Annotated in this window: 55 protein-coding genes and 1 riboswitch (1 of these 56 running past the window's edge); of the genes, 28 read left to right on the top strand and 27 right to left on the bottom strand. The window is 37.2% G+C overall.

The window, feature by feature from the left end; all coding sequences use genetic code 11:
- The 3 genes from J7E57_RS12105 to J7E57_RS12095 form a co-directional block, all read right to left on the bottom strand.
- Nucleotides 1–1,291 carry the 5' portion of a ligase-associated DNA damage response DEXH box helicase gene (locus tag J7E57_RS12105; protein ID WP_215128775.1) on the bottom strand. The gene continues 1,187 nt to the left of window position 1, outside the view, so the window shows 1,291 of its 2,478 coding nt (coding positions 1–1,291); the start codon lies at nucleotides 1,289–1,291; the stop codon falls past the left edge of the window.
- 337 nt (nucleotides 1,292–1,628) lie between these two features.
- On the bottom strand, nucleotides 1,629–3,218 hold the full coding sequence (locus tag J7E57_RS12100) for an ATP-dependent DNA ligase (protein WP_215128773.1): 1,590 nt from the start codon (nucleotides 3,216–3,218) through the stop codon (nucleotides 1,629–1,631).
- A gap of 2 nt (nucleotides 3,219–3,220) precedes the next feature.
- The gene (locus J7E57_RS12095) at nucleotides 3,221–4,249 is read right to left on the bottom strand and encodes a ligase-associated DNA damage response exonuclease (protein ID WP_215128771.1); all 1,029 of its coding nucleotides are present in this window, start codon (nucleotides 4,247–4,249) and stop codon (nucleotides 3,221–3,223) included.
- A gap of 155 nt (nucleotides 4,250–4,404) precedes the next feature.
- On the opposite strand from J7E57_RS12095, the gene J7E57_RS12090 reads away from it, so the two are divergent.
- A complete protein-coding gene (locus tag J7E57_RS12090; protein ID WP_215128769.1) occupies nucleotides 4,405–5,016 on the top strand; it encodes a SatD family protein in 612 nt (203 codons plus the stop codon).
- The gene (locus J7E57_RS12085) at nucleotides 5,016–5,726 is read left to right on the top strand and encodes a DUF3307 domain-containing protein (RefSeq protein WP_215128767.1); all 711 of its coding nucleotides are present in this window, start codon (nucleotides 5,016–5,018) and stop codon (nucleotides 5,724–5,726) included. The genes J7E57_RS12090 and J7E57_RS12085 overlap by 1 nt, the downstream gene beginning before the upstream one ends.
- Before the next feature lie 33 nt (nucleotides 5,727–5,759).
- Here the strand turns inward: J7E57_RS12085 and J7E57_RS12080 are convergent, their stop codons facing one another.
- From J7E57_RS12080 to J7E57_RS12050, 7 genes are all read right to left on the bottom strand, one after another.
- The gene (locus J7E57_RS12080) at nucleotides 5,760–7,931 is read right to left on the bottom strand and encodes a S9 family peptidase (RefSeq protein ID WP_215128765.1); all 2,172 of its coding nucleotides are present in this window, start codon (nucleotides 7,929–7,931) and stop codon (nucleotides 5,760–5,762) included.
- 98 nt (nucleotides 7,932–8,029) lie between these two features.
- Nucleotides 8,030–8,677 carry a DUF4412 domain-containing protein gene (locus tag J7E57_RS12075; RefSeq protein ID WP_215128762.1) on the bottom strand — a complete coding sequence of 216 codons (648 nt, stop codon included), beginning with the start codon at nucleotides 8,675–8,677 and terminating at the stop codon, nucleotides 8,030–8,032.
- 22 nt (nucleotides 8,678–8,699) lie between these two features.
- Complete coding sequence (locus J7E57_RS12070; protein ID WP_215128760.1) at nucleotides 8,700–9,476, bottom strand: enoyl-CoA hydratase/isomerase family protein; 777 nt, start codon at nucleotides 9,474–9,476, stop codon at nucleotides 8,700–8,702.
- Between the two features lies 1 nt (nucleotide 9,477).
- Nucleotides 9,478–11,565 (bottom strand): ComEC/Rec2 family competence protein, encoded by a 2,088-nt coding sequence (locus J7E57_RS12065; RefSeq protein ID WP_215128758.1) that lies wholly within the window; start codon nucleotides 11,563–11,565, stop codon nucleotides 9,478–9,480.
- Between the two features lie 3 nt (nucleotides 11,566–11,568).
- Nucleotides 11,569–13,599: a helix-hairpin-helix domain-containing protein gene (locus J7E57_RS12060; protein WP_215128756.1), complete on the bottom strand. Its 2,031-nt coding sequence runs from the start codon at nucleotides 13,597–13,599 to the stop codon at nucleotides 11,569–11,571.
- Nucleotides 13,589–13,801, bottom strand: coding sequence for a hypothetical protein (locus tag J7E57_RS12055; RefSeq protein ID WP_215128754.1), 213 nt, complete (start codon nucleotides 13,799–13,801; stop codon nucleotides 13,589–13,591). The genes J7E57_RS12060 and J7E57_RS12055 overlap by 11 nt, the downstream gene beginning before the upstream one ends.
- A 155-nt stretch (nucleotides 13,802–13,956) precedes the next feature.
- Nucleotides 13,957–14,292, bottom strand: coding sequence for a MerR family transcriptional regulator (locus tag J7E57_RS12050; protein ID WP_029274329.1), 336 nt, complete (start codon nucleotides 14,290–14,292; stop codon nucleotides 13,957–13,959).
- A gap of 116 nt (nucleotides 14,293–14,408) precedes the next feature.
- On the opposite strand from J7E57_RS12050, the gene alaS reads away from it, so the two are divergent.
- Nucleotides 14,409–17,105, top strand: coding sequence for an alanine--tRNA ligase (gene alaS / locus J7E57_RS12045; RefSeq protein WP_215128752.1), 2,697 nt, complete (start codon nucleotides 14,409–14,411; stop codon nucleotides 17,103–17,105).
- A gap of 88 nt (nucleotides 17,106–17,193) precedes the next feature.
- Here the strand turns inward: alaS and J7E57_RS12040 are convergent, their stop codons facing one another.
- The 3 genes from J7E57_RS12040 to J7E57_RS12030 form a co-directional block, all read right to left on the bottom strand.
- Nucleotides 17,194–17,697: a hypothetical protein gene (locus J7E57_RS12040; RefSeq protein ID WP_215128750.1), complete on the bottom strand. Its 504-nt coding sequence runs from the start codon at nucleotides 17,695–17,697 to the stop codon at nucleotides 17,194–17,196.
- Nucleotides 17,698–17,823: 126 nt separating this feature from the next.
- On the bottom strand, nucleotides 17,824–18,330 hold the full coding sequence (locus J7E57_RS12035) for a hypothetical protein (protein WP_215128748.1): 507 nt from the start codon (nucleotides 18,328–18,330) through the stop codon (nucleotides 17,824–17,826).
- Between the two features lie 109 nt (nucleotides 18,331–18,439).
- Nucleotides 18,440–19,042 carry a hypothetical protein gene (locus tag J7E57_RS12030; RefSeq protein ID WP_215128745.1) on the bottom strand — a complete coding sequence of 201 codons (603 nt, stop codon included), beginning with the start codon at nucleotides 19,040–19,042 and terminating at the stop codon, nucleotides 18,440–18,442.
- A gap of 141 nt (nucleotides 19,043–19,183) precedes the next feature.
- Here J7E57_RS12030 and gatB point away from each other — a divergent pair, with 141 nt between their 5' ends.
- The 5 genes from gatB (at nucleotide 19,184) to J7E57_RS12005 (ending at nucleotide 25,364) form a co-directional block, all read left to right on the top strand.
- Nucleotides 19,184–20,641, top strand: a complete 1,458-nt coding sequence (gatB, locus tag J7E57_RS12025; RefSeq protein ID WP_215128743.1) for an Asp-tRNA(Asn)/Glu-tRNA(Gln) amidotransferase subunit GatB — start codon at nucleotides 19,184–19,186, stop codon at nucleotides 20,639–20,641.
- Entirely contained in the window at nucleotides 20,641–21,753 is a 1,113-nt protein-coding gene (locus J7E57_RS12020; protein ID WP_215128741.1) for a TlpA disulfide reductase family protein, read from the top strand. Before gatB ends, J7E57_RS12020 begins: the two co-directional genes overlap by 1 nt.
- 103 nt (nucleotides 21,754–21,856) lie before the next feature.
- The gene (locus tag J7E57_RS12015; protein ID WP_055913791.1) at nucleotides 21,857–22,546 is read left to right on the top strand and encodes a response regulator transcription factor; all 690 of its coding nucleotides are present in this window, start codon (nucleotides 21,857–21,859) and stop codon (nucleotides 22,544–22,546) included.
- Nucleotides 22,547–22,775: 229 nt separating this feature from the next.
- Nucleotides 22,776–23,498 carry an RluA family pseudouridine synthase gene (locus tag J7E57_RS12010; RefSeq protein ID WP_029274339.1) on the top strand — a complete coding sequence of 241 codons (723 nt, stop codon included), beginning with the start codon at nucleotides 22,776–22,778 and terminating at the stop codon, nucleotides 23,496–23,498.
- Between the two features lie 75 nt (nucleotides 23,499–23,573).
- Nucleotides 23,574–25,364, top strand: coding sequence for a chloride channel protein (locus J7E57_RS12005; protein WP_215128739.1), 1,791 nt, complete (start codon nucleotides 23,574–23,576; stop codon nucleotides 25,362–25,364).
- Between the two features lie 201 nt (nucleotides 25,365–25,565).
- On the opposite strand, the gene J7E57_RS12000 is transcribed toward J7E57_RS12005, so the two are convergent.
- Both J7E57_RS12000 and J7E57_RS11995 read right to left on the bottom strand, forming a co-directional pair.
- Complete coding sequence (locus J7E57_RS12000; protein ID WP_215128737.1) at nucleotides 25,566–26,969, bottom strand: sigma-54-dependent transcriptional regulator; 1,404 nt, start codon at nucleotides 26,967–26,969, stop codon at nucleotides 25,566–25,568.
- A gap of 106 nt (nucleotides 26,970–27,075) precedes the next feature.
- On the bottom strand, nucleotides 27,076–28,323 hold the full coding sequence (locus J7E57_RS11995; RefSeq protein ID WP_215128735.1) for a serine hydrolase: 1,248 nt from the start codon (nucleotides 28,321–28,323) through the stop codon (nucleotides 27,076–27,078).
- Nucleotides 28,324–28,407: 84 nt separating this feature from the next.
- A riboswitch (cobalamin riboswitch) is annotated at nucleotides 28,408–28,603 on the top strand.
- A 96-nt stretch (nucleotides 28,604–28,699) separates the two neighbouring features.
- On the opposite strand from J7E57_RS11995, the gene J7E57_RS11990 reads away from it, so the two are divergent.
- From J7E57_RS11990 to J7E57_RS27470, 8 genes are all read left to right on the top strand, one after another.
- The gene (locus tag J7E57_RS11990) at nucleotides 28,700–30,568 is read left to right on the top strand and encodes a TonB-dependent receptor plug domain-containing protein (protein WP_215128733.1); all 1,869 of its coding nucleotides are present in this window, start codon (nucleotides 28,700–28,702) and stop codon (nucleotides 30,566–30,568) included.
- A 39-nt stretch (nucleotides 30,569–30,607) separates the two neighbouring features.
- Nucleotides 30,608–31,195, top strand: a complete 588-nt coding sequence (locus J7E57_RS11985) for a DUF6580 family putative transport protein (protein WP_215128731.1) — start codon at nucleotides 30,608–30,610, stop codon at nucleotides 31,193–31,195.
- A 125-nt stretch (nucleotides 31,196–31,320) separates the two neighbouring features.
- A complete protein-coding gene (locus J7E57_RS11980; protein ID WP_215128729.1) occupies nucleotides 31,321–32,250 on the top strand; it encodes an ABC transporter substrate-binding protein in 930 nt (309 codons plus the stop codon).
- Nucleotides 32,247–32,831, top strand: a complete 585-nt coding sequence (locus J7E57_RS11975) for a hypothetical protein (RefSeq protein ID WP_215128727.1) — start codon at nucleotides 32,247–32,249, stop codon at nucleotides 32,829–32,831. The genes J7E57_RS11980 and J7E57_RS11975 overlap by 4 nt, the downstream gene beginning before the upstream one ends.
- Nucleotides 32,832–33,518, top strand: coding sequence for an SIR2 family NAD-dependent protein deacylase (locus J7E57_RS11970; protein WP_215128725.1), 687 nt, complete (start codon nucleotides 32,832–32,834; stop codon nucleotides 33,516–33,518).
- Entirely contained in the window at nucleotides 33,508–34,233 is a 726-nt protein-coding gene (locus tag J7E57_RS11965) for a diphthine--ammonia ligase (protein ID WP_215128723.1), read from the top strand. The genes J7E57_RS11970 and J7E57_RS11965 overlap by 11 nt, the downstream gene beginning before the upstream one ends.
- A gap of 127 nt (nucleotides 34,234–34,360) precedes the next feature.
- Nucleotides 34,361–34,864, top strand: coding sequence for a YMGG-like glycine zipper-containing protein (locus J7E57_RS11960; RefSeq protein ID WP_215128722.1), 504 nt, complete (start codon nucleotides 34,361–34,363; stop codon nucleotides 34,862–34,864).
- Nucleotides 34,865–35,047: 183 nt separating this feature from the next.
- Nucleotides 35,048–35,251 (top strand): Dabb family protein, encoded by a 204-nt coding sequence (locus J7E57_RS27470; protein WP_215129187.1) that lies wholly within the window; start codon nucleotides 35,048–35,050, stop codon nucleotides 35,249–35,251.
- Between the two features lie 445 nt (nucleotides 35,252–35,696).
- Here J7E57_RS27470 and J7E57_RS11950 read toward each other — a convergent pair whose 3' ends face one another.
- Both J7E57_RS11950 and J7E57_RS11945 read right to left on the bottom strand, forming a co-directional pair.
- A complete protein-coding gene (locus J7E57_RS11950; protein ID WP_057934688.1) occupies nucleotides 35,697–35,948 on the bottom strand; it encodes a hypothetical protein in 252 nt (83 codons plus the stop codon).
- 17 nt (nucleotides 35,949–35,965) lie between these two features.
- Entirely contained in the window at nucleotides 35,966–36,655 is a 690-nt protein-coding gene (locus tag J7E57_RS11945; protein ID WP_215128721.1) for a DUF3291 domain-containing protein, read from the bottom strand.
- A 132-nt stretch (nucleotides 36,656–36,787) separates the two neighbouring features.
- Between J7E57_RS11945 and J7E57_RS11940 the strand changes: the two genes are divergently transcribed.
- From J7E57_RS11940 to J7E57_RS11910, 7 genes are all read left to right on the top strand, one after another.
- Entirely contained in the window at nucleotides 36,788–37,267 is a 480-nt protein-coding gene (locus J7E57_RS11940; protein WP_215128719.1) for a GAF domain-containing protein, read from the top strand.
- Between the two features lie 13 nt (nucleotides 37,268–37,280).
- Nucleotides 37,281–37,886 carry a DNA-3-methyladenine glycosylase gene (locus tag J7E57_RS11935; RefSeq protein ID WP_215128717.1) on the top strand — a complete coding sequence of 202 codons (606 nt, stop codon included), beginning with the start codon at nucleotides 37,281–37,283 and terminating at the stop codon, nucleotides 37,884–37,886.
- A gap of 64 nt (nucleotides 37,887–37,950) precedes the next feature.
- A complete protein-coding gene (gene kynU / locus J7E57_RS11930) occupies nucleotides 37,951–39,240 on the top strand; it encodes a kynureninase (protein WP_215128715.1) in 1,290 nt (429 codons plus the stop codon).
- 32 nt (nucleotides 39,241–39,272) lie between these two features.
- Nucleotides 39,273–40,133: a bestrophin family protein gene (locus J7E57_RS11925; protein ID WP_215128713.1), complete on the top strand. Its 861-nt coding sequence runs from the start codon at nucleotides 39,273–39,275 to the stop codon at nucleotides 40,131–40,133.
- Nucleotides 40,133–41,035, top strand: a complete 903-nt coding sequence (locus J7E57_RS11920; RefSeq protein ID WP_215128711.1) for a histone deacetylase — start codon at nucleotides 40,133–40,135, stop codon at nucleotides 41,033–41,035. The genes J7E57_RS11925 and J7E57_RS11920 overlap by 1 nt, the downstream gene beginning before the upstream one ends.
- Nucleotides 41,036–41,076: 41 nt before the next feature.
- Nucleotides 41,077–41,760, top strand: coding sequence for a pseudouridine synthase (locus tag J7E57_RS11915; RefSeq protein ID WP_215128709.1), 684 nt, complete (start codon nucleotides 41,077–41,079; stop codon nucleotides 41,758–41,760).
- A 38-nt stretch (nucleotides 41,761–41,798) separates the two neighbouring features.
- Entirely contained in the window at nucleotides 41,799–42,533 is a 735-nt protein-coding gene (locus tag J7E57_RS11910) for a hypothetical protein (protein ID WP_215128707.1), read from the top strand.
- Nucleotides 42,534–42,943: 410 nt separating this feature from the next.
- Here the strand turns inward: J7E57_RS11910 and J7E57_RS11905 are convergent, their stop codons facing one another.
- From J7E57_RS11905 to J7E57_RS11890, 4 genes are read right to left on the bottom strand one after another with little or no spacing between them, the layout of a single operon-like run.
- Nucleotides 42,944–44,308 (bottom strand): MATE family efflux transporter, encoded by a 1,365-nt coding sequence (locus tag J7E57_RS11905; RefSeq protein ID WP_215128705.1) that lies wholly within the window; start codon nucleotides 44,306–44,308, stop codon nucleotides 42,944–42,946.
- Nucleotides 44,309–44,366: 58 nt separating this feature from the next.
- Nucleotides 44,367–45,560 (bottom strand): serine hydrolase domain-containing protein, encoded by a 1,194-nt coding sequence (locus tag J7E57_RS11900; protein ID WP_215128703.1) that lies wholly within the window; start codon nucleotides 45,558–45,560, stop codon nucleotides 44,367–44,369.
- A 28-nt stretch (nucleotides 45,561–45,588) separates the two neighbouring features.
- Nucleotides 45,589–46,218, bottom strand: coding sequence for a helix-turn-helix domain-containing protein (locus tag J7E57_RS11895; protein WP_215128701.1), 630 nt, complete (start codon nucleotides 46,216–46,218; stop codon nucleotides 45,589–45,591).
- An 11-nt stretch (nucleotides 46,219–46,229) separates the two neighbouring features.
- The gene (locus J7E57_RS11890) at nucleotides 46,230–46,715 is read right to left on the bottom strand and encodes a DUF4442 domain-containing protein (RefSeq protein ID WP_215129185.1); all 486 of its coding nucleotides are present in this window, start codon (nucleotides 46,713–46,715) and stop codon (nucleotides 46,230–46,232) included.
- Nucleotides 46,716–46,795: 80 nt separating this feature from the next.
- Between J7E57_RS11890 and J7E57_RS11885 the strand changes: the two genes are divergently transcribed.
- The 5 genes from J7E57_RS11885 to J7E57_RS11865 all read left to right on the top strand — a co-directional run bounded on the left by J7E57_RS11885 (nucleotide 46,796) and on the right by J7E57_RS11865 (nucleotide 50,120).
- Complete coding sequence (locus J7E57_RS11885) at nucleotides 46,796–47,092, top strand: phosphoribosylpyrophosphate synthetase (protein ID WP_215128699.1); 297 nt, start codon at nucleotides 46,796–46,798, stop codon at nucleotides 47,090–47,092.
- A 127-nt stretch (nucleotides 47,093–47,219) separates the two neighbouring features.
- Nucleotides 47,220–47,441, top strand: a complete 222-nt coding sequence (locus J7E57_RS11880) for a coproporphyrinogen III oxidase (RefSeq protein WP_215128697.1) — start codon at nucleotides 47,220–47,222, stop codon at nucleotides 47,439–47,441.
- Between the two features lie 102 nt (nucleotides 47,442–47,543).
- Nucleotides 47,544–48,776, top strand: a complete 1,233-nt coding sequence (locus J7E57_RS11875; protein WP_215128695.1) for an MFS transporter — start codon at nucleotides 47,544–47,546, stop codon at nucleotides 48,774–48,776.
- Between the two features lie 84 nt (nucleotides 48,777–48,860).
- A complete protein-coding gene (gene hemF, locus J7E57_RS11870) occupies nucleotides 48,861–49,775 on the top strand; it encodes an oxygen-dependent coproporphyrinogen oxidase (protein ID WP_410522685.1) in 915 nt (304 codons plus the stop codon).
- Complete coding sequence (locus tag J7E57_RS11865; RefSeq protein WP_215128693.1) at nucleotides 49,776–50,120, top strand: hypothetical protein; 345 nt, start codon at nucleotides 49,776–49,778, stop codon at nucleotides 50,118–50,120.
- An 8-nt stretch (nucleotides 50,121–50,128) separates the two neighbouring features.
- Here the strand turns inward: J7E57_RS11865 and J7E57_RS27465 are convergent, their stop codons facing one another.
- The 6 genes from J7E57_RS27465 to gyrA all read right to left on the bottom strand — a co-directional run bounded on the left by J7E57_RS27465 (nucleotide 50,129) and on the right by gyrA (nucleotide 57,377).
- The gene (locus J7E57_RS27465) at nucleotides 50,129–50,284 is read right to left on the bottom strand and encodes a PLDc N-terminal domain-containing protein (RefSeq protein WP_410522686.1); all 156 of its coding nucleotides are present in this window, start codon (nucleotides 50,282–50,284) and stop codon (nucleotides 50,129–50,131) included.
- A gap of 62 nt (nucleotides 50,285–50,346) precedes the next feature.
- Nucleotides 50,347–51,048 (bottom strand): endonuclease V, encoded by a 702-nt coding sequence (locus tag J7E57_RS11855; protein ID WP_215128689.1) that lies wholly within the window; start codon nucleotides 51,046–51,048, stop codon nucleotides 50,347–50,349.
- 8 nt (nucleotides 51,049–51,056) lie between these two features.
- Nucleotides 51,057–52,331 carry an alpha/beta hydrolase gene (locus J7E57_RS11850; RefSeq protein ID WP_215164987.1) on the bottom strand — a complete coding sequence of 425 codons (1,275 nt, stop codon included), beginning with the start codon at nucleotides 52,329–52,331 and terminating at the stop codon, nucleotides 51,057–51,059.
- A 94-nt stretch (nucleotides 52,332–52,425) separates the two neighbouring features.
- On the bottom strand, nucleotides 52,426–53,571 hold the full coding sequence (locus J7E57_RS11845) for a tetratricopeptide repeat protein (RefSeq protein ID WP_215128684.1): 1,146 nt from the start codon (nucleotides 53,569–53,571) through the stop codon (nucleotides 52,426–52,428).
- 99 nt (nucleotides 53,572–53,670) lie between these two features.
- Nucleotides 53,671–54,759: a tetratricopeptide repeat protein gene (locus J7E57_RS11840; protein WP_215128682.1), complete on the bottom strand. Its 1,089-nt coding sequence runs from the start codon at nucleotides 54,757–54,759 to the stop codon at nucleotides 53,671–53,673.
- 26 nt (nucleotides 54,760–54,785) lie between these two features.
- Entirely contained in the window at nucleotides 54,786–57,377 is a 2,592-nt protein-coding gene (gene gyrA / locus J7E57_RS11835) for a DNA gyrase subunit A (RefSeq protein WP_215128680.1), read from the bottom strand.
- Between the last annotated feature and the right edge of the window lie 294 nt (nucleotides 57,378–57,671).

Here is a 57,671-nt window from a genome sequence, read left to right as displayed (position 1 = left end):
TCTCTTCGTAAATGATTTTATCATCAAATCCGTCGCCTATAGCCAATGTAACCAAATATTGAACTAAGGTATCAAATACCATGATAAAAGGCTCACGGCTCTCTATATTGTTGGTTTTGGCTGCTTCTTTAATCGCTGCTGCTTCTACCAGTTCTAATGCATGGGTAGGTAAAAAATATATTTTAGAGGTTTCGTGAGGGGAGTGGCCGGAGCGGCCCGCCCTTTGCAAAAACCGGGCAACACCCTTTGGCGAGCCTACCTGAACAACAGTATCAACAGGTTTAAAATCGACGCCCAAATCTAACGATGAAGTAGCAATAACAGCTTTAAGCTGTCCGGTATGTAAAGCATCTTCAATCCAGTTACGAAGCTCGAAATCTATAGATCCATGGTGTATGGCAATCCTTCCGGCGAGTTCGGGCTCGATATTCAACAAATGTTGATACCACATTTCCGATTGTCCGCGGGTATTGATAAAAATTAAAGTGGTTTTACTTTTCTCAATAATCGGTAAAAGCTTGTAGGCCAGTTTTAAACCCAAGTGCCCAGCCCAGGGCAATGTTTCGATATCATCGGGTAAAATTGATTTGATCAGGATTTTCTTCTCTAAATCAGCTTTAACAATAATCCGTTTGGCCTCCATATTGGGTTCGAGTACATCCAGTGCCTCTTCAATATTACCAATAGTGGCAGAAATTCCCCAAATTCTTAAAAACTGGTTTTTCTCTAGCTTTTGTAAGCCCTTAATCCGCGATACGGCCAACTCCACCAACACACCTCGTTTACTTCCTAAAAGCTCATGCCATTCATCAGCAACAATACACTTAAGATTTTTGAACAAAGTTGAAGCGCCTTTTTGCGCCAGTAACAAGTGCAGGCTTTCTGGTGTAATCAACAAAATTTCGGGCATCGATTTTTTCTGCTGTAATTTCTCTGCCTGAGAGGTATCACCATTACGCACACCAACGTGCCAATCCAACTCCAGCTCCAATAAGGTTTCGCGCATGGCCCTTGCAATATCTTTGGCCAGGGAGCGGAGCGGCGTAATCCAGATTAACTGTAAACGGTCTTTTGCTTTTTTATTGTTGCCTTTAGTTGCATTTAAAGCTTCAATTACTACGGCTAAAAATAAAGAAAATGTTTTTCCAAAACCTGTAGGTGCATTTACCAAACCACTGTAACCATCCAAATAATACTGCCAGGCATCTTCCTGAAACTGAAAAGGCTTGCGTTTATTGGTCTTTAGCCATGCTTTTATCTTTTTATAACCTTTGGTTTTGGTTTGGTCCATGCTTAAATATCGCTGCTTTTGATGGGTTTTCTAATTGTTTTTTGAAAAGCAATAACAGTAATGCTTCGGTTAGAGCAGTCCCGCCATACGCTTTACCTTTTTTGTAATTACCGTTAAATGTTAATTTATCAATAACAAAAAAGGGTATCGCTGCTGTCGGGTTTAAAATCGAGAGGCAAACCTATTAAGCTAAACCTGACAGTAGCGAACACAGGCCCGATTTTTCATCGGGCGAAGTAAAGCGAATGGCAGGACTTTCGATTCCGATGCGCACAGGAACCTGCTTTTCAAATTATTTTTTTATATTAATCTGTTCTATGGAGATCATGGTTTAATTTTACAATGTTGATGCTAACAATTGCCTCAAATCTTCCAAAGTATTAATTTCATTGGCTTTTTTGTCTTTTCGCCACCGCAATATACGTGGAAAACGCAACGCTAAACCTGCTTTATGCCGTTTACTTTCAGCAATTCCCTCAAATGCAATTTCGAAAACCAGTTCGGGTTTTACAGTACGTACCGGTCCAAACTTTTCAATTGCATTACGGGTTACAAAGGCATTTACTTCTTTAATTTCTTTATCTGTTAAGCCCGAATAGGCTTTTGCAATCGTGACTAAGTTTTCGCCATCACGAACAGCAAAGGTATAATCGGTAAAGAAATTAGCCCTTCTGCCACTTCCTTTTTGTGCATAAATCATTACCGCATCAACCGTGTAGGGATTGATTTTCCATTTCCACCAATCGCCCCTTTTTCGCCCACTATGATAATGAGAGCTTAACTTCTTCAGCATAATCCCCTCGCTGTTGATCGATCGGGATGTTTGTCTTAGCTCCGCCAATTCTTCCCACGAATGGCAATTGATTACCGGAGAGATCATCACTGGACTTTCAGCTAAGCCACCAATCAACCCCTCGAGTATTTTTCGTCTTATACTTAAAGGTTCTTCTCTAAAATCCTTGGCTTCATATTCTAAAATATCATAAACAAAAAAGCCAATGGGTGCATCTTCCAATTGTTTTTTACTAATCGTTTTGCGGTTTAAACGTTGTTGCAGCGTACTGAATGATAAAACCTGTTTATCTTGTACAGCCAGTATTTCACCATCTAAAACCACACCATCAGGCAAAACGTCGATCATAAAATGCAATTCGGGGAATTGTTCTGTAACCAGTTCTTCGCCACGGCTCCAGATAAAGAGTTCTCCATTCCGTTTTACAATCTGCCCGCGGATGCCGTCCCATTTCCATTCGGCCTGCCATTCAGAAATATCACCCAATTTCTCTGGTTCTTGCTCTAAGGCGTAGGCGAGGCAAAAGGGGTAAGGCCAGGAATTATCGGTATTCACATGGATACCATTTATCAGTTCGTGAAAAGTAATTTCATAAGGATTCCATTTCCCCATTATGCTATGCATAATCTGGGCGCTATCTAAACTGCTTTGTTTAGCCAGTGCATTCACCAGCATTTTGTTGGAAACACCAATCCTGAAATTTCCAGAAATCAATTTGTTAAAAATAAAACGTTCCTGTGTTTCGAGTTTATTCCATGCGCTCAGAATAAATTCTTTTTTAGTTTCATCATCTTTACCTTCCAGATCGTGCAAATCTTCAACCCATTTATGCAATTGAAAATCTGAGGTGTTTTCGGCAGGCGGCAATAACAGGGCGATGGTTTCGCTTAAATCGCCAACATTGGCATAACTTTCGGCAAATAACCATTCTGGCGTTTCGGTAATGTTTATGGCCCAGTATTTAAGCAGGGCTGATTTAATCGGTCTTTTAGGTTTTTTACCTGTAAACAATGCGATAACCCACACCTTGTCTTTATCATCAGCATGGTTAAAATAATTAACCAATGCCGCGATTTTATCGTTGGTTTTATTGCTCAGTTCGAGCTGTTGGATCAATTGGGCAAAACGTTTCATCGTTATTTATTTTCGTTTTGATCAGCCAGATCTACTTTATTCTCTTCATCATCTTCTTGCCCAAATTTGGTTAACACTTCAGCAGCTTCTATGCCTGCATCATTTAAAAACCGACTAAAGGCAGCCGTAAAGCCATGAGTAACATATACTTTTTCCGCTCCGGTTGCAGTAATAGCTTCCATTAAGCCGGGCCAATCAGCATGATCACTCAGCGCAAAGCCGGCATCTGCACTTTGCCAACGGCGGTGTGCCCGCACCTGCATCCAACCAGAACAAATACCTGTTACGGGTTGAGCTAAATTTTTGATCCAGCGGCTATCCCTCATAGCAGGTGGGACAATTACAATACCCTTCTGTAATTCATCCTTAGTAGTTTCAGGAGTAATTCTGATGGTTTTTGGAAGCTTTACACCTGCATCAATAATCACTTCATTCAGATTAGCAATGCTGTTATGTACGTAAATAGGAATATCACCAGCCAAATTTTTAATCAAACGTTGTGCTTTGCCCAAACTATAGGCAATTAATACACTTGTTTTTTGCTGTATAATATTATCGCTCACCCAACTCTTAATGCCATTAAAAACAATTTCTTGCTTTTGCCATTTGTAAACAGGTAAACCAAAAGTGCTCTCGGAAACAAAAGAATGACACTTAACAGGCTCGAAGGGTGTGGTAATGCCATCATCTTCAATTTTATAATCACCAGAGATTACACAAATTTCACCTTTATAAGCTAAACGCACCTGGGCAGATCCGATAATATGTCCGGCAGGAAAAAATGAAATATTCACCCCATTGCGGATAGTGCTTTCTCCATATTCCAATGTTTCTACGTTCAAATCTTCGCTGATCCTGCGTTTGATGATAGGCTTGGTTAAGGTATGGCAGAGATAGTATTTATTTCCAAAACGCACATGATCACTATGTCCATGTGTTGTAACCGCATAATCTACAGGCCACCAAGGATCTATGTAAAAATCGCCCTGCTTACAATAAATTCCTCTTTTGGTAAATTCTATTAATGCCATAGCTACTAAACAATAAATTTATTGATTAGTTTTAGATCAATATCGGCTAAATGCCCGATAATTTAAAATATCGGCTAATTACCCGATAAATAGAAATATCGGCTAATTACCCGATATTGGTTTTGAAATATGAATAATAAGTTCGATATTGTAATATGATTTGCATTATAACAGGTGATATTGTAGGCTCAAGAAAGATTAAAGATAGCTGGTTATTAAGCTTAAAAACCGCTTTAAAAATAGTTTCCGATCAGAATAGTAAGTGGGAGATTTACCGGGGGGATAGTTTCCAGGTAGAAGTTGAGCCAGAAAATGCCATCATGGCTGCTGCTTATTTAAAAGCATCTATCAGGGTAAATAAACCTGCAGATGTAAGAATGGGCATTGGAATTGGAGATATCAAAAACAAACGGAAAAAACTTTCAGAATCCAGCGGAGATGCTTTTGTAAATTCAGGAGCGGCATTTGACAGCTTAAAACAGGCTAAGGTTAATTTAGCCATTAAAACTGATTCTGCTGATTTTGATGAGGAAATTAATATCTTAATAAAGCTTTCGCTAATATCAATGGATAGCTGGGGAGTTGTAGCTGCCGAAATGGTAAAACTTGCCTTAGAGAACAGTAACCTGTTACAAAGCGAACTGGCGGCTATTTCGGGCCGAACGCAATCATCTGTAAGCGAAGCTTTAAAGCGTGCACATTATACAGAAATCATGGAAATGGACAGGCTTTACCGTAAAAAATTGAACCAAATGATTTTAAAATAATGGATATCTATTTAATCAAGCTTATCCTTGTCCATTTAATTGGAGATTTCTTTTTACAGCCAAATGCTTGGGTAAAAGATAAAGAAAGGAAAAAATTAAGATCAATAAAGCTCTATTTGCATGTGGCCATTCACATAGCTTTGATATTCCTTATTTTCTTAAACTTTGGCGTATGGAGGGTCGCATTATCAATAGGAGTGCTTCATTTTGTAATTGACGCTTTAAAATCAATTTTTCAGAACAAAAAAAATGCACGGATACTGTTTTTTGTTGATCAGGTTTTACATTTCATTTCGATAGTAGTGGTGTGGCACTTTTTTTATAAGGGAAGTTTAAACATCAGTTTTTTTAATGAAACCAAAACCTGGGTTTTAATTGCAGGGGCTTTATTTCTAACGATGCCTACATCAATTGTAATGCGGGTAATTATTGCTAAATGGCTTCCAGATAACCAACCAGACAGCCCGCAGTCGCTACAAAATGCAGGTAAGTATATCGGGATACTGGAAAGAGTGCTGATCTTCTTGTTTATCTTAACCAATCATTTCGAAGCTGTTGGCTTTTTACTCGCAGCCAAATCTATATTTCGGTTTGGCGATTTAAAAGAGGCACACGACCTTAAATTAACTGAATATGTATTGATCGGAACTTTGTTAAGCTTTGGTATAGCCATTGTAACGGCTATGCTTATTCAAATGTTTATTGCATAAAAAAAGCAGCCCGAAAGCTGCTTTTAAATTTTTCTATCTTGCTCCCGGAGGGCAGTTTTCTTTTAAAAACTTAGTGTAAGTTAAGGATAAATGTTTGCCGGTTCCTTCGCCCTCAGAGATACTGTGGGTGCGGTTTGGATAACTCATCAATTGAAAAACCTTTCCGTTTTTGATTAACTCATTAATCAGCATTTCGGCATTCTGATAATGTACATTATCGTCGCCAGTACCGTGGATATACAATAAATTGCCTTTTAAGTTTTTAGCATAAGTAATCGGAGAACCCTTAACATACGCCTCTTTACTTGGGAAAGGAGTGCCCATATAACGCTCCTGATAAACATTATCGTAGGTTAATTGATTACCAACCGCTGCAATTGCAATACCTGTTTTATAAATTTCTGGGTATTGGAACATCAGGTTTAAAGTAGATGAACCGCCACCACTCCAGCCCCAAACGGCAACACGGTCTTTATCCATAAAAGCATTAGTAGCCAATAGTTTTTTAGCGGCCATCGCCTGATCGCGGATATTGATTACACCAATGTTTTTATAAATACTTTTGCGCCATGTACTGCCTTTTGGAAGAGGGGCACCTCTATTATCCATTGAAATATAGATATAACCATCTTTGGCCATATCACCGGCATATAAACGGTTTCTCCCTGCACCATAAGTATCTAATGCTGTAGCCGAAGCAGGCTCACCATAAACATAAAATACTACCGGGTATTTCTTATCTGGATTAAAATTATCAGGTTTTTTCATCCAACCGTCCATTTCAATACCATCTTCAGTAGTTACTTTAAAAAACTCAACTTTGTTTTTAGTTGCAGCTTGTTTGGCTAATTGTGTAGTAATGCTCCCGTCCATTGTAAATGGATTCCCTGTAGTAAAGTTCATCCACTCTGTGATTGGCTCAACAAGCGAACTGTTATATGAATGGCGGGCAAAAGCAGCATTTGGAGAAATATCGTAATTATGTGTTCCCAGTAAAACCGAAGGTGTAACCTGTTCTAATTTACCTTTTCCATCTAATTTGGTTTTAAATAGATATTTCTGAGTGGCATTTATTGGTGACGCCAGAAAATAGACCATGTTATTTTTTACATCGATCAATTTTACATCAATCACATCATAATTGCCTTTCGTAACCAATGTTTCTTTTTTTCCATCCAAACTGATTCTATATAGGTGGTTCCAACCATCCTTTTCAGATACAATGGTAAACTCTTTATTATCATTTAACCATTTCCACTCATCCTGTGCATCAATCCAGGCTTTAGCTTTTTCGGTATAAACTGCTTTTGCCGATCCTGTACCTGCATTACAAATGAATACTATACTTTCGTTTTGCTCGCGGTTAAGCTGTTGTAAAATAATGTCATTACTGTTAGGTACCCACTGCATACGTGGAATATAGTGCTGAATATTATCTCCGGGAACATTTAACCAGTTCGTTTTGGCCGTTGCAATATCCACCACACCAACTTTACAAGCCGACGGATTTTCGCCCACCTTTGGATATTCTACAGGAATGGTATATGGATAAATGGAATCTGTATTATTGATCATTAAGAAATTTTTGATCTTCGTTGCATCAAGCTGCCAATAAGCAATCGATTTGCCATCCGGACTCCATCTAAAACCATCGCGACAATCAAATTCTTCTTCATAAACCCAATCGAAAGTACCGTTAATCATTCGGTCTGTACCATCAGTGGTTAAAGCTTTTGCACCAGTTCCATCAATATTTTCTACATACAGGTTATGTTTACTTACATAAGCAACCTTGCTGCCATCGGGCGATAATTTAGCAAACATTAGTGATGAAGCTGGTCTATCTTTTCCAATTTGAGTGATTTTATTGGAAGTTAAATCGGCCAACCAATAATCTCCACGTGTATCGTAACGCCAAACTTTTTTACTATTGGTGTAGATTAGTGCTTTCGAACCATCATCCGATAACTGGAAACTTCTTACTGTAATAGCATCATTTTTTCCGGCTGGCGTTAATAATGCTCTTGATATAATGGTTTTTCGGTCGTTTTTAGGTAATGTGATAGAAATAATTTCTCCATTTCTGGTAACCTCATAATAGGAATTACCGTCTTTTGCCCAATTGATATTTTGAGCTTTTGCATCAATTAGCGCGCATAATGCTATACAAGCAATTGATAATCTTAATAATAATTTTTTAATCATATATAGTTTTTGGACATAAAAAAAGCTTTTCAACTTTCGGGCTAATTTAAATAAAAAGCCTGCAGTTAAAAAGCTGTAAATTATCTGGAATTGATTAATTATTCACCACCACCTTGCATGGCTTTCAATTCTTCCATAGTTACTATATCGTAACCAGTAGGAATTTCAGTGCTAATCGCACCTACTTTAGCTTCAGAAAGAGATTTTAGAACCAGATCTGAATTTACGCCATTAATTACAGCCGAATATTTTACAGGAAGTGCACCTAAACCTTTAAAGAAACCACCATTGGTAATTGAAGCAATATCAACATCTTTTGTTGCCCATAATTCATGAGCTCCACCTTTATCATCTTTGTAGGTATATTTTTCAGCACTAAATCCAGCAATTGTCTGTTTTTCACCAGTTGCTTTATAATCAGAATATTTTGGCAATAATGCTTCTTGTGCTTCTGTTTCTGCTTTGCTCACCTTTACCGCAAACTGTTTTTGAGCTACAGGAACATCAATTAATAATAATCCGGTTTTATCTGCTGTATTTGAAATGATGTTAACCATTGCAGGGCCATTTTCAATTTCTATTTTGGTTAAGTTCCCATTAAATTTAGTTTTAACATCGGTTGTTGTACCATTAGCAGTTACTGCAAATACCAAAGTACCTTCAGCAATTTTCTTTTGCGCATGAGCAATTATAGCAGTACTTACTAAGATTAAAGCTATAACACTAGTTTTGATTGATTTGAACATGTTTTTATTTCAGTTTAGTTTTTTACCAATTAATTTTTTCTTTGTTTAAAAATGAAGAGATTCCTTTTTTAAAATCTTCACTCTCTCTTACACGGGCATTTATCTGTACCGCAGTTTCCAAGCATTTTTCCAATAGGGGGTTGGTTGTTTGCGTAATCAATTGTTTAGTAATCATTAACGAATTACCAGAGCTCCCGCTGCACAAACTTAATGCAAATTCTCTTACTATTTGATGAATATCGGATGAATTTGTTACAAAATTTATCAAATTATATTTCAATGCCTGCTCAGCAGAAAAGATTTTTCCAGTTAGTAAAATTTCCTTGACTATGGATTCGCTCACTTTTTGTTTTAAAAAACAAGAAACAATAGCAGGTACAAAACCAATTTTCACCTCAGTATACCCAAAATTACTTTCAGGGGTAGCAAAAACAATATCACATATCGTGGCCAAACCACAGCCGCCGGCAATGGCATGACCTTCTACCTGTGCAATAACGACTTTTGGTAAATAATAAATGGTTGTAAAGAGTTTTTTTAAATGATTAGAATCAGCCACATTTTCTTCAAATGTATTGTGCTGCAATTGCTGAAGATATGCTAAATCGGCACCAGCACTAAAAGTATCGCCATTTGCATTCAATATTACCACTTTTACCAGGTCATCTTCAGATGCTTTTATAAATGCAGAAGTTAATTCAGCGATAAGTTTGGGGTTTAGCGCATTTCTTTTTTCGGGTCTATTGATTGTTATCGTTGCTATTCTTTCAGCAACCTGATATAAAACCAGATTTTCCATGTTATTGGGTTAGTTGCACCAAATATGCTTTATTTTTCTTTAAAACATGTACATCTATATCATTATTCTCCATACACTTCTTTAAGATCTGAATTTTATAATCTTTATTAGTAGCATCGATTATTGCTGTTTTATATTTTATATCAAGGTTCATTTTGGCTAAATTAAATTTAGTATTTCCACTTAGCCAGATACTTGAAAAAGTAGCATTTCCGTTTATATTTTTATCATTCAGGTTTTCATCAATCAACAGCACCTTATAATTAAAAAAGGCAATTTGCTTGTTCTTTAAAACGAACTGCCCCAAAACGGTATCTTTGTTAAAACTAATAAAACGTATTTTGTTTACCTGTAATTGCGTTAATGCCGGAACAATAGAAAAATCATAATTTTTATCTTCAACACTTAAATCTGAAACCAAAACAGCTTCTTTTCCATTAATAAAAGCAGCTGCATAGTTTTTTCTTAGGGAAAAGAAAATAATTTTCCTTTGATGAAAAGCATTTAGATCATCGTGTACAATCAAAAGTTGATAACAAACAAACAGCATTAAAGAAGAGAACAAAAGTCGTTTGTTTAATTTCGCCAAGGCACAAATAAATAACCCGAGCGATAGGCTCAACAATGCAAATTCAGGCAAATTAATCCATATTGATGAAAAGCTGGCATATGGTAAATTGGCAATCCATTTTAATACGGCATTTGTAAAATTTATTACCCATTCGAAAACCGCCGCTAAAAACCTGAATGCCGGAATTAATATTGCAATTCCTAAATACATCATTAACACCAATGGGATGGTGATAAAAAGATTCGCAAAAAGAAAGTAAAGTGGGAATTGATGAAAATAGTAAATGCTTAATGGAAACGTGACTACTTGTGCGGCTAAAGACATAGCTGTGAAATTCCATAACTTATCTAGCCAAATATGTTCAGTATAAAGAAGGCTATAAATTTTAGGCTGAAGATAAATTAGTCCGAATACGGCCAGATAGGAAAGCTGAAACCCAACATCTAAAATTAAAAACGGATTGTAAACCAGCTGACAAAATGCCGAAAAGGCCAAAACATTATAACTATTGGTTTGCTTCGATAAAACTTTAGCCGTAATTAAAATACTGATCATTACAGCCGAGCGAACCACAGAAGGTGATAACCCTGTTAACAAAGCATATCCCCAAATCAAAGTGCAGATTAACAACAGTTTCACAATCCTTAGCGCCCGATTTTTGTTCAAAAAGAGGAACAAAAAATCCAAAACGACATAAATAATGGCTACGTGTGCTCCTGATACAGATAAAGCATGAATGGTTCCTGTTTTGGAATAGGCCGATAAAGTTTCTTTGCTTAAATCAGCACGGTAACCTAAAATAAGGGTAGAGGCCACTGCAAAAGCTTCATCACTTTTAATCAGGCTTCGGTATTTTGCAACCTGCTTTTCTCTTAAGTTTAAAGCCATCTTTATAATGGGATTACCATTATTATTTTTGTTGCTAACGATATAATTCTGATCTATAAAAGCCTGATGATAAATATTCTGACTGCCCAGCCAGGCTTTAAAATCAAATTCTGCAGGATTATATGGAGGCTCTATTTCGGTATATGTAGCTGGGATCATGATTTCGTCGCCATACTTTAATTTAATAGGTTTTAGACCATCTAATTTTATGGTAAGAAGCATCTGCCCCGACAACCTGATCTGTTTGTCTTTTTGATATCCCGATACTACCTTTGCTTTAAAACGTAAGATGTTGCTACTTTGCTGAGGTTCATTGTTCACCCAAACTTTTAAATAGCTGCACGGCGTTTTTGCAAAGTAATTTTGGTTTAAACTTTCGTTATGGAGCAAGCAAAGTAAACCGCCAAGGCTGAGGAAAAGTGTAAAAATTAAAATACCAACAGCTCCCTTGTAACGGTAAACATTTAATTTTTTATAAGTAATATTCAACAATAAAATGCACAGTAAAACAACAAGTAAGACTGAGGCCCACCATTGAATACCTATGCTTTTTGGAAAAAAATAAAAAATGCAGATACCTAAAAGAAAAGGAAACAGGATCCTGACAAAAACATATTCGGACTTAAACATTGTTTAAAATTGATAGCGTACCTGAACTTTAACTTCTGATTTTTTATTGCCCTTAATTTCATCCAGGTAAGTACCTACTGTTTCTACGTCCTTATAAACAAACAACCCATATCGAACCCAAACATTTAGCTTCTTAATTATACTGTATTTCAGGTTAAAATAAGTCCTAAAACCTCTTCCATTATACATTCCAAAAGCAAAACTGTACAAAACATCATCTTCATAGGCATAAATTCTGCTGTTATAACTTGGGGTATTGAAATAGGCAAATCTTACATTTCCTGTTAGCTTAGCGAACATTGGAGAATAGTCTACATCCTGATAAACGAGATAACCAAATTCTCTATTGGCACTACCTTTTTTATATTGTGAAATCTCTAGCCTGTTTTGGAAGTGCCAATTATTATTCAATTGCCAGCTTGCCTCTGCCCGATAACCTTCTCTTTTTACATTGTCTAAAAAGTTAACAGGCACATCTAAATCCGTATTTTGTTGTTTATGTTCTGTTTTAAATCGGACTAAAATTTTAAAGGTTTTGCTTGGTGTATAAACGGCCTGGGTTAAAATCTCGTAACCTTTTGATGGCTCATCAACACGGTACTTTAACCACGGGAACCGAAAATAATCACCATAGAAAGAAAAAGCCCATTGTTTATTGGGATTAATATTTAGGCCAGCATACAATCCTTTTTCATTTACGGCTTCGCTCGATTCGGATACTGCCTGATTAAAGAAACTATGATAATCTTTATCATAATCGCGATAAGTTAAAGCAGCAGAAACTGTTGGTGACAAACTAATGAGGACACCGTTAATATAGGCAATGCCACCACCTAAACCCTTGGCTGCCTCGCCATAGAGGTACATATTTTTATATGTATAATTGTAAAACAACCCCAAATTGGTTAGCGCTTTACCTGTGAAACTATATCGATCGTAAGCTGCTGTTTGTGTAATAAAACGGCTCTTATAACGAGTATGGTAAGCAATTGCGCCAACAGCAAATTCGTTTTTGGCATATTGAACTGTGGTACCAAATACGCTTTGCGCTAAAACGCCTTTATTCTTAATCTCAGTAGGGGTTCTATGTAAACCAGTTTGATTAATGGTGGCCTGAACTAAATTTCCTTCTGAATCTAATTTTTGGCTAGCATCAAGATTGCGGAACGAAACAAAAGGGGTAATGTCTACATTTTTAAATAAGTTAATCGTTGCAGCGCTTCCTCTAAAAAAAGAATATTCATTCGTGGAGTTATAAGGCCTTAAACCTAAATCTTTTTTAGCTACGCTGGTTACATCAGGACCTTTGCCAAAAGAAAAACCCGACCATAGTGTTAAGCCCTGCCCAAATTGCAATGTATAATCGCCAACTACCAGTTTTTTTAGCCTACCCAATTTGAATAACGCGATATTGCCCGAATAAAAATCGAAAGGCTTGCCTATAAATTTTTCACCAGCATCTTTGTCTAAAGTAATGGCTGCTGATAGAATTGAGCTATAATGATATCTGTAGCGCATCTGAAATCTTTCCGGCGAAGCTAAATACCGGTTCCCGGGTAAATCTGTATAACCTTTTTGTTTTTGTAGGGCCTGGGCAAAGCGCATCATCAAATCATTTTCACCAGTACGTACAATGTTTTTAAAATTGAGCTGCTGGTATTCAGCGATATTGGTCAACGTTACAAATGGGAGGAGATTATGCACGGTTTTAATATCAAAACCGTCAATACTTTGTAATTCCAGTACATCTGTAAGCTGACCATTTTCCTTTAGATGTGTAAAGAAATTACCAATCTGTAGAGGGGAAAGGAAAACCAAAGTTTTTAATTCTTCAACTGAAGTACGATTTAGATTAATTGGATGTTTACGATATTTTTCCAATACATCAATCAGTTCAGTCATATCGTAATCATCGGGGAGGTTTTCGGCCATACTCTCCAAAATATCACGTGTATCTGTTTCCTCAGTATTGATTTGAGCATTCGCCATGAATCCAATCATTACAAATGCAACAATTAAGCTCTTAAACCGCATAGCCACCTCCAATTAGAAATTTATCATAAAGGTTAACAGCCCATGCAGTTACCATTTCTCTGTTAGGGATCAATGTAATTCCAAAAGAATTTTCTCGAAGAAAGAAATGATTAACTATGGCAGATAAACAGCCACCCAAATGGTTTTGGGAAAATAAAAAATAGAGGAAAAAGACAAGCAACAATACATACCATATTTTCATAATCAGGGTTTATACCAGTTAATAAAAAATAGGGGTGATTGATGTTTTGGTTTTGCTAATATAGAAAAATAATTAGAAAACTACAAAAAATGTATTTTTCTAATTACATAGGAGTAATACAAAGAAAATTGATAATGATAAAGGAAATAAAATATTTACAGTTCTTCTGCCAGGTTTACCAAAAAACCTTTCAGTTTTTCTAACGAATCTATAATTTTTTGATTCTCTCTAACGCCTGTTTTATTATTCTTTAAATAGTCTTTGGCACCTTTTAATGTAAATCCTTTTTCATCAACAAGGTTGAAGATGATCTTTAGATTTTCGATGTCTTCTGGAGTAAAAAGACGGTTGCCTTTTTTATTTTTCTTGGGCTGTAGGATATCGAATTCCTTCTCGTAAAAACGGATCTGAGATGCGTTAACATTAAACATTTCAGTCACTTCGCCCATGGTATAATACATTTTATTAATGTCTCTTTCTTTATACGGCATATTTTGTGCTTGATTATGAGTGTCTTATATCGATTAATTAAAGTATTCAAATGTAGCTCGATTTTTCCTTAATAACGCAATAAAATTTTAATTTTGTTCCCTCCAATAATATTGAAATGACAGCAAAAGAGATTAGACAGGCATTCCTTAGTTTTTTTGAATCGAAACAACATCATGTTGTTCCTTCCGCACCGATTGTGGTTAAAAACGACCCCACTTTAATGTTTACCAATGCGGGTATGAACCAGTTTAAGGATCTGTTTTTAGGAGAGGCGGCCATAAAATATTCTCGTGTTGCTGATACACAACGTTGTTTACGTGTTTCGGGCAAACATAACGATCTGGAAGAAGTAGGTATTGATACTTACCACCACACCATGTTCGAAATGTTGGGTAATTGGAGTTTTGGCGATTATTTCAAAAAAGAAGCTATTGCCTGGAGTTGGGAACTATTGACAGAAGTTTACAAAATCCCGAAAGAAAAATTATATGTCACCTACTTTGAAGGCGATGAAAAAGAAGGTCTGGAAAAAGATCAGGAAGCTTACGATCTTTGGAAACAATATGTTGATGAAAGCCACATTTTACCTGGAAATAAAAAAGACAACTTCTGGGAAATGGGCGATACCGGGCCATGCGGACCATGTTCTGAAATCCATGTAGATTGCCGTACTGATGAAGAAAAAGCTTTAGTTGATGGTGCTACTTTAGTAAATGCGGATCATCCTCAGGTAATCGAGATCTGGAATAATGTATTTATGCAGTTTAACCGTTTAAAAAATGGTTCTTTGCAAAGTTTACCAGCTAAACACGTTGATACAGGAATGGGCTTTGAGCGTTTGGTACGTGTTTTACAGGAAAAAACCTCTAACTACGATACCGATGTTTTCCAGCCGATGATTCAGTTTATTGCAGAAAAATCTGGCATTAAATATGGTGCTGACGAGAAAACCGATATCGCCATGCGTGTTATGGCCGATCACATCCGTGCTATCTCCTTTGTTATTGCCGATGGTCAGTTACCTTCTAATAATAAAGCGGGTTATGTAATCCGCAGGATTTTACGCAGGGCCGTACGGTATGCTTATACTTTCTTAAACTTTAAAGAGCCTTTCCTAAATCAATTGGTTCCTTTATTGGCTGAGCAATTTAAAGGTGTATTTGATGAACTGATTTCGCAACAGGATTTCGTTCAGAAAGTAGTGCTGGAAGAAGAAGTTTCTTTTTTGAGGACTTTGGGTAGGGGGATTAATAAAGTTTTAGATTATGAGCGAAAAAAGTATTTAGAAAGGGGATATGATATTAGTAAATGGGATTCTCTTACTAAAGAAAATGTTCTAGATAAAATTGCTAACTCTTTTGTAATGGATGGAAGCTTTGCATTCGAATTATATGACTCTGATGGATTTCCTATTGACTTAACAATTCTTATAGGCAAAGAAAGAGATTTTACTGTCGATATTGATGGCTTTAATACTGCTCTTGGTGAACAAAAAAATCGTTCTCGAGCCGCTACTGCAATTGATACTGGTGACTGGATTTTAGTTAATGCAGAAGATCAAAGCGAATTTGTAGGCTATGATGACTTAGAAATTGAAACTGAGATTTTAAAATACCGTAAAGTAAAAGCCAAAGGCAAAGAACAATACCAGATTGTTTTACGCCAAACACCTTTTTATGCTGAAAGCGGTGGTCAGGTAGGAGATACCGGCCGTTTAGAAGATCACAGTCGGCAGTTTTGGGTAGACATTACCGATACCAAAAAAGAAAATGGCTTAACTGTTCATTTTACCGATATCTTACCCGATAATTTAGAAGGTAAATTTTGGGCTGTTGTAGATGAAGATAAACGTATTTTAACTGAAGATAACCACTCTGCCACACACTTACTGCATGCGGCATTAAAACAAGTTTTAGGCAAACATGTTAACCAAAAGGGTTCGTTGGTGAATGCAGATTACCTGCGTTTCGATTTTTCTCACTTTGCTAAAGTTACTGATGAGGAATTAGCTCAGATTGAGGTAATTGTGAATCAGAAAATCCGTCAGAACATTAAATTAAAGGAACAGCGTAGCGTTCCTTATCAAGATGCCATTGAAAGTGGTGTAACGGCTTTATTTGGCGAAAAATACGGCGATTTTGTCCGCATGATTACTTTTGACGACCATTTCTCTAAAGAACTTTGCGGTGGTACACACGTAAAAGCTACCGGGCAGATCGGTTCATTTAAAATTGTTTCTGAAAGTGCTGTAGCAGCTGGAGTTCGTCGTATCGAAGCCATTACTGCTGATAAAGCTGAACAATACTTCTTAGACCAAAGAAAGGAACTTGGTCATTTAAAAGCATTGCTAAACGGAAGTAAAGATCTATCGGCGTCCGTTCAAGCATTGTTGGATGAAAATGCAAAACTGAAAAAGGAAATTGAAAAGTCGACAATAGAACGGGTAAACACCTTAAAGCATGAAATCGTTCATCATGTAAGAGGGATTAACGGTATTAACCTGATTGCTAAACACATTGATCTACAGAGTGCTGATGCAGTTAAAAATCTTGCTTTCTCTTTGAAAGACATGGTTGATAACCTGTTTCTGGTTTTTACTACAGAAATTGATGGCAAACCGGGAATTACCGTAATGCTTTCTGATCACCTGGTGAAAAAGGGATTAAATGCTTCTAATATTGTTCGCGAGTTGGGTAAAGAAATCCAAGGTGGCGGTGGTGGACAACCGTTTTATGCTACCGCAGGCGGTAAAAACCCGGCTGGCTTAAAAATTGTTCTGGAAAAAGCGGAAAGTTTTATTCCGCATCATTGATTGAAAGATGCTGAACTAAATCCGATAGCTATCGGATTAGCATGACTAGATACCAATAAAAAAGAGGCCCTAAAGCCTCTTTTTTATTTTAATGTCTGCCATGTTTTTCTCTATGCCCTCTAGAGAATAAACTTGAATTTACGCTTCTATCATGGTATCTGTTATCTACGCGGTAAGATCTGTAATTATTTCTTGGCGAGCTATAACGTACTCGGTTTCCACCACCATAAGATGAGCGGTAATAATTATTATGATGTGAATAACTTACTCTGTGAGTATTATAATTGCGATATGGACTATTTCCATAAACCACTACTTTTCTTCCGTGATGCAGATCGTAACCTCTATACCTCGCAGGTAAATACCTTGATCTTGTCCATCTGTTTCCGCTTAAATAAACAAACTGCCTTTGAGGGACATAATAATAAGATTGAACTTCTGGGAGATAGTAATAATTAACGTTTTCATAACCTGCAGGTACCCAAGCCGGTTGCGCACCAATATTTACATTAATACTTACCTGAGCGTTAGATCGATTAGATGTTAAAGCCACGATACCTAAAATCGCGGAGATGATAAATAACTTTTTCATAATAATCCATTTTATTTGTGTGTACTTCAATAATTCAAACGCTGTGCCAAAACTTCTATTGTAACAGATATATAAAAAAAAGGAGCCTCTTTCGAAACTCCTTAATAAAGCAGTAAAGGTTATAGATTAGTGTTTTCCTTTACCATTTCCATGGCCCTTTCCGTTATTTCCATTATTCTGTTTTCCATAAATCTTTTTAGCCTGTCCAGGGGGCATACCATGAGGATGTCCTTTTACGACATAATATTTACTGTCACGGCTATCCCTAATTACAAATTGCCCTTTGTTACCTTTGTATTTTGCATATTTTACCTTATCATTCTTGAAATTTAAATAGGGCTTAGGCGAATTGATTACAACTTTATAACCATTGTATAAATTGTAATTACCATATCTGGCAGGTAAAGAATTTGCAAAAGTCCAATCGTTTCCATTTAAGTAAACAAACTGCTTTTGTGGAACATAATAATAACTTTCTACATCAGGTAGATAATAATAATCTACATGATCATAACCTGTTGGTCCCCAAAGCGGCTGCGAACCGATGTTAACATTCACATTTAACTGTGCTTTAGCGGGGATGCTGAACAATGAAACCATCATCAATGCAGCCATTAAAAATAATCTTTTCATAATCAATTCATTTAGTGTTTATTATATATAGCCAAACCACGTGCCAAAATTAAGTGAACAAAAAAGGAGCCTCTCTCAAAGCTCCTTTATTTACAACCAAATATTAATATTAATGGCGCTCGTTACCACGGCCTTGACTGTTATTTCTTTCAGCACGGCCATTCCCACCTTTGTTATCAGTTTTGTGTTCATTGTTGCGGGCAGACCTTGAATTTTGATTTACCCTTACAACAGTTTTCTCCCTACGTACAGGGCGGTTATTATTAATCACTACAGTTTTGTTCCCATTATAGTTTGGATGTCCTTTAACTACATAATATTTGGTATCACGACTATCTCTTATAATACCTTGGCGACCACCATAATTTTTATATTTACCGTATTTGGTTACATAAATATTGTTTCTTACATATGGTTTTGGCTCGTTGATTACCACTTTATAGGCGCGGTATAAATCAAAGTTCCTATATTGAGCAGGCAAGCTGTTTCCCCAAACCCAACGTCCGCCATTCGAGTAAATGTATTTTGCAGAAGGCACATAATAATAAGCATCTATATCAGGAAAATAATAATAATCTACATGATTGTATCCTGTTGGTCCCCAAACTGGCTGAGAACCAATATTGATATTTAAGCTAACCTGTGCTTTTGCATTGTTTATGCTGAATAATGAAACCATCAGAACTGCAGCAAATAAAACTAACTTTTTCATAATGTTTTTTAATTAAAGGTTTCTTTTGTGTGTTTGCTGAGATAGACAATAGCTGTGCACGGTAGTTTAATTAAAGCAATTTCATTTAACATTCTTTAACTATATTTGCCTCCATAATACATTTAAAGGGATCATTTTAATATGAGTTTAGGAACATCCGAAAACAATTACGAACTCGTTTCAGGACTAGAAATCCACGTTCAGTTAAACACCAACACTAAAATATTTTCTGCTGATAGTGCATCTTTCGGGGCTTTACCCAATCAAAATATATCTACGGTTTCGCTGGCATTGCCTGGAGCCTTACCGAAGTTAAATAGAGAAGTAGTAGCAAAAGCAATCCGTATCGGTCTGGCTTTAAACTGTACCATTAACCAGACCAACCATTTTGATAGGAAAAACTATTTCTATGCCGACTTGCCAAAAGGTTATCAGATTACGCAGGATAATCAACCCATCTGTGTAAATGGTTTTCTGGAGCTGCAACTGGCTGATGGTTCTACGAAGAAAATCGGAATCAATCGCATTCACCTTGAAGAAGATGCCGGAAAAAGTATCCATGATCAGGATGATAACTATTCGCTGGTTGATTTGAACCGTGCGGGTGTACCTTTAATTGAAATTGTAACCGAACCTGACATTCGCAGTTCGGAAGAAGCATCTGTTTTATTAAGCGAAATCAGGAAACTGGTGAGGCATTTAAATGTAAGCGATGGCAATATGGAAGAAGGTAGTTTGCGCTGCGATGCCAATATTTCTATACGCCCACAGGGCACTACCGAATTTGGAACACGTTGTGAAGTAAAAAACCTAAACTCGATGCGTAATGTACGTAGAGCGATGGATTTCGAATTTGGCCGTCAGGTAGAAGTGATTAGCAATGGGGGAAGAATTATTCAGAGCACATTGAATTTTGATGCTGATAAAGGCACTACATCACCGATGCGTACTAAAGAGGAGGCGAATGATTATCGATATTTTTCAGATCCAGATCTGCAACCCATTTATATTTCTGATGATTGGTTAGCAGAGATTAAATCTTTAATGCCGGCTTTGCCAAATGAAATTTCTCAGCAGATGGTTGCTGATTTTGGGATCAGTAAAGCTGATGCGGCTCTTTTTGCCGAAGATTTAGACCTGTTAAACTACTTTAACCAGGCACAATCAGTCGTTCACAATAAAAAAAGCTTAATTAATTGGTTAATTGGTCCGATTAGAGCTGTTTTAAATGAAAAAGGGATAACGATCTCTGATTTCAAAGTCAATCCAGCACAACTGGCAGAAGCTATCAATCTGGTTGATGATAAAAAAATCACACAGCAAATTGCCATTCAACAATTATTACCAGCTGTTGAGCTGGAAGAAAATGCAAATGTTACTGGTTTGGCACAGTCATTAAACTTACTGATCTCTGAAAACGGAGACGAATTAAGTAGTTTTATTGATGAAGTGTTAAATAAATATCCACAACAGGTAGAAGCGTACAAGAAAGGCAAAAAGGGCGTTTTAGGTTTGTTTGTTGGTGATGTAATGAAATTAGCCAAAGGAAAAGCTGATGCTAAAAAATTAAATGAATTAATACTTGAAAAACTGAAATAATGAGATTAAAACAATTAAGCCTGATTATGCTGATCGCGATTGCCTTCACTGCATGTAAACCCAAAGATAGCTTTACGATTGACGGAACTTTCCAAAACCCAGGCACGGAGAAGAAAGTATTTTTATACGGGATGCAAAATAGCAATATGGTTGCAATCGATTCTACCAATCTATCAGAAAAAGGTGAATTTAAATTCATCCGCAAAACCCCATCGGTTGATTTCTTTAGGGTATCTGTAGGTAATCATGAGTTTATGTTAATTGCAAAAAATGGCGACGACATTAAATTAGAAGCTGATTTAGCCGACAAAACAATGGCATATAAAATTTCGGGGGCAAATGAGGTAGAAAAATTATCAGAACTAAATACGATTAGAAACAACTTTGCCAAACAGGTAGAAAAACTACAGGCCGATTTCGAAGCAAAAGTGGCAACACAACCTCAAAACAGGGCAGCTGTGCTAGAAGCAATGAAACCTCAGTACGAATCGTATATCAATCAATTAAACACGCAGATCATAAAATTTGCTAAAGACAATAAAGGTACGCTTGCCAGTTTCTATGCCATGAATACTTTGAGTCCGCAGGAATTTGAAGCAGAACTCGTACAATTTGCGGATGAAGTGAAAGAAGAAATTAAAGGCAATGCTACAGTTGATACTTTTGTAAAACAAATGGCACTTTTAAAAGCGGTTCAGGTAGGGCAGGTTGCTCCGGCATTCACCATTAATACAGCTGACGACAAACCTGTAAGTTTATCAGACTATAAGGGAAAATACGTACTGATTGATTTTTGGGCATCATGGTGCCAGCCTTGCCGCCAGGAAAATCCGAATGTGGTTAAGGTTTACGATAAATATAAAAATAAGAACTTTGATATCATCGGCATTTCGCTAGACACCGACAAGGCAGCATGGTTAGGTGCGGTGAAAGCAGATGGATTAACCTGGGCGCACGTTTCCGAATTAAAAGATTTTAACGGTGCAACCGTAAAAAAATACCAGGTACAGGCTATCCCAACTTCTTACTTAGTTGATCCCTCTGGAAAAATAATTGCTAAAAACCTGCGTGGCGACGAATTAGAGACCTTTTTAGCTAAAACGTTACTTTAAAACAAAATCCATGTTAAACTAATTTAAGTAATTAACAATTTCTTAACTTAGGCTTAACTAAATATTGCATCATAGACACTACTTTCGTAACAAATATTTAACTATGAACAACGCAGGTCAGAAAATATTAATTGTTGATGATGAACCAGATATTCTGGAGCTTATTGAATATAACCTTAAAAAAGAGGGTTATCAGGTTTTCACAGCTACCAATGGCCAAGAAGGAATTACTGTTGCGAAAAAGGTGCATCCGGATTTGATTATTCTGGATATTATGATGCCTAAAATGGATGGAATTGAGGCTTGCCGTTTAATGCGTGCAATACCCGAATTCAAAAATACATTTATGGTTTTTTTAACCGCCAGAAGTGAAGAGTATTCAGAAATAGCAGGTTTTAATGTGGGTGCTGATGATTATATCGCAAAACCGATTAAGCCACGTGCTTTAGTTAGCCGAATTAATGCGATTTTAAGAAGAAATACAGGAACAGAAGAAATATCTGAGAACAAATTGGAAATTGGCGATTTAGTAATCGACCGTGAAGCTTATTTGGTTTTTCAAGGCGGTAATAAAGTGGTATTGGCAAAAAAAGAATTTGAACTTTTATACTTGTTGGCATCAAAACCAGGAAAAGTTTATACCCGCGAATCGATCCTTAAAAATATCTGGGAAGATTCGGTAGTTGTAACCAATAGAACTATTGATGTTCACATCCGTAAACTAAGAGAAAAATTAGGCGAAACTTATGTGTCAACCGTAAAAGGAGTAGGTTATAAGTTTGAGTTATCATAAATTTAACTTAAAGATATTAAGCCGTTCCGATTTTACATCGGAACGGCTTTTTTTATTTCTCGTCATTTCGACCGCAGTGGAGAAATCTACTGATTCAGATTTCTCCATTTCGCTGCGCTTCAGTCGAAATGACGATTACTCGCGCTGGCAAGATGAATAAATTAAAGGCAACGCCGACTATAAGAAAAAATAAAATCGTATTTTTGCGCTTCATTAATTACAGCACAGTTTGAAGTTTCCCAATTTTAAAGACCTTATTCTTTTCGAAGACAACGATTTTATTGTTATCAATAAACCTCCATTTTTAGCCTCGCTCGATGAACGTGGTGGATCTGGAGAAACCAATGTGTTACGCCTGGCCAAACAGTATAGCGATGATGCACAGGTTTGTCACCGTTTGGATAAAGAAACTTCTGGCGCTTTAATTATCGCCAAAAATCCAGAAGGTTACCGTCATGCTTCTATGCAGTTCGAAAGAAGAAAGGTGAATAAAACCTATCATGCGGTAGTAGATGGGCATGTCATTTTCGACCAGTTAACAGTTGATCTTCCGATCTTGAACGATGGCAATAAAAATGTAACCATTGATAGGGCAGAAGGTAAAAGAGCAGAAACCATTTTCGATTCGTTAAAATACTACAAACATTATACATTGGTTGAGTGCAAGCCAATAACTGGTCGTATGCACCAGATCCGTATTCACTTAGCAACACAAAGGGCAGCCATTGTTGGCGATGATATGTACAAAGGGAAACCTGTTTTTCTTTCGTCAATTAAGAGAGGTTATAAATTAACAAAAGGCGAAGAGGAGCAACCCATTATGAAACGTTTCGCATTACACGCCAGGCACCTGGTTTTTAAAGGATTAGACGACAAAGATATTGTGATCGATGCACCATACCCAAAAGATTTCGCAACCTTAATTAAGTTATTGGATAAATTTGATGCATAAAGGAAGCCTTTAAATTGGCTTCTCTTGTTGTTTTTGTTACTTTTGGGCATTCGCCCTCTATTAAAAAACAATAGGATGTATATCAGATTTGTAAATTACCTTGATCAGGTTAATCAGTACCGAAAATCTAAAATATCAAACCGTAATTTCTTAATTATCCTCGCTGTAATTGTTGGGGTTTTAGCAGGATTAGCCGCCGCAGCTCTAAAGAGCCTAACGCATCACATCGAAGAATTTCTTCAATCAGATTGGCATTGGAAATATAAATACTACCTGTATTTTGTGTTTCCGATGATCGGTATTTTCTTAACGGTTTTGTACATCAAGTATTTTATCCGTAAAACTAAATTCGAAACTGGTTTAACCCCATTGCTTTATGCCATTTCGAAAAAATCGAGCAAGGTAGAAGCACACAATATTTATTCGCAGATTATTACCGCAGCCGTTACGGTAGGTTTTGGTGGTTCAACAGGTTTGGAAGCACCAATTGTTACAAGTGGGTCTGCAATAGGCTCAAACCTTGGCCGTTTACTTGGTTTATCTTATCGCGAAATTACCATGCTAGTGGCCTGTGGCGCAGCAGCAGGTATTGCAGGAGCATTTAATAGTCCAGTGGCTGGGATTGTATTTGCTATCGAAATTTTATTACCAGAGTTTACCATTCCTGCGTTTATCCCGCTTTTATTATCGGCTGCAACAGCTGCAGTAGTAGCAAGATTATTCTACACACAGCAACTTTTCTTTTTGGTTACAGAAGGATGGAAGGTGAACGCATTGTTTTATTATGTGATACTGGCTTGTTTTATCGGCTTATTCTCCATTTATTTTACAAAAGCCAATTATGCTGTAAAAGGATTATTCTATAAAATAAAACATCCTTATACCAAAGTTATTGTGGGTGGTTTAATGCTTGGAGTTTTGGTTTTTCTATTCCCAACACTTTACGGCGAAGGTTATATCACAATAAAGGGACTGTTAAAAGGCGATTACCAAACAGTGATCAATAATAGTATCTTCGCCGATTACAATACCATTCCGGCTTTAGTGGTGTTGTTTACAGTAGTAACTATTTTCATGAAGTCGATAGCGACTTTGGTTACCTTGGGCGCTGGTGGTAACGGCGGAACGTTTGCGCCCAGTTTAATTATGGGCGGTTTAATCGGGTTTATCTTTGCCTATGTGGTAAATCTATCTGGTTTGGCGCAATTAAATGTTTCGAACTTTATTGTTGCAGGTATGGCGGCTGCTTTGGGCTCTATTATGCATGCTCCCTTAACTGGCATCTTCCTGATTGCCGAAATCACTGGTGGATATATCTTAATGGTACCGCTGATGATTACCACTGCCATTTCTTATGCCATTAACCGCAGCTCGCAAAAACATTCTATTTATACTAAAGCACTTGCCGATAAGGGTGAGTTATTATCTCATGAGGATAAGGATACAACGGTTTTAAACCAAATGAAACTAAAGTATTTGATCGAGAAAACTTATCCTCAATTACGTATGAACGATCTGATTTCGGCTAAGATGAACGAGATTATGCAATCCCGTAAAAACATTTGCGCTGTAACAGACGAGCTGGGCGATTTTAAGGGCATCATTTATATAGAAGAGCTATTTAACGAAATGATTAATCACCCTGATAAGGAAAATTTGCTAGCTTCTTATTTGGTACAGCCTGCACCGAACGCCGTCACCGAAAATGATGATCTGAAAATGGTATTAGAAAAGATGGAGCAAGATAATGTATGGATTTTACCCGTATTAACTGCGCAGAACCAATATTTGGGGTTCGTTTCTAAAACCGCCATTTTTAATAAATACCGGGCATTGTTGATGAGGCAGAATGATTACATGGGCTAGTCCTAAATCCTGGGAGATTGTCATTTCGACTGTAGTGTTCCAAAGGAACTCCTTTGGAGGAGAAATCTTTTAATTTCAGTTGTCAGTCTGAGCTTGTCGAAGACTTTTTATAGTCGAAAACAAAAATATTTTTCCTTCGACATGCTCAGGATGACAATATTTTTGTTTTCTCCTTAAACTAATGGCACTTACAGTTACGCCTTACTCAGCTCTTTTTAAGCCGAATTTCTCAATTTTACTGTACAAATGACTTCTTTGGATATCAATCTCATCCGCCGTTTTTGATACATTCCAATTGTTCTTTTCCAGCTTGAATTTGATGAATTCTCGCTCTGCGTGATCTTTATAATCCTGGAAGTTATTGAACGAATCGAAAGAAAAAGCCAGATTCGAACCGCCAGCACCGGCAATCTGCGCACTGGTTGCGGCACCAATGTTTGTACCACCGCCTGGATTAGCGAATGCACGTACATCATTTTCGGTAATTACCTTATCACTCAAAATAATCAATCGTTCAATCATGTTGTGTAATTCACGTACGTTACCTGTCCACGGTAAGGCCTTTAAAGCAGCCATACCTGCTTCATTTATTTTCTTCACAGGCATTCCATAATCGCTGCAAATATTTTCCAAAAAGTTTTGCGCAATAACTGGAATATCATCTGTACGCTCCGTTAAATGTGGAACATGGATATTGATTACATTTAACCGGTGGTATAAATCCATACGGAAGTTACCATCTTCGATTTCTTTCATTAAATCTTTATTGGTTGCCGCTAAAACACGAACATTTACTTCAATTTCCTTTTCGCCACCTACACGCGAAATTTTATGCTCTTGTAAGGCACGTAAAACTTTCGCCTGGGCAGAAAGACTCATATCGCCAATCTCATCCAAAAATAGAGTACCACCATTAGCCAGTTCAAATTTACCAATACGTTGTTTAACAGCAGAGGTAAATGAACCTTTCTCGTGGCCAAACAATTCACTTTCAATCAGTTCCGATGGGATAGCAGCACAATTCACCTCAATTAGAGGGCTATCGGCACGGTTCGATTTTTCATGTAACCAACGGGCTACCAATTCTTTACCACTACCATTTGCGCCCGTAATTAATACACGGGCTTCAGTAGGAGCCACACGTTCTATGGTTTCTTTAATTTTAGAAATGCTTTCCGATTCGCCTAAAATCTCTCGGGTTTTACTTGCTTTACGTTTTAAAACCTTGGTTTCGGTAACTAAATTTCCACGGTCTAAACCATTACGGACCGTAATTAATAACCTGTTTAAGTCAGGTGGTTTCGAAATAAAATCAAAAGCTCCTTTTCTACTGGCTTCAATGGCAGTTTCAACTGTTCCATGACCAGATATCATAATGAATGGCAAATCGGGTTTAATGATCTGTGCCTGTTCCAGGACTTCCATACCATCCATCTTATTCATCTTGATATCGCAAAGTACCAGGTCGAAATTTCCTTTTTTGATCATTTCGAGGCCATCAATGCCGTTATCGATATCTTCAACATCGTAATTTTCGTACTCCAGAATTTCGCGTAAGGTACTCCTTATCGCACGCTCATCATCAATTATTAATAGTTTAGCCATTAGAGATGTATCCTTTAATTTTGAAATGCGAATATATTATTTTTTAATTAATGTATAGTTTTTTATACAATTAATACGCAATAAACCTTAAAAGATGAGAAAGGTTTTAATAAGTGTAATCCATCTTAAATTTACTTAAATCGGGCTTATGTTTTTTAGCTCTTTTTAGTTCCAATTCGTAAATGGTTCTGCCCAGGTTTTTCGTAAAGGGGAAACAAACTGTATCATACTCGTATTTATTATCGTTAAATATGCCATCCTCATTACTATGAACAACCGCGGTTAGGAAATATTCAATTCCATTTTTAAAATCAACGAAATAAGAGTTATCAATGATGTAGCCATAGCTATCTCCATATTTATTGAAGATGCGGATATTTGGATCAGGAGTTACCTGTTCCCGTCCATAGTATAACATTTTTGCATAGGTAGTCCAAAATTCTTTCTGATCGTATTTAGGAAAATCACTTTCGGTTGGATACTTACTCATATAAGTATAAATGAGTTTATAATCTTCTTTAGTAAGGTTAAACCGTTCTTTAACCGGAAAAGCATCAGGAAAAATCAATTTCTGCATCAGTTTCTGTTGATCGTTAATGGCGAAAGCGTTTTTGCCCGCTAAACTGAAAGGTTTGTTTACCAGCTTGTTGGTACTATCCATGTATCCGGTACCCATTACCAGGTTGCTTAATTTTAATTCATATTCTTTTGAATCGTATTGTGCCGGTTGATCATACACCAATTGTTCGCCATTGTAAAATTTGATGGGATTGGTATGTTTAGCTGATTCTCCTGCATCGCCAATAGCCAGGCGGTTTAAAATGCGGCTATCGTTTAATCCGTTCGCTTTCAGTTTTTCATTAATCTCTGTACGACCAATAAACTCAAATAAACGGTTAAAAGCATCATTATCACTGGTAAGCAAAATCTTTTTAACGTAATGTTCTATTGATGGAAGCCCATTTTTAGCACTTATATCTGTTAAAACCTTTGTTTGCCCTCTATAGGCACTATCAGTAATCATGGTACTCTTAGCCGTTAAGCCTTTATTTTTTAAGCGGTTTACTTTTTCCAAGGCAAAAATTACAGCGGCTAGTTTAACCGTACTCGCAGGATAAAAATAATGATGCGGAGCTAGATTGTAGCTAAAGGTTTTAAAAGTGGGTTTATTCTTCGCATCACGGTTAACCTGTGTATAGAGAATCTGGATCTGGTTTTGATCAGGATGACTAAGTATAGTAGAAAAAAGCTCAGGCTTAGACTCCATCAGTTTCTTCAAAAAAACAGTATCGGTTTTTTGCGCCATAACAGATAGGCTTATTAATGAAAATGTAACAATTAATATTCTTCTCATGGGTGAAAATTTGATTCCTAATTTAGGTTTTTCTATTAAAACCACCATTTTCCATCATGCATTTTACATGTTGCTTAATTTTGTTACTTTTGCAGCGCTTTTGGTTTCCGGCTTTACACCCGGAATTAAAAGGGAATACAGTGTAAATCTGTAACTGTCCCGCAGCTGTAAGCTCCATAACGGATTTCCAATCAATCTGCCACTGTTCCGACTTGTCGGGATGGGAAGGCCGGAAACCCGGGAGTAAGTCAGAAGACCTGCCTTCAGCATTTAATTTCATAGCTTTCGGGGATTGAAGCTAGGACTGAGATACTTAACGTTTTTCGTATTTTCATTTCCTTTTCTATCTGTTGGCTGTGGGCAAAACCACAATCAAATGAACAAAAAAAGAATGCTAACTGTAGCCAGTTTAGGGCTAGCGCAGTTAATGATTAGCCAGGTGGCTAACGCTCAAACACAAGATAGTTTGCAGCTCAAAGATGTTGTAATTTCTGCAACAAAAAATGACCAGAAACAATCACAGACAGGTAAAGTGGTTACGATCATCAGTCGTGAAGTATTGCAGCGCAGTAACGGAAAATCATTGCCGGAACTTATTAGCGAGCAGGCAGGGATTATTGTAGCAGGTTCAAGCAGCAATCCGGGATTAAACAAATCGGTATTTTTTAGAGGTGCAGGAAGTGCTTATGCCGTGGTTTTAATCGATGGTATTGTGCAAAACGATCCATCAGGAAACGGAGGTGCATTCGATTTAAGATTGATTTCTATCGATCAGATCGATCATGTCGAAATTTTAAGAGGCGGTCAGTCTACCATTTATGGTTCTGATGCCGTTGCAGGAGTAATCAATATCATCACTAAAAAAGGTGGTCCAAAAGGCAATACCATTTATGGCGTGGCCAGTGCAGGCAGTTACGAAACTTACAAAGGAACCATTGGTTTAAACGGTGGTGTTGAAGGTTTTTCGTATAATATTAACTATACCCACACCAAAACCGATGGAATTTCAGAAGCGGCAACACCAGTGGGAAGTACAGCCGTATTTGATAAAGACGGCTTTAAAACTGATGCCTTAAATGCGAATTTCGGAATCAAACTGGATAATCATTTCTCTGTAAATCCATTTGTACGCTACTATTATGGTAATTACAAGTTTGATGGTGGCGCTTTTACCGATGCAAACAATTATTCTATCCTAAAAAAATTTGCTGCAGGTACCAATGCCAAATACGAATTTGCAACTGGTAAAGTAACGTTAAACTATAGTTTCGAAAGTACCAGAAACGATGCGCATAGCCAGTACCCAAGCATTAACGAAGGAAGGGTATCACTATTGGATTTATTCTACAACCAAAAATTGGGTAACAAACTCGATTTATTGGTGGGTATCGATAACCGTGTGATGAAATTATCATCAGCAACAAATAAACCGGAAACCAACATTTTTGCCGCTTACGGATCATTATTCTTACACGATTTAAGTGTGTTTAACCTTGAAGTAGGCGGACGTTACAATAAACACGAACAATATGGCGAAAACTATACCTACTCAATTACCCCAAGCATCAATGTCATTAAAGAGATAAAATTATTTGGAACGGTTTCAACAGCATTTAAAGTTCCTACCTTAAACATGCTTTTTGGTCAGTTTGGCGCTAATTTGGATTTAAAGCCGGAAAAATCGAAGAATTACGAAGCTGGCGTTAATTTTAGCTTTGCTGGCGACAAATTTAGCTTACGTTTAGCAGGTTACAAACGTGATTTAACTGACGCCATTATTTATGCTTACCCTAACGGATACATTAACCAGGTAAGTCAGAAAACCAAAGGTTTCGAAGTTGAACCAGCAGTTAAATTCAGTGTGTTTAACATTAATGGCTATTACGCTTATGTGGAAGGCAATGAGTTCAACTTTGTTGATAATGCCGTTGCTAACTATCTTTTCCGCAGACCAAAACATACATTTGGCATTACTGCAGGTGCACAGGCAACAAGCAATTTATATGTGAGTGCAAATTACCGTTATTTCGGCAAACGTACCGATGGTAATTTTAACACGTATACAGTCGACAATCTACCTGCTTATAAATTGTTAAATGCTTATGCCGAATATGCATTGGCAAAGAAACGCGTAAAGATATTTTTTGATGCAAAAAACATTCTGAACGAAAAATACAGCGAAATTATTGGTTACAATAGTTTGGGCTTCAACTTTAATACAGGTGTAAGTTTTAATATCCGCTAATAAAAATTTAACTTTGTTTAAATATTAACCAGAAATAGCATGTCTCATTTAAAATTTAATCCACGCACTTTAATTTTGTTGTTAATGATATTGGCAATAACGGCTTTACGTTTACTGGTAACATTCAACTCAGATGAATTAAAGTTTGCTAATTTTTCATCAATAGGAGCCGTAGCTTTATTTGGAGGAGCATATTTTAAAGATCATCTTAAAGCATTCGCTTTTCCGCTATTGAGTTTGTTTTTAAGCGATTTAATACTTTATACAACCATCTATAAACAGTATGTAGATATGTTTTTAGTTCAAGAACTTTGGACATACCTTGCAATTGCATTAATGGTTTTAGCAGGTCGTTTCTTATTAAAGAAGGTAAATATTGCCAGCTTATTCCTATCTACAATCGTAATTGTATTCATCCATTGGATTGTAAGTGATATCGGTTCATGGTATAAAAACCCATTGTATACGCAAAACTTAAATGGTTTTATAGATTGCCTAATTAAAGCCATTCCATTCGAGATCAGATTCTTAGAAGGAACAATAATCTATGGTGCTTTGCTTTTTGGCGCTTTTGAAATCTTAAAAGCAAAATACCCGGTATTAAAACTGCAAACACAGGAGCTGTAGAAAGATCCATTGTTTGGTATAACACCAATCAAGTAAAAACAAGATAGAAATCCTCTTTTGATTCGATTCAAAAGAGGATTTTTTTTAACTTAGAACATCAATTCCGTTTTACCTTTTACATCCTAATGAAAGTTGTTTCCTTTTTACCTGCTGCCACAAAAATGATTTACGATATGGGCCTGCAAGAATACCTACATGGCGTAACATTCGAATGCCCTAAAGAGGCTGCAGATCAACCAAAAGTTGTACGTTGCATATTAGAAGGCAAAAACTATTCGAGTATCGAAATAGACCGGATCTTTTCGGCATCAAAAGCGCAAGGCAAAAGTTTGTATTGGATAGATGATGCACTGTTGGAAAGCATCGCACCCGATGTGGTTTTCACACAAGATATATGCGAGGTGTGCAACATCGATACTGTTTGTACCGAAACAGCCGTAATGAAGCTTCGCAAACAGCCAACGCTGGTACCTTTATCGCCAAATAACTTACAGGATGTTTTCGATTGCGCCATTACCATTGCCAGGGCTTTAGGAAAGGAAGAGGCAGCGTTAAACTATCTGGCAGGCCTGCAAAAGAAAACGGATCATATTTTAGATCAGCTTAGGGCAAACCGTGCACCGTTAAAAAGGATTATGCTGATGGAATGGATCGAACCGATATACAATTGCGGACACTGGATTCCTTTTCAGATTGCAGCAGCCGGTGGCGTTGATATGTTGTCTAATCCTGGTGGAGACTCTATTGTAACGCAATGGAATAAAATCCTGAAATATAACCCTGAGGTTTTAGTTATTGCCCCATGTGGCTTTGATATGAAAAGAAGCATGGAAGAAATCGAGCTGTTAACCTCAAAACCAGGCTGGATCGATCTTGAGGCAGTAAAAAACAATCAGGTTTATATTGCCGATTTTGATATGTTCACCCAGCCGAGCGTAGGTACGCTGGTTGAAGGTATAGAAGCTTTAGCCTGCATGTTCCACCCGGAGATATTTAAGGCAAATGAAAACATAGCAAAAAAGTTTGTAAAACTTAACACTTCAATATTAGCATGAAGCATATCTTACTAACGCTCGCTTGTATTTTCTTTTATTCATACTGTATTGCACAAGAGAAAAAATATACTGATTCTGCAGTAACAGAGTATATCAAAGCTTGTCAGTGTAAGTTTGGATATAAATATGGATGGAAGTTAAAATCAGTAAAAAAACATGAAGCATATTCGTGGGTAAAAAAAATAATCTTTATTTCATTCAAAAATGACGATTCTACAAAAGAAGTTTCTTATTTAAAAAATGAAAATATTGATAATGATGTTGTTACCGAACAACGTTTGTTGACAGAAGAGGAAACCGACTCACTTTTTAACATCATATATGGATATAACTATACTACTTATCCATCAAAGATTTTAGTATTCGAATGTAAGCGCCCAGAAAATGCAATTCTATATTTGGATAAAGACGATAGGATTGTATTTTCGATAAACATTTGTTTTTCTGGAACAGGGTATAAAATATGGACAAGCAAAAACTACAAAGGAACCCACACAACAACATTTGGAGAAACTTGCTTTGGCAAGTATGAACTCCTTGCTAAACTTTTCAGATCAGCAGGAACAAGAAATATAAAATAAATGAAATTAGTTGTTTTAACAGGAGCAGGGATCAGTGCCGAAAGTGGGTTAAAAACATTTAGGGATTCTGATGGATTATGGGAGGGCTATAATGTTTATGATGTAGCTACCCCCGAGGCCTGGGAGAGAAATCCGGAATTGGTACAAGAATTTTATAATGAAAGGAGAAGGCAGGTTTTAGCCGCTAAACCCAATCTGGCTCATCAGGTGCTTGCCGAGCTGGAAAAAGACTTCGACGTTGAAATTATTACCCAAAACATTGATGATCTGCACGAAAGAGCAGGTTCTACCAAAGTTACGCATCTTCATGGCATAATTACCAAGTCTCAATCTGATAAAAAACCGGGGTTAACCTATCCCATTGCAGGTTCAGAAGTTAAAATGGGCGAGCTTTGCGAGCTGGGTTCTCAACTTCGGCCGCATGTAGTTTGGTTTGGCGAAGATGTACCCATGATTGAAGTAGCTGCTAAACTCTGCAAACAGGCCGATTTGTTTGTACTTATCGGAACTTCATTAGCTGTTTATCCTGCTGCAGGTTTAATCGGTTTTGTCCCTTCCTTTGTTGATAAATACATTATTGATCCAAAAACACCCGATGTAAAACGTTATAAAAACGTGATCAACATTGAAAAAAACGCTGTAGAAGGCGTTGCTGCATTAAAAGAAATCCTAACCAATGCCAGATAAAAAGATTTGCTTGTTTAATTGGAGCGGTGGTAAAGACAGTACATTGGCTTTACATTACGCCTTACAAGATCCTAGTATCGAAATCCGATACCTGATTACTACAGTTACTGAAAAATATAATCGTGTTTCGATGCATGGCGTTAGAGAAGCTTTACTAATCAAACAGGCCGAAAGTATTGGTATTCCGCTGTATCAGATCCGTTTGGGCGAAATGCCTGATATGGAAACCTACGACAGCACCATGAAGAAACATCTTTCTAAATTTAAAGAGGAGGGTATTACTCATTCTATTTTCGGTGATATTTTTTTAGAGGACTTACGTACCTATCGGGAGAATAAATTGGCCGAAATTGGTCTTAAGGCTATTTTTCCGCTTTGGAAAAAAAACACTAAAGATTTGATCCGTGAATTTTTGGATCTGAACTATAAAACCATCATTGTTTGCACACAGCAAAATCTTGAAAATTTCTGTGGAAAAGTAATTAGCCATGATTTAATTGATCAATTACCTGCAGGTATTGATCCTTGCGGAGAAAATGGAGAGTTTCATACTTTCGCATTCGAAGGACCGATTTTCAAGGATAAAATCGCATTTAGGACAGGAGAGAGGGTGTTCAGAACTTATAATGCCCCAAGCAAAACCACAACAGATGATGATTCACCTTGTTCAACCAAAGCACTTTCTGGTTTCTGGTATATAGATTTATTGGAATAATTTTTCTATTCAAAACATTTTGGCATCATTTTTTCTCTAGTAGTGGTAATTAACTAAATCACACATCCATTTGAAACCTGTTTAGCAAGGTTAGGAAGCTAAATGAGAATCATATTAAATTAGAATTATGAAAAAGATATTAATAGTAATCGCGTTGAGTACTTCTGTTTTGTTTGCATGTAACAATAAAGCAAAAGAAGAAGCCGCATTAAAACAACAAGAAGCAGAAAAACAATTGGCAATTAAAGCAGTTAAAGATAGTTTGAGGTTAGATAGCTTTAAAAAAGCCGAAGTGGCAAAAGTAGAGCAGGAAAAAGAAGCGAAACATCAGGCCGAACTGGTAGCAGCCAGAAGGGCAGGAGCTAATTCATCTAGATCCTATGCAAGCTCTGGCGGTGGTTCTAGCAGTGCCTACGGTGGTACTACACAGCCTACAGCTAAGAAAAAAGGCTGGAGTGATGCTGCTAAAGGTACCGTAATTGGTGGTGTTGGTGGCGCAGTTGCTGGTGCACTAATCGATAAGAAAAAAGGCAGAGGTGCGGTTATTGGCGGATTAGTTGGAGCTGGTGGCGGTTATTTAATCGGTAGAGGTGAAGACAGAAAATCTGGCCGTGTGCAGCCTAAAAACTAAAAAAAGGTTTTTAAAGATAAAAAAGTCCCGATGTAAATCGGGACTTTTTTTGTGCCAAAAAAAATGATTTATATATTAGCAAAAAAAGAACCATGATAGAAACCCAAACCGCAGATAAAGGACAGATCCAACACTTCGTAATGTTCTGGTTAAAACCTCAACTAACCAAAACCGAGATCGCAGATTAAAACGTTAAGTTATGGCTTAGCAGCAGGTACACCTGTACGCCCTGTTACCGATAACTCTTTTACTTATTCGCTAACCATTACCTTTGCAAACATTGCAGACCATAATGCTTACCAGGAAGATAAAGTGCATTTAGATGCTGTAGAAAAATTCTCTAATAACTGGTACAGGGTAGTGGTACACGATACGGTGGTTTCTTAATAAGTTTTAGCCACTGAAACACGGAATACACGGAACATTCCATAACTCGTCATCCTGAACTTGTTTCAGGCTCTTTTCCACCCTAACATAAATGCGCTTAGATGAATCTAAATTCAGCTAAGCGCATTTTTTATTTGTCACCATAAACGCAGCCAAGAACCTTTCAGCTAAGTTCAAAGATTTCTCTCCCGAAAATTCGGGACTGCACTACAGGCGAAATGACGATTTACCCAAAACCTCCCATTTATTTGGTGAAATAAGTACTCAGAATTATATTTTGTTGATAAATTTAAAAACAAGTATATCAGTAAGTTATCTTAAATCACTTAAATAAAAACTGATATTCAGCATGTTGCTGGTAGCGTGTAACGGCTTTAAAATCAAAATATAATTTCGATAAACCATTAAATTAACTAGTAATCAGCAACTTACATAGGTTAAGTCATTAATATTGATGCCTATTATATGCAGCAGTAAAATCAGAACGCATTAGCTTAAATCGCGCCACTACGGTTTGGATAAATTCCTCATCAATAATTTCAAATACATCATTAACGCCACCTCCGCTTAGATCAAGTTCAGCGAGTTTATAACTTTGCTCAAAGGTACCCTGCTCAAACTTTACAATGTATTTTTGATTCATCGAAAAAATCGTGATCTTACATTCCGGATGCGGAAGTTCTGCTACTACTCTCATTTATTTTATATTTTTATTTATAATTCAACAGATACGCCATTAAGCGTGCCCCAGCTATCTACAATCGAGAACCGGGCAAACAACTCTTCCTTGTACCATTCGCGCTCCCTGGTAAGTTTAATCACATCCGAATGATCAAAAGATCTGTAAGCATAGTTTTTCATGCTATCAGCATCGGCCCAGATTGAAAAGGTAGCCTGATCGAAAAATGGATTTTCGCCAATACCTGCCGACAAGATAAAACCCGGAGCGGTGCGCATGGCATCAGCTGCTCTTTTAATATTCCGCCTAAACTCTTTTAACTTATTAAATTTAATTGCCGCCCTTGTAATTACAGCAATCTTACCCGTATGGGTATTACTTGTTTTATCGGATCTAAATGGCTCTACTCCTGACCATAAGCCATGAGTGGATAAAGGGTTTAATAAGATAGTAAAACTTTCAATCCCAAAGAAACCAAACCATTTTAGTACAAAAGAACGACGATAAAAATCATCACAATCGCTCCGGTTATCCCAGGTGGTAAGCACGGCCCAATGTTTATAATCAGGAGCTAAATCTACCTGAGCATCTTTTCCGCTCCCCATTAACTTCCAGAACCTGCATCTCTTATTTAACCACAATGGCAAACGTAAAACAGCCATCCCTACAAATGCAAAAGGAACTGTAAGGCCAGGGAATTTGGTAATGGTTAAGGCTACAATCATAAACTCACGGTTAATGATGCCAAAACTAAGGATTTTAAGAATAGATTGTCATTCAAATTTTCGTCATTAAAATTCACTATTACCTTAGATCTCACAAATCATAATTAACTTTGATTATAGAAATAAAAAAAAATGGCAGAAGACTTAACCATCACCAGAAATACATCAAAGGAAGAGCAATATCAATCGATCATCCCTCAGATAGACGCTTTACTTTACGGCGAAACCGATTTTATTGCAAACCTTGCAAACGTTGCAGCAGCACTTAAAGAACAGTTTAACTGGTTTTGGGTAGGTTTCTATCTGGTAAAGCAAGGTGAACTGGTATTGGGCCCATTTCAAGGGCCGGTAGCCTGTACACGGATTAAAAAAGGAAAAGGGGTATGTGGAGCCTCTTGGCAACAGGTAGAAACCATTATTGTTCCAGATGTTGAAGAGTTTCCTGGTCACATTGCCTGTGCATCTGCTTCTAAATCAGAAATTGTTTTACCATTAATTGTTAATGGTGAAGTGATAGGCATTTTAGATGTAGACAGCGAAGTGTTAAATAAATTCGATGAAACAGATAAAACTTATTTAGAGCAAGTTATATCAATTATATTAAACAGATAGTTAAAGTAAGATATTGAAACTAAAAGAAGAATATTATCTAAATGAAGACGTGGTTAGCCTGGCTAAAGATCTGTTAGGCAAAATACTCTATACCAAAATTGACAACGAAATCACCGCAGGCATCATCGTCGAAACCGAAGCTTATTTTGGTGTAAAGGATAAAGCTTCGCATGCTTACGGCGGCCGCAGAACCAACCGAACAGAAACGATGTATAGCAATGGAGGCATTGCCTATGTATATCTTTGTTATGGCATGCACAACCTCTTCAATATTGTAAGTTCGAAAGAAAACGATCCACATGCTGTTTTAATTAGAGGTATAGAACCTTTGGTTGGTATCGACATTATTGAGCAAAGAAGAAATATGCCGCACACAAAGGGTGCTATTTCGGCTGGCCCGGGGTCTGCCGCAAAAGCACTGGGAATAGACAGAACTTTTAACGCCAAAAATCTAACTGGAGATGAAATCTGGATCGAAGATCATGCTATCCGCTATCAAGATGAAAATATTGCCGCTACACCTCGCGTAGGCATCGCATACGCAAAAGAGCATGCTTTATTACCGTGGCGGTTCTTTGTAAAGGGCAATAAATACGTGAGCAAACCAAACAAGGTTTAATAAAATAACATAAATTGAAAAGCAGGTTTGGAAACAATACCTGCTTTTTTGTAATATTGAGGCAATGAATTTTGAAAATAACTTATTATTCGCACAAACACAAGACGACACCGACCAGCTACGTGATTTCAGGTCTCAGTTCTTATTCCCAAATCACAACGGAAATGATTTTATTTACCTGTGTGGTAATTCGTTAGGGCTTCAACCTAAAGTAGCCGGTGAAGTTTTAAAAAATCAGCTTAACAACTGGGCCAACTACGCAGTAGAGGGCTGGTTCGACGGAAACGAACCCTGGATGTTCTACCACAAGGCACTCAAAAAGTTAATGGCCCCGATTGTTGGCGCATTACAATCGGAAGTATGCCCAATGAATACCCTAACCGTAAACCTGCATTTATTAATGGTTAGTTTCTATCAGCCCAAAGGCAAACGCTTTAAAATCATCATGGAAGGCGGTGCATTCCCATCCGATCAATACGCAATAGAAAGCCAGGTAAGGTTTCACGGTTTCGACCCAAAAGAAGCGATTATAGAGGTTTTTCCTAAAGAAGGCGAGGAAATACTCCATACCGAAGATATCATAGCTAAAATCAAAGAAAATGCGGATGAAATCGCTTTGGTTTTATTTGGCGGGATAAATTATTACACGGGACAATGGTACGATATGGAAACCATTACAAAGGCAGGGCATGAAATCGGCGCAATTGTAGGCTGGGATCTGGCGCATGCCGCAGGCAATGTTCCTGTAAAACTTCACGATTGGGGTGTTGATTTTGCCTGCTGGTGCTCATACAAATATCAAAATTCTGGTCCGGGGGGGATAAGCGGAATCTTTGTTCACGAAAAACATTTCAGCAATACCGAATTGAACCGCTTTGCAGGATGGTGGGGTTATCAGGAAAGTAAACGTTTTAAAATGGAAAAAGGCTTTATTCCAGAAGCCGGGGCAGACGGCTGGCAGGTAAGTTGCACACAGGTAATGCCAATGGCTTTATATCATGCATCGCTTCAGATTTTCGAACAAGCAGGCTTTATTGAACCATTAAGAAGCAAAAGTATTAGTTTAACTGCATATCTTGAATTTATTATAAATGAAGTGAATAAGGAGTTAGGCATAATGCAATATAAAATCATCACACCTAAAGTAGATAAAGATAGAGGTGCCCAGTTATCCATCATCGCTCAGCAAAATGGTAAACAGATTTTTGATGGCTTAATGGCAAACCACGTACTTGGTGATTGGCGCGAACCTAATGTGATCCGCTTAAGCGCAGTCCCTCTTTATAACTCTTTCGAAGATGTTTATTTGGCTGGGCAAGCACTTTTAAAAGTAAGTAAAGAGGTTTTACGATAAGAAAGAGGCTCATCAAATAAAAACGCAATAAGATGATCAATTACAACCCTAAAGATTGGAGTACCTTCATTTTTCACATCCACAAAAGCGACACTTTTAGAAAACTGTGGCCATTAATGCTTGCAGTAGCTGTTTTTTCTGGTTTGGTGGCATTTGCAGAGCTCAATTTTTTTCAACTTTCTAAAAGCAGCTATGTGACCAATATTGGCATGATGCACAGCTTATTGGGCTTTGTATTATCCATGCTACTCGTTTTCAGAACAAATACAGCATACGACAGGTGGTGGGAAGGAAGAAAGTTATTGGGATCGTTAACCAATGTGAGCCGCAACCTGGCCTTGAAAATAAAAGCGCTTAAATTAACAGAGGAAGATGTCCGTTTTTTTGAATACGGTATTCCTAAATATGCTTTTGCTTTAAAAGAACATTTACGCGAAAGAATGTATTTTGGTAAAAATAGTCTTTTAATAGAGGTTGAAGAAGGTAAACACGTACCAAACCAGATTGCAGGAAGCTTAATTAACAGGTTATATGAACTACTCGAAAAAGGTGCTATTTCGCAGGAACAATTTATTGTCCTTTCTGGCGATTTTAATCAATTTACCGATATCTGTGGTGCTTGCGAGCGTATTAAAAACACACCGATCCCATATTCTTACAGTGCTTTTATCAAGAAGTTCATCTTTATTTACGTAATTACTTTACCTATTGGATGGGTATTTAGTTTAGGTTATTTTGTGGTACCCATTGTTCCCTTTATTCTCTATGTATTAGCGAGTTTGGAGTTAATAGCTGAAGAAATAGAAAACCCATTTGGAGAAGATGCGAACGATCTTCCTGTGGATCAGATCTGCACGAACATTGAAAAACACGTGGAGGAAATTTTAGGCTAATGATTAAGATTGCCTGGCATCCCCTTTACGCGCATCCTTTGCCTGAAGGGCACCGTTTTCCGATGCTGAAATATGAGTTGATACCCGAACAACTTTTGCACGAAGGGACTATAGCACAGCAGAATTTATTTAGCCCAGAACCAGTTTCGGAAGATATTATACTCCTGGCTCACGAAAAAACATATTGGGAACAGCTTAGAGATTTAACACTTTCAGCAAAAGACCAAAGAAGAATAGGTTTCCCATTAAACGCGCAGCTATTAGAACGCGAGCTGCGAATTACTCAAGGTACAATCGATGCGGCCCATTTTGCAATGAGTAACGGAATTGCCTTTAATGTAGCAGGTGGCACCCATCATGCAGGCAGCAATTGGGGCGAAGGTTTTTGTTTGTTAAATGATCAGGCTGTTGCAGCTAATTACTTGTTAAATAAAAATTTAGCTAAGCGGATCTTAATTATCGATTTAGATGTGCATCAGGGAAATGGCACGGCAGAAATCTTTCAAAAGGAGCCAAGGGTGTTCACTTTTTCGATGCATGGCGATAAAAATTTTCCTTTCAGAAAAGAAATGTCAAGTCTGGATGTTCCTTTAAATGATGGTGTACAGGATGAAGAATATCTATCATCTTTAAAAGTAAATTTGAAAAAGGCATTCGAAAGGGCCAAACCTGATTTTGTATTTTATCTATCGGGGGTTGATGTGCTTTCTACCGATAAACTGGGCAAACTGGCATTAAGCAAGGCCGCATGTAAAGAACGCGACGGAATGGTGCTACAGGCCTGTAAAGATAAAAATCTGGCTGTGCAGGTGAGTATGGGCGGTGGCTACTCCATCGATATCAGAGATATTGTAGATGCGCACTGCAACACCTACCGCCTGGCTTTTGATTTATTTGGATAAGCTCATCCACAAAACCATAATATCCTTATCTTCGCGGCCATATGTTGGAGATTATTTATCAGGACGAGAATCTAATTGCAATTAACAAACCTCATGGGTTATTGGTGCATCAATCTTCCATTGCACGAGACGCCACAGAATTCGCACTTCAGTTACTAAGAAACCAGGTTGGCAAACATGTTAGTCCGGTACATAGACTAGATAGGAAGACAAGCGGAATCTTATTATTTGCTTTCGACAAAGCATCTGAAATCGCTATGCATCAGCAATTTATGAACGCTGAAACCGATAAAAAATACCTGGCTATTTTGCGTGGTTTTACACCTGATACAATGGACATTGATTATCCATTAGCCAAAGAAAACGGAACGATGCAGGATGCTTTCACTTCGTTTAGAACACTTCAAAGGGCAGAGGTAGCTGTAGCTTTTGGTAAACATCCAACCTCACGGTATTCATTGGTAGAGGCCACACCCAAAACCGGGAGGATGCATCAATTGAGAAGACACTTTAGCCATATCCTACATCCAATTATTGGCGATAGGACACATGGCTGCAACAAACAAAACAAATTCTTTAAAGCGCAATGGGATATGACAACCATGTTGCTCCATGCCTCGGAGTTAGCATTCACTCATCCCGTGACAAAAGAAAAAATCCATTTAAAAGCCGGTTTACACGATGAGTTTAAAAGAATGATGGATTTAATGAAAATGGAATCTTAGCACAATTTTTGCCATCAAAATCTGTTTATATAACATCTATGATTAAATACTTACGTTTTACACTTCCAGTTTTAGTGCTTTTCGCAGCCAGTTGTTCTTCTGTTTATATGCCAAACGTACCAAATACCCCCATGTTAAGTAAACAGGGCGAATTTAGCGGCGGCGCGCACATCTCTTTAAAAGGCAATGCCAGTGTTAATGGTGCTTATGCAGTTTCTGATCACATTGGTGTACTTTTTAGTGGTTCGAGAATGAATAGTGAAAGAAAAAGCAAGGATTTCGGACATAAACTTATTGAAATTGGGGGAGGATACTTTGATACCTTTGGCCCGGATAACAACCGGATTATTGAAGTTTATGCAGGCGTAGGGAAGGGCTGGAGTGATATTACCTTCCGCGATTATAAAGACGACATCCTCATCAGCAGCGAATTGCAGGAAGTAGATTACCGGAAAACATTTTTACAGGTTAATTACAGTTCGAAAAAGAAAAACAACCTTCGGTTATTTGGAACAGATTTCCCAATTAATTATGGTACAGCATTAAGGATTAGTCATATTAAGATGGATAGGTTCTTTTTAAACGGTGTTGTGCAGCCGAAAGAAGATAATATTTTCTTTGAACCGGTTTTCTTTACGCGTATGGCACTCAGCAAAACTTTTCAGCTACAATATACCACCAGCAGTAATATTGGCTTAAAAAATCGTAAATATATGTCTGCGGGCAATTCTATCTTCACCATTGGTGTTGTGGTTAATGTTGGGGGTAAATAAAATGAGTAAAGCTCCTTCAACAGGCAGGAGACATCATAAATATTTAACTACGTATTAATCCTCCAATTCAAAAAGATTTGTCAATCTGAGCCTGTCGAAGACCACTAACTAAGATTCTTCGCTTCGCTCAGAATGAGAATTACCTACCAAAGCCTTCGTTTTATTCTGAAAACGCATAGATAATAGAATCCGTTAACTTTTCATTTCCCTGGTTGTAGATTCTTCTATCAACATCGGATTTTACCTGCACAAACCTTTCATTATAAGCCCGATAGCAGTGGATGCCGATTGTTTACCGAAAAAGTCGGCACTGAATCAGCATCGGCTGGAACGGATAGCGGGACTACTGCATCCCATAAAACACTGGCATTCATTTCCAAAACCTGATGGCGCTAAAAACGTAATCAAAATTATAACCCACCTGCCTTCAAAGCCTTCGTTTTATTCTGAAAACGCATAAACAACAGGATAGAAGCCGTTAATAAACCCAGGGTTAATCCATACCAGATGCCATTAACGCCTAAGTTAAAATGAAATCCTAATACATAGCCAATTGGAATACCAACTACCCAATAGGCTAAAAAGGTAATAAAAGTTGGAATATTAACATCACCAATACCACGTAAAATACCTAGGCCAACCACCTGTGTGCCATCAAACAGCTGAAAAAAGCCAGCAATAATCAATAATTGGGCAGCAATCGGAATAACAGCGTCATCTTCCGTGTAAATGAAGGGCATGATGTTATTGGCCAAAACAAAAATCACAGCGGTAACCGACATAAACAACAAAATAACATGGTAGCTGGCTATGGCAGATTTACGTAAATCGTCGAAATTTTTCTTACCAAAGTTATTTCCCGTTTTAATGGTGGCTGCTGAAGCTACACCGCTGGCAATCATATAGGTCATGGCGGCTAAACTAATTGCAATTTGATGCGCAGCCTGTTCTACGGCCCCAATTGTACCGATAAGCACTGCAGCACCGCTAAAAGCACTGATTTCGAAAGCGTATTGCATAGCAACAGGCATCCCGATTTTAGCAATCTTAATCGCCCTTATTTTATCAAAAAACGTGGCTTTAAAACTGATCAGGTATTTTTTGAAATGCTGAGAACGTAATACATAAAAACACATTACGGTGGCCATTAAAATCCTGTCGATTAAAGTACTTAACCCCACACCACTAACACCCATCGATTTAATACCGAACATACCTTTTACGAAAATGATTCCTAAAATGATGTTGATCGCATTTCCCCAGATAGAAACAAACATGGCTTGTTTGGTAAACCCTAAACCTTCAGCAAACTGTTTAAAAGTCTGGAAGATCAATAAAGGGATAATTGAAACAGATAATAGATTCAGATAAGGTTTTGCATAACGCACTACCTCGGGCGTTTGCTCCAGGTGGTCAATCACAAAAAATATCCCTAATTGAACCAGTATGTACAAAAATATCCCCACACAGATATTAATAATTAAGCTGTTTGATAAAAGCTTTCCGCATTCATCATAATTCTGACGGCCGTTTTCCTGCGCAATAAGTGGCGTTAAACCGTAGGAGATACCCAATCCGATTACGAGGATAAGCATAAATATACTGTTCACCAATGAAACAGCAGCTAATTGAATGGTATCGGTAAAATGGCCTACAATAATACTATCGGCCATGTGTACTAAGGTATGACCAACCTGTGAACCTACAATTGGCAGTGCCAAATGAAGATTTTCTTTGTAATAGGGTTTATATTTAGAGTAAATTTTAGAAAACATAAGTTTACAAAGGTCGGATTTTTAAAGCTCAAAAAACAAGCAGATTTAGATCTTATTACTATCGGTCAGGTTCCGAAAGTGAGGGTGCATATTTCTTAAGTATAGAAATGATATTGGTTTTGTCTTCCATGTAGATGTTACTCAAGAAAATGATTCCAGTATGCCTGTTAAATAAAATGTAAGTGCTTACCCCTGGGTCATCTCCATCATGGCCGATGTAACCATCCTTATAAAGATTCCAGAAAACACCCTTATTTCTTGTTTTAAGTAGCATGCCTTGAGGCACGTTGATTTCATTAAATACCGGCTTAAACATAGTTGCTACCGAGTTTTTATTGATTAAACGTGATTTATTATTGAGCGTTTTTATCATTTCGCTAACATATAAACTTAACTCGCTGGCCGAAGTCCGCAATCCACCATCAGGATAGGTGGTGAGGTGATAAAACGGAAGTGGTGTGCTTTTATCCAGATAAGGCGTGGCTTGTCTGTTATTGATTTTTTTCGGCAGAAACCAGCTGGTTTCTTTCATTCTGAGAGGATTAAAAATATATTGCGTTGTAAAATCGGCAAAAGACAGGCCTGACTTAATTTCGATAAGGTAAGCAGCCAATGCAGATCCAATATTGCTATAAGATGCACTTTTACCAGGCAAAGCTGATCCGAAATTGTCTTTAGTATACAGTTGACCGTCGGGTGTTAAGTAGCTCTTTAAAAATGTGCCCAGTGTGGTATCACGCAAATCGGAAGTATAGTTGTAACCTTTCAGTATCTGAATCAGCTTGTCGCTTTTTGCCTGACCAATAAACCGATAGGAGCGGTTCAGCGTAACTTTATTATCTAATATACCCGAAGTATGAGTAGTTAAGTATTTTATGCTTATAGTATCATTTGGCGCATTGGGATTTACCACTTTAAACGGAAGGATATCGTTAATGTTAGTTTCCAGGGTAAAATAACCCAATTCAATGGCTTTCATTAGCGCTACGGCAATAAATGTTTTGCTAACAGAGCCGATATTTTGGATGGTGTTTGTCTTAAAAGGCTGCTTTTTTTCGATATTAGCATAACCGAATCCTTTTTCATAAACGATTTTATCCTGATTTAAAATCATAACTGCGAAACCAGGTATTTCATTTTTATTTAAATAATCGGTTAATGCCGAACTCAATGAGTCCGTGTAATTTTGAGATTCTGCCTCAAAAGAAATCAACAGTATTAAAGTAGCGAGGATTAATTTGATATGTGACATTGTAAATTGAAAGTTTTTGTAAAAGGGATTAGCGCACCGCTGTAAAATATTCTTCCTTTTCAGAAGTATGCGATCTGATCACATTGGTTAAAATTAAATTAACCAATACTTTCTGGGCTTTACGGTAAGAACTGCGTAATAACTTACTGAGTTCCTTTAAAGTAATTTTTTCATTTTGCTCCAGGTATTCGAGCAGCTTTTTTTCATTTTCAGAATAGGAGATGAGCACATCATTGTTCTTATATTCCTGTTTCAACACTTCCAAAATAATCCGGCTGGCCAACACACTTTTATCGTCGATACGGATATAAGCCCACCATTTTTTTTGATCATCGAGTGCATAATGTGGCTTTGTATCGCTTTCAGGGATATTAGCCACCAGTACCAATTTATCATCAACATAAATCTCTTCGAAATAAGGCTCAATTGCCGGTTTGCAGAATTGATGTGCAGAAGTCAAAATCATATATTTCTCTTCTTCTTCTGATTTTACGCCTTTGATCGATCCATCATCAGCGACACCAATTAATAGTTTACCACCTTTGTTATTGGCAAAAGCAACCAGGCTCTTGGCAATTTTCTCGGTATTGGTAATGGTTTTCTTAAAATCGAGCATAACGCCTTCGCCCTGCAAAATTAAACTCTTAATACTCGGCATAATCTAAAAAATTAGTAAGCAACTCTAGGGGTTTCGCCCTGATGCAGGTTTCGGATATAAACTTCATTCATCACGGTAGCACACAGCCCGCCATCCTTATTGGTAATTTCCATCGGGTAGGCCTTTACAAACTTTCCAACGGTTTTTAGCGCGTGCTCTGCTTCGTTCAACATCTCATCAGTTACGGTTATGGTAAAGTATAATGTAGAACGACCAGGTTTTAAATATTGTATAGAAGCACTTTTTAGCCAAACACGGACTTTAAAGCCTCGGCGCTGCATTAACTGATCGAACAATAAGGCATAAAACGGATCTGTAGCTCCATAAATAGTACCACCAAAAATAGAACCGTTATAATTTTTATTCAAAAAACTCTTGCTCAGCTTAACCGTACAACTTCTAAATTCATTTTCAAATTTCTGAACCCAAATGCGTTGAAAAAATAGGGGTGGGTAAAAACGCATTACCCATTTCAGGGTGTTTTGAGAAATAATCATATTCACTAATATCAGAAAGTTTTATCACCTTTTAAAGTTTTGAAGATCTTGTTTTAGTAATATTTCGGTAATTTAGAATTATGCGTGTTTATGATACCATTACCGATGCTTTAACAGATTTAGATAGTCGTGGTTATAATTTAGATTTCAATTTAACGGCAGAAAGTTTAGCATGTAAATCAGTCAATTTGCTCCTGAAGCCTGAAGAATTTGAAATTGAAGAAGTGTACCGTTTCGAAGGAATGACCGACCCGGCTGATAGCGCTGTTGTTTATGCCATTTCATCAAATGTGGGAATATTGGTAGATGGTTATGGTGTATATGCGGAAAATATATCGCCAGAATTGCTGAATAAGTTAAAGATCTACAATGAATAATATATTTATTTTGTTTCACAATATACTAATAATCAGTTCGATGGGTAAAAAATAAGCAATATGAAATAAAAAAAAATAAAACCAAATGATTATAAGGTTGTTAGGTTGATAGATAACAATAAAAACTATGAAAAAAATAATCTTAAGTCTTGCTTTTGCGGGTTCTCTTATGATAGCCACATCAGCATGCAATTCGTCTAAAAATATGGCTGGTTCTTCAGACAGTACTGCGACGGATTCTACAAAAATGATGGATACGACTAAAAAGATGCCAGACACAACCTCTAAAAAAATGCCTGACACGACTAAAATGCCACCTGATACAACGAAAAAAAATCCTCCAATGTAGGGATGTAAAAGCCACTCTAAAACAAGAGTGGCTTTTATTTTAAAAATCTATTTTAAATATTTGTGTTATTGCGTACTTTCAGCGTTTAAACCAAATAATTAAATGGATCTTCAAGCAAAAGCAAACAACCGCAATGTAATTTTCTTAGTTATTGTAGCTGCTCTGGGTTACTTCGTAGATATTTACGATCTTGTTTTATTCTCTGTTGTTCGTGTTCAAAGTTTAACTGAAATTGGCGTTTCCCAGGCAAATATGCAATCTGATGGCTTTTTGATCATCAATTCTCAAATGTTCGGTCTACTTTTAGGCGGAATTTTATGGGGAATACTGGGCGATAAACTGGGAAGGATCAAAGTTCTTTTTGGTTCAATTCTTTTATATTCACTAGCCAATATTGCCAATGGTTTTGTTACATCGGTTAACAGCTACGCCATCATCAGGTTTATTGCCGGTATAGGTTTAGCTGGCGAGCTTGGTGCAGGGATTACTTTGGTTGCTGAAACCATGGATAAAGAAAAACGCGGTTATGGAACCATGATTGTTGGTGCTGTAGGTTTATTGGGTGCAGCTGTTGCAGCAACTGTAGCAGCCGAATTTACCTGGCAAACCTCATACTTTGTAGGTGGTGGAATGGGCCTGGTACTGCTTTTATTGCGTGTTGGCACTTTCGAATCGGGCATGTTTAAACACGCCGCTAACCAAACAGAAGTATCAAAAGGAAATATCTTAATGCTGTTTAACAACTGGAAACGTTTTTCGAAATATCTCTACTGTATCTTAATCGGTATTCCGTTATGGTTTGTAGTGGGGATCCTGGTTACCTTAGCGCCAGAATTTGGCAAAGCTTTAGGTGCAACAGAACCACTAAAAGCTGGTACCGGCATTATGTTTACCTATTTTGGAATTGCAATAGGCGATGTGGTTACGGGGCTACTCTCTCAGGTATTAAAGTCGAGAAAAAAAACAGTCTTTATCTTCCACTTGCTTTCTGTTGCGAGTGTAGTTGTTTATTTAACCAGTTTCGGCTTAACGGGTAGCAATTTTATCTGGATCTGCTTGTTTATGGGCTTCTCTGTAGGTTATTGGGCCACATTTGTTACCATTGCATCAGAACAATTCGGCACAAACATTAGGGCTACGGTAACTACAACTGCACCTAATTTTGTTAGGGGCGCATTAATCCCTATTACATTCTTATTCGAATTTTTAACCCATAAATACGGATTAATTACTGCCGGATATTTAGTGATGGGAATCTTAACCCTGATTGCGATGTTTGGTTTGAGCCAATTAAAAGAAAGTTTCAACAAAGATTTGGATTATTTAGAAGAGTAATAAGCTTCTGACTAAAAATAATGTCAATAAAATGTACTATCTAAACATAAATCAATATAGCTGCCTGAATAGCTTTAAATTTGTATGGAAATAGAAAGAGCCATCATGTTTAAAGAAGAAGTAGCGGAACGGTATAAGCAAATTCAGGATGAAATTTGCAGGGGATTGGAAATTGCCGATGGCAAAGGAAAATTTGAAGAGGAACTTTGGGAAAGAAACGGTGGGGGAGGCGGACGCACCAGGATTATGCAAAATGGTGCAATTATCGAAAAAGGTGGCGTAAATTTCTCTGCGGTACATGGTAAATTGCCCGAAGCTGTAAAAAAAGCCTTTAATGTAAGCGAAGATGATTTTTTTGCTACCGGAGTTTCAATTGTAATTCATCCAAACCATCCACTGGTTCCGATTATCCACATGAATATCCGCTATTTCGAACTTAATGAAGAAACACGCTGGTTTGGCGGTGGTATCGATTTAACACCACATTACGTGTTCGAAAACGATGCCCGTTTTTTTCACCATAAATTGAAACAGGCTTGCGACGACTTCAGTGCTGAATTTTATCCAAAATTTAAAACACATGCCGATGATTATTTCTTCATTAAACACCGTGAAGAAACCCGTGGTATTGGCGGTATTTTTTATGATAGACTGAAGCCAGAAAACACCAATTTATCATGGGAGCAGATTTTAGATTTTTCTATTAATATTGGCGAAACATTTTTACCGATTTACACCGAATTGATTGATAGGAACCGCGATAAAGAGTTTACAGAAGCCCAGAAACAATGGCAATATCAGCGCCGTAGTCGTTATGTAGAATTTAATTTAGTTTACGACTCTGGAACAAAATTCGGCTTAGAAACCAACGGACGGATAGAATCTATTCTAATGAGTTTACCACCACAGGCTAACTGGGGTTATAATGTTCAGCCGGAAATTAATTCTGATGAATACAAAACCCAGCAGCTACTAAAAAAAGGAATTAACTGGATCTAAATGACCGAATTAAAAGAATTTGAGCGTCTGCTACTTAAAACGATAATAAAAGATAATCCAGAAAAATTCGGCTATTTATCTGAGCACTTAGATTTTATAAGGATCGAAACTACTAAAACAACCGGTACAGGTTTGTACATAAATTTTGTCTACCTAAAGGAATTTCAAGAAGAAGAATTTGAAAACGGTTTACTTAGTGCTGAAGCAAAACTAACTGCTCCGAACCTGAAAAATGAATTAACTTATTGCTTGGATGTTACGAACTGTAAAATAGATTCTCTAGAAATTTTAACCAATGAAAAAGAAAATTGGGACGGTGATTTAGAGAATTGTAGTTTGAATTAATTTCGGATTTAATTTTCGCCAAGTATTTTTTTACCAACCAAAAAATAAATTAAAGACCCAAAAAGAGGCAAGAACAATACCACATTGGTCCACATCCATTTTTGTCGTCTCTTATTGTATGGAAATTTCGAAATGTCTAAAATAACGTAAATGTTTACCAACATGATAAGCATTACAACAATAGCGAGAATTATTAAATAAGCGTTCATATGTAAATATAATCATTTTAAAACAATGTTAAAGATGGCGCCACCTCATGAAAGCCAGCTTTTCGTTTGCCAAGCCTGAAATCGTTTACTAGGTTATGAGCCAGGCGTGTTGATTCGGGGATACGATAATTTCCAACAGATTTTTTAATTGTATTTAAACTTTCTTCTTGCGTAATTAAATGTCCGGCAGAAACATAAACAGGTGCGCAATTGCGCTTTGTTCTCAATGCAAAACCAAGCATTTCGCCCGCATTATTTTTAATTTCTGCAGTACTAAATTTGACATTTTGAGGCTGATGATTTTGTCCATGTAAAAGACTTTTAGCGCAGCCAATTGTGGCTTGGTTCGCGAGAATTCCAAAATGCGAAGCAACGCCCATACGGCGTGGATGCAAAATTCCGTTTCCATCAAGAACTACAACATCAGGTTTATTGGGTATCAATTCCCAAACTTTCAATAATGCCGGAACTTCTTTAAAGCCTAAAAAACCTGCTTTATAAGGAAAACTGGTTTCGTAAGTTTCTAATGCAAATGATTTCAAAACCATTCCTGGATAAGTTAAGATCACAATTCCCGCATACATGGTTGTACTGTTTTTATTAAATGAAATATCTGCGCCAGCAATCGTACTGATTTTATCAACTGTACTGAATTTTAGTTGTTTGGCTAATTCAATTTGGTAAGCAGTAGCATCTTCGAAGCTGTAGTGGTCGTACATGGGATATCTTATTTTTGTAACTCCTGCAAGCGTAATTTAATTTCATTAGAAGTGGGATTCAATTCACTGGCCTTTTTATACGAAGCGGTAGCATTTTGTTTTTCTCCTTTCATCGCGTATGCTGCCCCCAAAGCCGTAAAGGCCTTTGACGAAGATGGATAATTGACCGTATTCATTTCCAGTATCTGTATGCCATTATCTAAGGTTTTCGGATTTTTCACCAACCATTGCGCTAGGCCGTTGAAATATGCTTCGTCAGGCAAAATTGGATACCCAAACTTTTGCGACAATCCTTTATAATGTTTCATAATAATCTCTGGATTTATCTTTTCATCACTTACCGGAGGAAGAACCCATTGACGATAGACAAATCGAAGTCCGTCATAATACGATTTAATAGGGACTGTCATGTGGCTCTCAATTGGATAGCTCGCATATTCGAAATTTAATCCTTTAATATTGCGGCTTTTGAGCAGCGAATCAAATTTTAAAACATCTTTATGAAAAGGTGATCTTGGTGAAGAACCTTCATTTCCATCACTAAAAAAAAACGTTTTTGATAAAGTTGACCCTGCTTTCAGTTTTTTATCAGCAAGTTTGAGAAGAAATTTCTGATCCCACCAGAAGGATGGGCTTACGGCAATATATGCGTTAAACATATCCGGATAATTAATCAGACAATTAATGGCTGTCAGACCTCCAAATGAATGTCCAGCTAAAATGCGGTAAGGTTGAGTTTTATAATTCGAATTAACATAGGGCAGGAGTTCTTTCTGGATGAATTGTAAAAAATGTTCATTTCCTCCGCTATTCTTATAGGGGGCGTTAGCAGTGGTATCCGGTTTCCCAGAATAGTCGAAATTGCTTTTTGACGGTGTGAGATCGCGAACACGGTCGGTATTTGTTATTCCTACAACAATCATTGGCGGGATAACATACACATCTTGTCGGCTGAGGTATTTAGAATATTCTACCATTTGCGTGAAATGATTGTCAGCATCCAGAACATAGATCACTGGATATCGTTTTTCCGAATTTACAGAATCTTTAGGTGTATAGATCAATATCTTTCGGTTTTCGTTTAAGATGCTGGAATGCATCGTTACAACTTCACCATAATCAGATTTAATTGGTTCCACTTTTTGAGCATTTGTTTTAAATGAAAAAAGCAGAATTACGCACACACACACGAATTTAAAAAGCAAGTTTTGCATAGTAGACAGCATTATTTTAGAATAAGTAACGAATAAACGCATTAAATATATAAATAACGTATAAATCAAAGCAATAATACCAATAGTAATTTGTCTTATAATTAATATTATGTTAAGTTGATTTTTCTAACACCATCCTATTCTCATAAATTAATCGATAAAATTATAGTTCTTGAAGTTTACGGTTAAGCTCCTGTACTTTGTTCGTTACTCCCTTTTTAGTGTAGATATCAATCAGCAACTGTACAGTTTTTTTATCGTTCGGGTTAATTTCATTTGCGCGCTGCAAAGCGAACTGTGCACGATTGATGAGGCCTTTATATTTTTCAGTTTTATCAACGTCATTTTTGCTCAGGGTTTCATTGGCTGTATTGATGTAAGCTAAACTCAATTGGTACAATGCATCAAAATAATTTTGATCTGTAGACAAAGCTTTATCATAGGCCAAAATAGCGGTAGCATTATTTCCACCAACCTGTTGCAGGTAACCATACAGAAAATAAAGCAGCTTATTTCCTTTTTCAACTTTTAAATTGTTTTCGATTAATCCCTGAGCTTTACTATAATTCTCGGTATCGAGTAATAGATTAATATAATCGTTTGTTAAAAAGCGGTTGAACGGATTAAGCACAAGGCCATCCTCCAAAGTTTTAATAGCGGTTTCATTTTCTGATTTCACCACATACATCTGCGCCATTTTCTGAAAAACCGATGGATTTCTAATTCCGTTTTCTTTTGCACGTTTAAAATACGTTAAAGATTCGTCATACGACTGAATATTTAATGCACAAATTGCTGTATTTAACGCCAATGTGGTGTCTGCAGGGAAATTATCACATACTTCTTTCAAATCAGCAAATGCTTCTTTAAAATCGTTATTAAAAAAAGCTTCATTACCTTTTTCCTGTTTTTTGATGAGGATATTGTGGTTAGAGGCTTTAATAAGCCCACCGTTATCATCATAACGGTCTAAAGATTTGGCTTTGGCTACAGCTTCAACAGCTGAATCGTAAAATTTATTCGCATTATTGGGATCAGTATCAACTAATGAAGCAAAAGAAGTAAGATAAGATTTAATAGACCAGGTTTCACTCCAGTTTTTAGTTTTGTTATCTTTCTCAGCTGATTCTATTGATTTTAAGCCTTCTGTAATAATCGATAACTGTTTTTTTTCATCTTCTTTATTGGCAATTGAAGCTTGTAGTTTACCAACAGCATTTCTGGCGATAAGAATTTGACTTTTTTGCGCTACAGCATTAAAAGAAACGAAAATTAAAGCGGTTAATGATATTTTAAGGCAATTCTGCATAATATAAAGAATGTGGTAAAACCGTAATAAACGATAAAAATAAACATAAAAAAAAGAGCTCCGAAATTTCAGAGCTCTTTTTTTGGATCGATCAATAAATTATTGTTTAGGCAATGCGTCTAAACGTTTCTTGATATCTTCGTAATTTTTAGTATCATTTCTAAAAGCATAGATCGTTTTCAAGGTTTCTAATGCGCCTTGATTTTTAGCATCAACCTCAAGTGCTTTCTTGTAAAAAGGAAGAGATTTATCTAACAGCGCATTCATTCTACCTGTTACTTCGTTAAATTCTTTCACTTTTTTAGGATCGATTTTATTTCTATCGGCCTGTAATTTTAAAGCCTGACTGAAATAAATGTTGCCCAATAAAACCTGATAGTTAGGGTTGTTTGGTTCTTTTGCAGCTAAAGCAACCAACATTTGCTCAGATTTGGCAGCATCACCCCTATCAATATAAATCTGGGTTTCAGTTTTAATCCAGTCGGTATTTTCAGGGAATTTAGCAGAAGCTTCTTTAATAACGGCCAAAGCAGCTGTTGTATCTTTTTGTTTAGCCAACGTGGTTGTGATAATCTCAGAATATAAATCTTTAGACTGTGGAGAATTCAAAGAGATTACTTTTTTGAATTGGCTAATCATGTTTGGATAATCCTCATTAAGTCTTGCCGCAATACCCGCATTTAGATACATAGCGGTATCGTTTGGATTAATTACTGTTGCTGCTACGAATTTTGTATAAGCAGTTTTGTAATCTTTTTTATTGTAAGCAATTACACCACCATTTCTAACTGCGTTGCTAATATTGGTTTCAGCTGAATTGATATTATCTTTTTCAGTGCCTTTGGTATCCAGTTTTTTCGCTTCAGCAATAGCTTCCTGCGCAATTTTAAGGTTGGCATCGGCATTTGCAGTGCTTGTTGAATCCAGAATTGCTGCAGAAGAAGCGAATAAAGCGCGGTACGACCATGCTTCAGGCATTACTTTAGATTTTTCATCAGCAATTGCTTTGTCGGTATGGGCCAAGCCTTTTGCTAACGCTTCAAGCTTTTTTGCCAACGGCGTTGATGCACTTGAAGAAGTTAGCTGGAATAAACCCCAGTCGTTTTTTGCCGCGGTTATTTCACTTTTCTGAGCAAATGCAGAGCTTACCGCACCTGCTAGAACTATACTTAGAAATACTCTTTTCATAATTTTTATTCTAATCTTATTTTTAGTTAATTTTCTTCTTCTGTTTCGTTATCCGATTCGCCTTCTTCTTCAGTATCATCTGCCTCGGGAGTAGTATCTGCTTCTACTTCTTCGCCGTCTGTAACTACAACATCTGTTAAATCTACTGTTTCTTCTTCGTCTTCTTCGTGATCGATTTTAGTTACCGATGCAATCTCGTCATCACCTTTTAACGAGATCAAACGAACCCCTTGTGTGGCACGGCCCATTACCCTTAATGCTGATACCGGAATTCTGATCACAATACCTGAACGGTTAATGATCATCAAATCTTCGCTATCTGTAACGTCTTTTATAGAAACTAATTGTCCCGTTTTTTCAGTAACATTAATTGTTTTTACCCCTTTACCACCACGGTTAGTTACACGGTAATCTTCAATATCGGTACGTTTACCGTATCCTTTTTCTGATACTACTAACACCGTAACTTCAGGATTGTTTACAGCAATCATGCCAACAACTTCATCCTGATCGTGTGCAAGCCTAACACCGCGTACGCCGGTAGCTGTTCTACCCATCGGACGAACCGTACTTTCGTTGAAACGGATTGCTCTACCAGAACGCAATGCCATTACAATTTCGCTTTGTCCGTTAGTTAAACAAGCTTCTAATAATACATCACCATCATTAATATTGATGGCATTAATACCATTTACACGTGGACGTGAATAGGCTTCAAGAGAAGTTTTCTTAATGGTACCTTTTTTAGTACACATAATAATGAAATTGTTCTCTAAATATTCCTGATCTTTCAGGTTTTTAACCTTAATGTAGGCTTTAATTTTTTCCTCTTTCGGGATATTGATAATATTCTGGATCGCTCTTCCTTTACTGGTTCGTGAACCTTCTGGAATTTCGTAAACCCTCAACCAGAAACACCTTCCGGCTTCGGTAAAGAACAACATATAATTGTGGTTTGTGGCCACAAGCATGTGTTCGATAAAATCTTCGTTTCTTGAGTTACTGCCTTTAGATCCTTTTCCGCCTCTACCCTGTGCTCTAAATTCGGTTGCCGGCGTACGTTTTACGTAACCTTCGTGAGAGATGGTGATGACCACTTCTTCATCATCGATGAAATCTTCCATGCTCATGTCTTCGGCTGAGTGAACGATAGTTGTTCTACGCTCATCACCAAATTTCTGACGTATTTCTGCTAACTCATCTTTGATGATCTGCATACGCAAACCTTCATCTGCTAAGATAGATTTTAAATGCTCGATGGTTTTCATTAACTCTGCATACTCTTCTTTGATCTTATCGCGCTCTAGTCCTGTTAAACGACGAAGCGTCATATCCAAAATCGCACGTGCCTGAAGATCGCTCAGGCCGAATTTTTCCATCAAGCCTAAACGGGCATCTTCAGGGGTTTCGGAAGCACGGATTAATTTAATTACTTCATCTAAATGATCTAAAGCAATTAAATAACCTTCTAAAATGTGTGCACGTTTTTCGGCTTCTGCCAATTCGTAACGGGTACGGCGAACAACCACATCATGGCGGTGATCCACAAAATGCACGATTAAATCTTTAAGATTTAACATTTGTGGACGGCCTTTTACCAGTGCAATATTATTTACACTGAACGAAGTTTGTAATGCAGTATATTTATATAGGTTGTTTAAAACGATAGAAGCATTTGCATCACGTTTAATTTCGTAAACGATACGGATACCATCTTTGTTCGATTCGTCTTTAATGTTCGAAATACCTTCAAGTTTTTTCTCGCCAACCAATTCAGCAGTACGCTCAATCATCTGCGCTTTGTTAACCTGGTAAGGAATTTCGGTAACAATAATTACCTCGCGGTCTTTAATATTCTCGATTTCGGCTTTTGCACGCATTACAATACGGCCACGACCTGTTTCGAAAGCTTCTTTTACCCCCGTATAACCATAAATAATACCACCGGTAGGGAAATCCGGAGCTTTTACAAACTTCATCAATTCCTCGATCGTAATATCTCTATTATCGATATAGCTTACCACACCATCAATTACTTCGGTTAAGTTGTGAGGTGCCATATTGGTGGCCATACCTACCGCAATACCAGAAGATCCGTTAACCAATAAGTTCGGGATTTTTGCGGGTAAAACAGTTGGTTCTTGTAAGGTATCATCAAAGTTTAACTGAAAATCTACAGTATCTTTATTGATATCAGCAAGCATTTCTTCAGCAATTTTCGAAAAACGTGCCTCAGTATAACGCATTGCAGCCGGAGAGTCACCATCAATGTGACCAAAGTTTCCTTGTCCATCAACCATCGGGTAACGTAAGCTCCAATCCTGAGCCATACGAACCATGGTGAAATATACAGATGCATCACCATGTGGGTGATACTTACCTAAAACCTCCCCTACAATACGGGCAGATTTTTTATGTGGTTTATTACTGGTTACACCAAGATCGAGCATACCATATAAAACGCGGCGGTGTACCGGTTTCAATCCATCACGTACATCAGGCAAAGCCCTCGATACGATTACCGACATTGAGTAATCAATGTAGGCCGATTTCATCTGCTCCTCTATATTAATTTGAATGATTTTGTCGTTCTGCTGATTTTCTAAATCTTCTGCCATAAATTATTATTCTCGCTACTTAAAACGATATTAAAAAGGGTATTACTATAACCTTGCGAATTTAACAAAATTTAGCCGAATTAAGGCATTGTGGAAAAGTTTTGACCTTTGCTATAGGTTTTTTATTCCCGATGGGATTTTAATTTATTGAGGGCCAGTTTAACGAGTTTACAGCATTTACAAAAAAAATGGGTTGTAAGTTTTTTGTAAATGTGAGGTTCTATTTCAGTGGCGGTCTGCGGTCCTGCTATCGCTGCAAGTCCTCACTCGTACCTGGACTGCCCCCAAAAAGTT

The sequence above is a fragment of the Pedobacter sp. ISL-64 genome (genome assembly GCF_018613605.1).
In the GTDB taxonomy this organism is placed as follows: domain Bacteria; phylum Bacteroidota; class Bacteroidia; order Sphingobacteriales; family Sphingobacteriaceae; genus Pedobacter.
The sequence above is the reverse complement of the archived record's forward strand: the minus strand, read 5'-3'. Positions and strand labels throughout refer to the sequence as shown.

Excerpts from the sequence above, each read along its gene's own strand:
- J7E57_RS12100 (WP_215128773.1), bottom strand. The coding sequence starts at position 3,218 with ATGAAACGTTTTGCCCAATTGATCCAACAGCTCGAACTGAGCAATAAA.
- J7E57_RS12095 (WP_215128771.1), bottom strand. The coding sequence starts at position 4,249 with ATGGCATTAATAGAATTTACCAAAAGAGGAATTTATTGTAAGCAGGGC.
- J7E57_RS12090 (WP_215128769.1), top strand. The coding sequence starts at position 4,405 with ATGATTTGCATTATAACAGGTGATATTGTAGGCTCAAGAAAGATTAAA.
- J7E57_RS12085 (WP_215128767.1), top strand. The coding sequence starts at position 5,016 with ATGGATATCTATTTAATCAAGCTTATCCTTGTCCATTTAATTGGAGAT.
- J7E57_RS12080 (WP_215128765.1), bottom strand. The coding sequence starts at position 7,931 with ATGATTAAAAAATTATTATTAAGATTATCAATTGCTTGTATAGCATTA.
- J7E57_RS12075 (WP_215128762.1), bottom strand. The coding sequence starts at position 8,677 with ATGTTCAAATCAATCAAAACTAGTGTTATAGCTTTAATCTTAGTAAGT.
- J7E57_RS12070 (WP_215128760.1), bottom strand. The coding sequence starts at position 9,476 with ATGGAAAATCTGGTTTTATATCAGGTTGCTGAAAGAATAGCAACGATA.
- J7E57_RS12065 (WP_215128758.1), bottom strand. The coding sequence starts at position 11,565 with ATGTTTAAGTCCGAATATGTTTTTGTCAGGATCCTGTTTCCTTTTCTT.
- J7E57_RS12060 (WP_215128756.1), bottom strand. The coding sequence starts at position 13,599 with ATGCGGTTTAAGAGCTTAATTGTTGCATTTGTAATGATTGGATTCATG.
- J7E57_RS12055 (WP_215128754.1), bottom strand. The coding sequence starts at position 13,801 with ATGAAAATATGGTATGTATTGTTGCTTGTCTTTTTCCTCTATTTTTTA.
- J7E57_RS12050 (WP_029274329.1), bottom strand. The coding sequence starts at position 14,292 with ATGCCGTATAAAGAAAGAGACATTAATAAAATGTATTATACCATGGGC.
- alaS (WP_215128752.1), top strand. The coding sequence starts at position 14,409 with ATGACAGCAAAAGAGATTAGACAGGCATTCCTTAGTTTTTTTGAATCG.
- J7E57_RS12040 (WP_215128750.1), bottom strand. The coding sequence starts at position 17,697 with ATGAAAAAGTTATTTATCATCTCCGCGATTTTAGGTATCGTGGCTTTA.
- J7E57_RS12035 (WP_215128748.1), bottom strand. The coding sequence starts at position 18,330 with ATGAAAAGATTATTTTTAATGGCTGCATTGATGATGGTTTCATTGTTC.
- J7E57_RS12030 (WP_215128745.1), bottom strand. The coding sequence starts at position 19,042 with ATGAAAAAGTTAGTTTTATTTGCTGCAGTTCTGATGGTTTCATTATTC.
- gatB (WP_215128743.1), top strand. The coding sequence starts at position 19,184 with ATGAGTTTAGGAACATCCGAAAACAATTACGAACTCGTTTCAGGACTA.
- J7E57_RS12020 (WP_215128741.1), top strand. The coding sequence starts at position 20,641 with ATGAGATTAAAACAATTAAGCCTGATTATGCTGATCGCGATTGCCTTC.
- J7E57_RS12015 (WP_055913791.1), top strand. The coding sequence starts at position 21,857 with ATGAACAACGCAGGTCAGAAAATATTAATTGTTGATGATGAACCAGAT.
- J7E57_RS12005 (WP_215128739.1), top strand. The coding sequence starts at position 23,574 with ATGTATATCAGATTTGTAAATTACCTTGATCAGGTTAATCAGTACCGA.
- J7E57_RS12000 (WP_215128737.1), bottom strand. The coding sequence starts at position 26,969 with ATGGCTAAACTATTAATAATTGATGATGAGCGTGCGATAAGGAGTACC.
- J7E57_RS11995 (WP_215128735.1), bottom strand. The coding sequence starts at position 28,323 with ATGAGAAGAATATTAATTGTTACATTTTCATTAATAAGCCTATCTGTT.
- J7E57_RS11990 (WP_215128733.1), top strand. The coding sequence starts at position 28,700 with ATGAACAAAAAAAGAATGCTAACTGTAGCCAGTTTAGGGCTAGCGCAG.
- J7E57_RS11985 (WP_215128731.1), top strand. The coding sequence starts at position 30,608 with ATGTCTCATTTAAAATTTAATCCACGCACTTTAATTTTGTTGTTAATG.
- J7E57_RS11980 (WP_215128729.1), top strand. The coding sequence starts at position 31,321 with ATGAAAGTTGTTTCCTTTTTACCTGCTGCCACAAAAATGATTTACGAT.
- J7E57_RS11975 (WP_215128727.1), top strand. The coding sequence starts at position 32,247 with ATGAAGCATATCTTACTAACGCTCGCTTGTATTTTCTTTTATTCATAC.
- J7E57_RS11970 (WP_215128725.1), top strand. The coding sequence starts at position 32,832 with ATGAAATTAGTTGTTTTAACAGGAGCAGGGATCAGTGCCGAAAGTGGG.
- J7E57_RS11965 (WP_215128723.1), top strand. The coding sequence starts at position 33,508 with ATGCCAGATAAAAAGATTTGCTTGTTTAATTGGAGCGGTGGTAAAGAC.
- J7E57_RS11960 (WP_215128722.1), top strand. The coding sequence starts at position 34,361 with ATGAAAAAGATATTAATAGTAATCGCGTTGAGTACTTCTGTTTTGTTT.
- J7E57_RS11950 (WP_057934688.1), bottom strand. The coding sequence starts at position 35,948 with ATGAGAGTAGTAGCAGAACTTCCGCATCCGGAATGTAAGATCACGATT.
- J7E57_RS11945 (WP_215128721.1), bottom strand. The coding sequence starts at position 36,655 with ATGATTGTAGCCTTAACCATTACCAAATTCCCTGGCCTTACAGTTCCT.
- J7E57_RS11940 (WP_215128719.1), top strand. The coding sequence starts at position 36,788 with ATGGCAGAAGACTTAACCATCACCAGAAATACATCAAAGGAAGAGCAA.
- kynU (WP_215128715.1), top strand. The coding sequence starts at position 37,951 with ATGAATTTTGAAAATAACTTATTATTCGCACAAACACAAGACGACACC.
- J7E57_RS11925 (WP_215128713.1), top strand. The coding sequence starts at position 39,273 with ATGATCAATTACAACCCTAAAGATTGGAGTACCTTCATTTTTCACATC.
- J7E57_RS11920 (WP_215128711.1), top strand. The coding sequence starts at position 40,133 with ATGATTAAGATTGCCTGGCATCCCCTTTACGCGCATCCTTTGCCTGAA.
- J7E57_RS11915 (WP_215128709.1), top strand. The coding sequence starts at position 41,077 with ATGTTGGAGATTATTTATCAGGACGAGAATCTAATTGCAATTAACAAA.
- J7E57_RS11910 (WP_215128707.1), top strand. The coding sequence starts at position 41,799 with ATGATTAAATACTTACGTTTTACACTTCCAGTTTTAGTGCTTTTCGCA.
- J7E57_RS11905 (WP_215128705.1), bottom strand. The coding sequence starts at position 44,308 with ATGTTTTCTAAAATTTACTCTAAATATAAACCCTATTACAAAGAAAAT.
- J7E57_RS11900 (WP_215128703.1), bottom strand. The coding sequence starts at position 45,560 with ATGTCACATATCAAATTAATCCTCGCTACTTTAATACTGTTGATTTCT.
- J7E57_RS11895 (WP_215128701.1), bottom strand. The coding sequence starts at position 46,218 with ATGCCGAGTATTAAGAGTTTAATTTTGCAGGGCGAAGGCGTTATGCTC.
- J7E57_RS11890 (WP_215129185.1), bottom strand. The coding sequence starts at position 46,715 with ATGATTATTTCTCAAAACACCCTGAAATGGGTAATGCGTTTTTACCCA.
- J7E57_RS11885 (WP_215128699.1), top strand. The coding sequence starts at position 46,796 with ATGCGTGTTTATGATACCATTACCGATGCTTTAACAGATTTAGATAGT.
- J7E57_RS11880 (WP_215128697.1), top strand. The coding sequence starts at position 47,220 with ATGAAAAAAATAATCTTAAGTCTTGCTTTTGCGGGTTCTCTTATGATA.
- J7E57_RS11875 (WP_215128695.1), top strand. The coding sequence starts at position 47,544 with ATGGATCTTCAAGCAAAAGCAAACAACCGCAATGTAATTTTCTTAGTT.
- hemF (WP_410522685.1), top strand. The coding sequence starts at position 48,861 with ATGGAAATAGAAAGAGCCATCATGTTTAAAGAAGAAGTAGCGGAACGG.
- J7E57_RS11865 (WP_215128693.1), top strand. The coding sequence starts at position 49,776 with ATGACCGAATTAAAAGAATTTGAGCGTCTGCTACTTAAAACGATAATA.
- J7E57_RS27465 (WP_410522686.1), bottom strand. The coding sequence starts at position 50,284 with ATGTTGGTAAACATTTACGTTATTTTAGACATTTCGAAATTTCCATAC.
- J7E57_RS11855 (WP_215128689.1), bottom strand. The coding sequence starts at position 51,048 with ATGTACGACCACTACAGCTTCGAAGATGCTACTGCTTACCAAATTGAA.
- J7E57_RS11845 (WP_215128684.1), bottom strand. The coding sequence starts at position 53,571 with ATGCAGAATTGCCTTAAAATATCATTAACCGCTTTAATTTTCGTTTCT.
- J7E57_RS11840 (WP_215128682.1), bottom strand. The coding sequence starts at position 54,759 with ATGAAAAGAGTATTTCTAAGTATAGTTCTAGCAGGTGCGGTAAGCTCT.
- gyrA (WP_215128680.1), bottom strand. The coding sequence starts at position 57,377 with ATGGCAGAAGATTTAGAAAATCAGCAGAACGACAAAATCATTCAAATT.